Raw genomic sequence first — 55701 nt, 5'->3', positions numbered from 1 at the left:
CCATCGTACGGCAGGCGTCACGGGCCTCGTCATGACCAAGCTCGATGGCACGGCGCGCGGCGGCATCCTGGTGGCGCTGTCCGAGAAGTTCAAGCTGCCGGTGCACTTCATCGGCGTCGGCGAGGGCGTCGAGGATCTGCAGCCGTTCGCCGCCAGGGATTTTGCGCGGGCGATCGCCGGCATCGAGGATTGACGTCACCGCGCGGCTTCGGCGCACGATTGATCAAGCACGACTGGATCAGCCGCCGCCGCGGATGATGACAGCCAACGGGACATGGAATGGACAAGACCCAGCCGCATCCGCTGTTCAAACTGGCCACCGAACTTGGCCCTCTGATCGTCTTCTTCGTCGTCAACGCCAAGTTCAACCTGTTCGCCGCGACCGGCGCGTTCATGGTCGCGATCGTCGCGGCGCTGATCGTGTCCTATGTCGTGACACGCCACATCCCGTTGATGGCGCTGGTCACCGCCGTGGTGGTGATCGTGTTCGGCACGCTCACCTTGGTGCTGCACGACGAGACCTTCATCAAGCTCAAGCCGACCATCATCTACGGACTGTTCGCGGCCGTGCTCGGCGGCGGATTGCTGTTCAACCGCTCCTTCATCGCGATCATGTTCGATCAGGTGTTCAATCTGACGCCGGCGGGCTGGCGCACCCTCACCTTCCGCTGGGCGCTGTTCTTCGCCGCGATGGCGGTGCTGAACGAGATCGTCTGGCGGACCCAGACCACGGATTTCTGGGTCGGCTTCAAGGCGTTCGGCGTCCTGCCGCTGACCATGATCTTCGCCATCGCCCAGATGCCGCTGATCAAGCGCTACCACCAGGACCCGGCGTCGCTGCAGGCCAGCGATGCCGCAGAGGGGGACGTGAGCAAGGGGTAGCTCGGCCCACCCGGCGTCATTGCGAGGAGCGCGGCGACGAAGCAATCCAGGGCGGCGAGCGACGCCCTGGATTGCTTCGCTTCGCTCGCAATGACGAGCAATGAACGGCTCGCCTTGAGCAAACCAGCTCGTGAGAAGTTGCGCTCGCGCCTCAACCTCGGTGTCATCATCCGCGAAAGCGGATGATCCAGTACGCCGCGTCCGTCGTGAGTCTCTCAGCTGTCACGGCGTACTGGATCGCCCGGTCAAGCCGGGCGATGACAGTTGGGGGTGGAACGGACAGCTTCGCTCGCGATGACGAGAAACGAACAGTTGCCGTAAGAGGAGCTAACCGCCCGCCTTCAGCGCCTTCTCGATCTCCGGCTTCAGCACCGCATCGATGTTCTGGGCCGTGATCGGGCCGACCAGCTTGTAGACGATGGTGCCCTCGCGGCCGACCACGAAGGTCTCGGGCACGCCGTAGACGCCCCATTCGATGCCGGCGCGGCCGTTGCCGTCGACGCCGACGACGTCATAGGGGTTGCCGTAGCGGCCGAGGAAGCGGCGGGCGTTGTCGGCGCCGTCCTTGTAGTTGATGCCGATGATCTGGAAGCGCTTGTCGCGGCCGAGCTCGACCAGCAACGGCGCTTCGTCGTGGCAGGGCACGCACCAGGACGCCCAGACGTTGACGATGCTGACCTTGCCCTTGAGTGCGGCCGGGTCGAGGCCGGGGACCAGCGCGCCATCGCGGGCCAGTTCCGGCAGCGCCGGCAGCGGCGTATTCGGCGCGGGCCGCCCGATCAGCGCCGACGGAATCCGCGACGGGTCGCCATTGCCGAGGCGCGACCAGAACAGTGCCGCCAGCCCCAGGAAGAGCAGCAGCGGCAGCAGCATCAGGAACGAGCGGCGGCGCGAGGCCGGCTCAGTTGCGGTCTGTTCGGTCATGGGATGTCCGTCGCCGAGCGGCCGGAGCGCCGGCTGATGCCGCTGTCCTCCAGCGCGCGCAGCCGCGCCTTCTGGGTACGGTAGTCGATGGCGATCCAGACGATCAGCAGCACCACGACGAGCGCAGCCGCCAGATAGGAGGTCGCGATGAAGGAGGTGTAGGGGCCGAGGTCCATGTCAGGCCGCTCCCACGACGTGGCCTGTGGCATCGCCGGCGGCCGCGCCGGTCGTGTACGCGCGCGCCTGCAGCATCTGCAGGCTGCGCACGCGCCGGCGCAGGATTTCGTTGCGCATCGCCGCGACGTGCAGCGTGACGAACAGGAACGAAAAACCGATCGCCATCACCAGCAGCGGAATCAGGAACGATTTGTCGAGCGCCGTTCCGCCCATCCGCATCACCGAGGCCGGCTGGTGCAGCGTGTTCCACCAGTCGACCGAGAACTTGATGATCGGCAGGTTGATGGCGCCGACCAGGGTCAGCACCGCGGCGGCGCGAGCGGCACGTGTCGGGTCTTCGACCGAGCGCCACAGCGCCATCAGGCCGAGATACATCAGGAACAGGATCAGCACCGAGGTCAGCCGCGCGTCCCATTCCCAATAGGTGCCCCACATCGGCCGGCCCCACAGCGAGCCGGTCAGCAGGGCCAGGAAGGTGAAGCTGGCACCGATTGGCGCGGCGGCCTTGGCCGCGACGTCGGCGAGCGGGTGCCGCCACACCAGGGTGCCGAGCGAGGCGATGCTCATGACGCCCCACACGAACATCGACAGCCAGGCATTGGGCACGTGGATGAACATGATCTTGACGGTCGCGCCCTGCTGATAGTCGTCGGGCGCCAGGGCCGAGAGGTAGAGGCCGGCGGCCAGCAGGACGACCGTGACCAGCGCCAGCCACGGCAACAGCCGCGCGGCCAGCGCAAGGAAGCGGGTGGGATTGGCGAGGTCGATCAGCGACATGGGGACCTTGTTAAAGGCGGACGCGGCTGCAGTCCATCAGCACGGCGCCGCTCGGCAAGAGTTGATCATGGTCAAACCCCGGTACGCGGCGCGTTAATCCAGCCCGTTCCGCAGGCTGGTTGCAGCTGCGAACGGGCCGATCACGAAGCTGACCAGCGACAGCGCGCACAGGATCGAGAATGGCGCCCCGAACGGCAACGGTCCGACGATGGCCGCCTGCGAGGCCGCGACGCCGAAGATCAGCACCGGGATCGACAGCGGCAGCACCAGCACGGCCAGCAGCAACCCGCCGCGGGACATCGTCACCGCCAGCGCCGCGCCGATCATGCCGATGAAGGTCAGCGCCGGCGTGCCGGCCAACAGGGTCAGGGCCACGGCACCGGTCGCAGTGGCATCGAGATTGAGCAGCAGGCCGAGCACCGGCGTCGCGATCACCAGTGGCAGGCCGGCGGCGAGCCAGTGCGCCAGCGCCTTGGCGGCGCAGGCGAGTTCCAGCGGCGTCCGGCTCATGATGATCAGGTCAAGCGAGCCGTCCTCGTGGTCGGCGGTGAAGAGACGGTCGAGGGTCAGCAGGCTGGCAAGCAGGGCGCCGAGCCAGAGAATGGCGGGGCCGAGACGGGTGAGCAGGGCCAGATCGGGGCCGACTGCGAACGGCATCAGCACCACGACGGTGAGAAAGAACAGCACGCCGATCAGCGCACCGCCGCCGATGCGCAGCGCGATCCGGATGTCGCGGCGGATGAGAGCGCCGAGGGCGGTCATGAGCGGACGGCCTTCCGGAGAAATGCTTGGGAGCGACCCTGTTGCTCCGGGTTCGCTGCGCTCCCTCCCCCCTTGCGGGGGAGGGTCGGGGTGGGGGGGAGCCCCGGGCCACACTGCCCGTGTGGACCCCCACCCCCGACCCCTCCCCGCAAGGGGGAGGGGGGCGCAGCGGCGCCGTGGCGAAGAATTGCCTGTTCCAGGGCCATCAATTCAGTTTCCAATCCGCAGCTCGCTTGTGTCGATGCCGAGCGGCCCATGGGTGGCCGCGACGATCAGTCCGCCGCCGGCGAGGTGCTCGCGCATCAGATCGGCGAACATCGTCTGCCCAGCCACATCGAGTGCGGCGGTCGGCTCGTCCAGCAGCCATAGCAGGCGCGGTACCGCGAGCAGGCGGGCTAGGGACAGGCGGCGGCGCTGGCCGGCGGAGAGATAGCCAGCCGGCAGATCGATCGCATGCGCGATGCCGACGGCGGCGAGGCAATCCGGAATCGGCCGCGTCATCCCGCCGCCGAGGAAGTCGGCCCAGAAGGTCAGGTTCTCTGCGACGCTGAGCGCCGGCTTCAGCGCGTCGCGGTGGCCGAGATAATGCGCCTGCTCCGGCACCGTCAGTTCGCCTTCGCCACCCTCGATGGCGATGGTGCCGCCGGCCGGCAGCAAGAGTCCTGCGATCAGCCGCAGCAGCGAGGTCTTGCCCGCGCCGTTATGCCCGGTCACCGCCAGCGCCTCGCCCGCGGCCGCCTCGAAAGCGAGGCCAGCGAACACCTCGCGACCACCACGCACGCATCTGACGTCGCGGCCGAACAGCCTCGGAGAAAGCGTTTGAGACAGCTGCATGGCCCGTCGTGACAGCCCCTAGGGAATTGATGGCTAGCGCGTGAGAATTTGTGGGTGATGCCACGTCGCGGCTTGCTTGTGGCTGTGGCGGCGCAAATAGAAAGCTTCTATAAGCCGGAACTTGATGCAGCACACAATCGCCCGCTGCAAGCCATTCGGCGCCTCACGCCGACGGTTCTTAAATACCCCCTCAGGGTATCCAGATCAATTGGGATTTCCAGGCATGACCTCGCTCGACAGCTTCAAGAGTCGCAAGACCCTCAAGGTCGGAACGAAGACCTACATCTATTACAGCTTGCCCGCAGCCGAGAAGAACGGTCTCAAGGATATTTCCAAGCTGCCCTACTCGATGAAGGTGCTGCTCGAGAATCTGCTGCGCAACGAGGATGGCCGCACCGTCACCAAGGACGACATCGTCGCGGTGTCGAAATGGCTGCGCAAGAAGTCGCTGGAGCACGAGATCGCGTTCCGCCCGGCGCGCGTGCTGATGCAGGACTTCACCGGCGTGCCGGCCGTGGTCGATCTCGCCGCCATGCGCAACGCGATGCAGAAGCTCGGCGGCGATGCCGAGAAGATCAATCCGCTGGTGCCGGTCGACCTCGTCATCGACCACTCGGTGATCGTGAACTACTTCGGTGACAACAAGGCGTTCGGCAAGAACGTCGCCGAGGAGTACAAGCAGAACCAGGAGCGCTACGAGTTCCTGAAGTGGGGCCAGAAGGCTTTCACCAACTTCTCCGTCGTGCCGCCCGGCACCGGCATCTGCCACCAGGTCAACCTCGAATATCTCGCGCAGACGGTGTGGACCAAGAAGGAGAAGATGACGATCGGCCGGACCAAGGGCACCTTCGAGGTCGCCTATCCGGACTCGCTGGTCGGCACCGATTCGCACACCACCATGGTCAACGGTCTCGCCGTGCTCGGCTGGGGCGTCGGCGGCATCGAGGCCGAGGCCTGCATGCTCGGCCAGCCGCTGTCGATGCTGCTGCCTGACGTCGTCGGCTTCAAGCTGACCGGCGCGCTGAAGGAAGGCGTCACCGCGACCGACCTCGTGCTGACCGTCACCCAGATGCTGCGCAAGCTCGGTGTGGTCGGCAAGTTCGTCGAGTTCTTCGGCCCCGGCCTCGACCATCTCTCGGTCGCCGACAAGTCGACCATCGCCAACATGGCCCCCGAGTACGGCGCGACCTGCGGCTTCTTCCCCGTGGATACCGCGACCATCGACTATCTCAAGACCTCGGGCCGCAAGGCGCCGCGCGTCGCGCTGGTCGAGGCCTACGCCAAGGCGCAGGGCCTGTTCCGCACCGCCAAGTCGCCGGACCCGGTGTTCACGCAAACGCTGACGCTCGACCTCGCCGACGTCGTGCCGTCGATGGCCGGTCCGAAGCGTCCCGAGGGCCGGATCGCGCTGCCGGCGGTGGCCGAAGGCTTTGCGACCGCGCTGGCCGGCGAATACAAGAAGCCGGATGCCGCCGAGCAGCGCTTCCCGGTCGAGGGCAAGGACTTCGACATCGGCCATGGCGACGTCGTCATCGCCGCCATCACCTCCTGCACCAACACCTCGAACCCGAGCGTGCTGATCGGCGCCGGCCTCTTGGCCCGCAACGCCGCCGCCAAGGGCCTCAAGGCGAAGCCGTGGGTGAAGACCTCGCTGGCCCCGGGCAGCCAGGTGGTTGCCGAATACCTCGCGAACTCCGGCCTGCAGAAGGACCTCGACAAGGTCGGCTTCAACCTGGTCGGCTTCGGCTGCACCACCTGCATCGGCAATTCCGGCCCGCTGCCGGAGGAGATCTCGAAGTCGATCAACGACAATGGCGTGGTCGCGGCGGCCGTGCTGTCGGGCAACCGCAACTTCGAAGGCCGCGTCTCGCCGGACGTGCAGGCCAACTACCTGGCGTCGCCGCCGCTGGTCGTGGCCTATGCGCTGGCGGGCACCGTGACCAAGGATCTCGCGGTCGAGCCGATCGGCATCGGCAAGGACAAGAAGCCGGTCTACCTGAAGGACATCTGGCCGACGACGAAGGAGGTCAACGACTTCGTCAAGAAGTTCGTCAAGGCCTCGATCTTCAAGAAGCGCTACGCCGACGTATTCAAGGGCGACACCAACTGGCGCAAGATCAAGACCGTCGAGAGCGAGACCTATCGCTGGAACATGTCGTCGACCTACGTGCAGAACCCGCCGTATTTCGAGGGCATGAAGAAGGAGCCGGAGCCGATCACGGACATCGTCGAGGCCCGCGTGCTGGCGCTGTTCGGCGACAAGATCACCACCGACCACATCTCGCCGGCCGGTTCGATCAAGCTGACCTCGCCCGCCGGCAAGTTCCTCAGCGAGCACCAGGTCCGCCCTGCCGACTTCAACCAGTACGGCACCCGTCGCGGCAATCACGAGATCATGATGCGCGGCACCTTCGCCAACATCCGCATCAAGAACTTCATGCTCAAGGGCGCCGACGGCAATATCCCGGAGGGCGGCCTGACCAAGCACTGGCCCGACGGCGAGCAGATGTCGATCTACGATGCCGCGATGAAGTACCAGGAAGAGAAGGTGCCGCTGGTGGTGTTCGCCGGTGCCGAATACGGCAACGGCTCGTCGCGCGACTGGGCGGCCAAGGGCACGAGGCTGCTCGGCGTCCGCGCCGTGATCTGCCAGAGCTTCGAGCGCATCCACCGCTCCAACCTGGTCGGCATGGGTGTGCTTCCACTCACCTTCCAGGAAGGCACGTCGTGGTCGTCGCTCGGGCTCAAGGGCGACGAGAAGGTCACCATCAAGGGTCTGCAGGGCGACCTCAAGCCGCGCCAGACCCTGACCGCCGAGATCGTGTCGGCGGACGGTGCGGCGCAGCAGGTGCCGCTGCTCTGCCGGATCGATACGCTGGACGAGCTCGACTACTATCGCAACGGCGGTATTCTGCACTACGTGTTGCGCAAGCTGGCCGCTTAACCAATGCACGTTGCGACAGATCGGCTCACTCTGAAGTGAGTGGCGGGTGATGAACGAGGCGGCCTATGACAAGGGCCGCCTCCTTTGCGTTTGCAGACTTTTAATTACGAGGGTGGTTTCGCAGATTGGCGGCGCGGCAGGGCGCGGCGGACATGTTCCAGACAGGGCAGTGACGATGAGTGGACAGATGTCGTGGTGGTCGCGCGCGGCGCTGAGTGTCTGTGCGGTCATCGCTTTCGTCAGGCCGGCCGCGTCCGATCCGCGTGCGGTGATCGAACTCTTCACGTCGCAGGGCTGTTCGTCATGCCCGCCTGCGGACAAGGTCCTCGGGGACCTCGCGCGCGATCCCTCCATCATCGCTCTCTCCCTGCCGATCGACTATTGGGACTATCTCGGCTGGAAGGACACGCTGGCCGACTCCCGCTTCACGGCGCGGCAGCGCGCCTATTCCAGGGTTCGTGGCGACCGCGAAGTCTATACGCCGCAGGCGGTGATCAACGGTTCGATGCATGTGATCGGCAGTGATCGCGACGCGATCGAGGGCGCGATCGAGGAGACGGCCCTGGGCGGCAAAGTGATGTCGGTGCCGGTGCGGCTGTCGATCGAAGGCCAGGAGCTCACGGTATCGGTGGCTGCTGCCAGCGACCAGGCCTTGCGCAAGCATGGCGAAGTCTGGGTCTGCTCGATCTCGCGCGTGGTCCCGATCTCCGTCGCCCGCGGCGAGAATGGCGGCCGCGAGCTGACCTACTACAACGTCGTACGCGGTCTGCTGAAGCTGGGTGACTGGACTGGTGCGCCGGTCAGTTGGAGCATGCCGCTGGAGAAGATCGCAGGCGATGGCGTCGATGGCACCGTCGTCTATGTGCAGGACGGTAGCCGTGATCGCCCCGGGGCGATGCTCGGGGCCGCCTTTTCCGAGCTGCCATTGGTCGGGCGGGTTTCAGCGACAGCGCGTGGTCCCGAGCGCTGACCGTCCGTCGTCCTGATCGTCGCTTTCTCTGACCTGCTCTAGGCGCGTCACGTGGTACGGGGGTGCCGCAACGCGCTTCGTGCGCCTCATGCAAAAAAGCAAAAGGACCAACTCGCGTTGGCCCTTTGCCTTACTTGTGAATAGACCCGATCCTGACGACCCCGGGGGGCTGGGGGCTGAGGAATCCGGAACCGAAAGGACCGGGCCAACGCACACGAATCTTATGCCCAACGTCGGGGGCAGTCCCTGGGCGGAAACACGGCGCGATTATGATTCCGCTAACGATCCCGTGACGGCGGCGTGTTCGCGGAACTCTTCCGGCCGCTGGTGCGCTCCGAAGTTCGAGAGCGAAATCGGCCTCTTGCGGCTGTCCGCGGATGGCGCGATCATGTCACGGAGATGACAGGAGGACGCTCATGAACGTCACGCCGGAGGATGCCGATCCCAGCGAGAACCGGGCGGCAGCCCGCACCACGGCTGCAGCGCCCAATCGGGTGACGTTCGATCGGCTCGAGCTGAACCGCATCCTCAACCTCTATGGCCGGATGGTCGCCGATGGTGAATGGCGCGACTACGCGATCGACTTCCTCCGCGACCGTGCCGTCTTCTCCGTATTCCGCCGCGCTTCCGAGGTGCCGATCTACCGCATCGAGAAGGATCCGAGGCTGGCCCGCAAGCAGGGCATGTACAGCGTGATCTCGGCTACCGGCCTCATCCTGCGCCGTGGTCACGAGCTCGAGCGCGTGTTGCTGGTGATCGCGCCGAAACCGGCGCTGGTCTGACGTCGCAAGTCCGGGGTGCGTGCGTCAGCACAGACACGGATGTTCCGACATCATGGACAAGCTACGGCGCCGGAACGTCGGTGCTGCCGGCACCGAGCGGCCGCTGCATCATCACGGTGTCGAGCCAGCGGCCGAACTTCAGGCCGACATTCGGATGGGTGCCGATCAGCGTGAAGCCGCATCTGCTGTGCAGGCCGATCGAGGCGGCGTTGGCGGAATCGCCGATGACGGCGATCATCTGCCGGAAGCCGCGCGCCTCGCAGTCGGCGATCAACCGCTCCATCAGCCTGGTGCCGATGCCGCGCCGGTGGCTGGCGGGATCGAGATACACCGAGTTCTCGACAGTGAAGCGGTAGGCCGGCCGCGGCCGATAGGCTCCGGCGTAAGCATAGCCCGCGACACGACCGTCCAGGATGGCGACCAGATAGGGGAAGCCGCCGTCGGTCAGCGCCCGGAAGCGACGCGTCATCTCGGCAAGATCAGGCGGCTCGAGTTCGAACGTCGCGGTGCCTTCGCGCACGGCCTGGGCGTAGATCGCGGCAATCGCAGGGAGGTCGGCCTCGGCGGTGGGACGGATATCGATGCTGGACATGGGTGGAACAATACCAGGACGAAAGGGCCGATCAACCGCGGCGGGGCTGGCTTTCCACGATGCGAGCCCTGAGCGCATCGTAAGCAACCAAAAGAAAAGCCCCGGCGGTGAGGCCGGGGCTTCGAAGATCGCTCAGGTGAGCCGCTGGATCAGTCGCGCTGTCCGAGCAGCTGCAGCAGCAGCGTGAACAGGTTGATGAAGTTCAGGTACAGCGACAGAGCACCGGTGATCGCTGCGCGCTCGGCAATGTCGCCGCCCGCGGAAGCGTAGCCGTAGATGTACTCGTTCTTCAGGCGCTGCGTATCCCAGGCGGTCAGGCCCGCGAACACGAACACGCCGACCACCGAGACGATGAACTGCAGCATCGAGCTCGCCAGGAACAGGTTCACGAGGCTCGCCAGCACGACGCCGATCAGGCCCATGAACAGGAACGAGCCCATGCCCGTCATGTCGCGCTTGGTCGTGTAGCCGTACAGGCTGAGCGCGCCGAACGTCGCCGCGGTGATGAAGAACACCCGCACGATCGAGGTATGGGTGTACACCAGGAAGATCGACGACAGCGAGATGCCCATCAAGGCCGAGAACACCCAGAACAGGATCTGCGCGGTCGACGGCGCCAGGCGGTTGATGCCGGCCGAGATCGCGAACACCATGACCAGGGGCGCCAGGATGAACAGCCACTTCAGCGGGCTCACGAACATCGCGTAGCCGAACTGGGTCAGGTAAACGTTATTGCTGAACTTGGCCGCAGCGGACGCCGGATCGCCGGTCACCGACGCCATGTAGACGCCGAGTGCCGCCAAGCCGGTGATGGCCAGGCCGATGCTCATGTAATTGTAGATGCGCAGCATGTAGGCGCGCAGACCGGCGTCGACGGTCGCGGCATCGGCGCGCCCGGCCACCCGGCCAAAGGGTGAAGCATAGTTGCGGTCTAGGTCCGACATGGTCGATTCCCGTTGGTTGCCCGGCGATACGGTCCTGGGCAGGACCATATTCCGGTTCTCGAAAAACCCTATCTCATCCCACCTGCCCCAGATATTAAATTTGCGTCATCGGCAAATTCGCCATCTTTGGGCAGGTCCATGAGCCCAATCCCTAAATGGGAAACTAGCATATCCGCTGCAAGCTTCCACGCGCGGCTGAATGTCGCTCCGCACGCGTCGGAGCCGTAGAACGCCCGTTAACCGTGCGGCATGAACGCGCAAGCCGTGCAATCCCGGCGGCGTCACAGATTCCGGAGCACCGTGGCCGGTTTCTGGTTGAGCGCGAGCAGGGTCCCGACGAGGCCGAGGCCGACGGTGACCACAAGCGCGGCCAGAACGACCGCGGCGGCGCTGCCCGCCTGCCACACGAAGCTCAGGGTCATCAGCCGGGTCACGATCAGCCAGGCCGCGACAGACCCGGCGATGACACCGAATGCCGCAGTGGCGAAGCCGATCATCAGATATTCGAGCGCGTAGGCGCCGAGCAGCCGCAATCTCGTGGCACCCAGGGTCTTCAGGATCACGGCATCATAGACCCGGTGGCGGTGGCCGGCGGCCAGGGCTCCGCCCAGCACCAGGATGGCTGAAATCAGGGTGACGGCGCTGGCGCCGCGGATCGCCAGCGCCAGGTTGGCGACGACCGAGCCGACCGTCTCCATGACCTCCCGGACCCGCACGCTGGTCACCATCGGAAACGCATCGGCCACCTTGCGGATGACACGGGCATCCTCGGCGGCATCGGAGCGCGCCTCGGTCAGGGTGGCGACATGGGTGTGCGGTGCGCCCTTGAAGGCATTCGGGGAGAACACCAGCACGAAATTGATGCCGAGCCCCTGCCAGTCGATGGTGCGCATGTTGCCGATTCGTGCTGCGATGTCGCGTCCGAGCACGTTGACGACGATGTCGTCACCGAGCTTGAGGCCCAAGCCGTCCGCGATCCGCTTCTCGATCGAGACCAGCGGCGGGCCGCTATAATTCTCGGTCCACCAGTCACCCTCGACGACCTTCGACCCCTTCGGAATCTCCGCCGTATAGGTCAGGCCGCGGTCGCTCTGCAGCACCCATTCGGTTTCCGCAGTCGCCTTGAGATCCTCGGCGCGGACGCCGCGGGCCGAGACGATCCGGCCGCGCAGCATCGGCACGTCATCCACCGTCGATTGCGGTGCCAGGGTCTTGAGGAAGTCCCGGAAGCGGTCGGCTTCGCCTGAAGGAACGTCGATGAAGAAGAACGACGGCGCCTGCTCCGGGAGCTGCGCCAGGAACTGGCGCCGCAGATTGCCGTCGATCTGGGTGATCGTCACCAGCACGGCGAGCCCCAGTCCGAGCGACAGCACCACCGACGGCGTCAGCGCGCCCGGACGGTAGATGTTGCTAACCGCCAGCCGCAACATCGGGAAGCGGCTGCGCGGCAGCCTGCGTGCGATCGCCATCACGCCGGCGGCAATGCCCCGCAACAGCACGAACACGAGCGCGGCGGCGACGACGAACACCGCGGCGATCCGCTTGTCGTAGGACAAGCCGATGACGACGGCGATCAGCAGGGCGACCGTGCCGGCGATCAGTGCCAGATAGCTCCAGCGCGGCCGGTGCCATTCGGCGATGACGGCCTCGCGGAACAGCGCCGCCACCGGAACGTCGCGGACGCGTCCGAGCGGCCACAGCCCGAATGCCAGCGCCGTGAGCAGGCCGTAGATGAAGGCGAGCGCTAGTTCGTCGGGATGGACAGCCGCGACGACCGGCAGCGGCAGGATCTTGCCGAACAGGCCGACGATGGCGAAGGGCAGGGCGGCGCCGGCGCATAGTCCGACGATCGAACCGATGGTGGCGAGCACCATCACCTGCACGAGGTAGATGCCGAACACGTCGAGGCTGGTGGCGCCGAGCGCCTTGAACGCCGCGATCACCTCGGTGCGGCGGTCGACATGGCTCTTGACCGCATTGGCGACGCCGACGCCGCCGACCAGCAGGGCGGCGAGACCGACCAGGGTCAGGAACTGGGTGAAGCGGCCGATCGTCCGCTCCAGTTGCGGCGAGGCGTTGCTGCGGCTGCGAATCTCCCATCCGGCCGACGGCAGGGTCAGGCGGGTGTCGGCGATGAAGGACGCCGCGGCGTGGTCGTCCTTGGCGTCGTCGGGCAGCCGGACCCGGTAGGTCCAGCGCACCAGGCTGCCGGGCTGCAGTAGCGGGGTGGCGCGCAGGCCGGCCTCGCTGACCAGGAAGCGCGGCCCGAGGCCGATGCCGCCGGACAATTTGTCCGGCTCGGCCTGCAGCGCGCTGCGGATCTGGAAGCGGACCGTGTCGATGGTGACGGTGTCGCCGATCTTCAGGTCGAGCCGTGCCAGCAGCGCCGGATCGGCTGCGGCGCCGTAGACGCCGTCGCGCTCGGCCAGGATGTCCGCCATCGGCAGGTCGGGCTGCAGCTCGGCTCTGCCCAGCAGCGGATAGGCGTCGTCGACCGCCTTCAGTTCGACCAGTGCGAGCTTGGCGTCGCTCGAGCGCACCATGGCGCGCAGGGTCGCCGCCAGCGAGACCTGCCCGCGCGAGCGCAGGAAGTCGACCTCCTCGGGCTTGGCCTCGCGCTGAAACAGCGAGAACGCAACGTCGCCGCCGAGCAGCGTGCGTCCTTCGCGAACCAGGCCGTCATTGAGGCTCGCCGCGACCGAGCCGACACCGGCGATCGCCAGCACGCCGAGCGCGATGCAGGCGATGAAGACATAGAAGCCGTGCAAGCCGCCGCGCAGTTCGCGCAAGGCATAGCGGACGGGGAGTGCCGCCATGCGGCCGCCCGCAATCGGTTCGGACACGGTGCTCATGCGCCGGCGGACTCGTGCGCGTCGGCCTCGCTTTCGATCCTCCCCGAGCGCAGCCGCACGACGCGGTCGCACCGGTGCGCGAGGCTGCTGTCGTGGGTCACGAGCACCAAGGTCATGCCGCGCTCGGCATGCTTGGTGAACAGGAGGTCAACGATCTGCCGCCCGGTGGTCTCGTCGAGATTGCCGGTCGGCTCGTCGGCGACCAGGATCGCCGGATCCGGGGCCAACGCGCGCGCCAGTGCCACGCGCTGCTGCTCGCCGCCCGAAAGCTGTGTCGGATAATGATGCAGCCGGTGGCCGAGGCCAACGGAGTCCAGTTCGCGGGCCGCGCGCTCGGCGGCGCCGGCATGGCCTGCCAGCTCCAGCGGCACCGCGACATTCTCCAGTGCGGTCATGGTCGGGATCAGATGGAAGGACTGGAAGACGATACCGACCTGGCGGCCGCGGAACCGGGCCAGGGCGTCCTCGTCCAGGGCATTGAAAGCGGTGCCGTTGACCACCACCTGACCGCTGTCAGGACGTTCCAACCCCGCCATCACCATCAGCAGCGTGGACTTCCCCGATCCCGAGGGGCCGATCAGGCCGATCGTCTCGCCCTGTCCCACCCGCAGGCTGATGTCCTTGAGGATATGGACCCGCGCCGCGCCGGTGCCGAGCGAGAGGTTGACGTTCGAGATTGTAATGGTGTCCGGCCCGAGGCCGGCCAAACGCGAGGTTTCGATGAGACTGTCCATGGCTCGGTCATATGGCAACTCCGCAAGCCGGGTCGAGGGGCGCGGACATTTCTTCGTGCACATACTCGTGTTGATGCTCGCCTTGATGACAGTCGGGCCGGTCTTCGCGGACGCTGATACGCCCAAGCCCATCAAGCTCGTCGTACTCGGCGACTCCTTGAGCGCCGGTCTTGGCCTGTCGGCCTCGGATTCGTTTCCGGCCAAGCTGCAAAAGGCGTTGCAGGCCAAGGGGCTGCCGATCGCCTTGACCAACGCCGGCGTGTCCGGCGACACCTCCTCCGGTGGCCGCGACCGGCTCGACTGGTCGGTTGCGGACGGGACCGAGGCCGTCATCGTCGAGCTCGGCGCCAACGACGCCCTGCGCGGCGTTGATCCGGCGGTCACCCGCCAGGCGCTGACCGAGATCGTGAAGCGGCTGAAGGCTCGGGGGATCGCCGTCATGCTGTGCGGCATGCTGGCCCCGCCGAACTACGGGAGTGACTACGCCGCGAAGTTCAACGCGATCTACCCCGATCTCGCCAAGGAGTTCGGCGTGCCGCTGTATCCGTTCTTCCTCGACGGCGTCGCCGCCGACCCCAAGCTGAACCAGGCGGACGGCATTCACCCCACGGCGGCCGGGGTCGACATCATCGTGTCCAGGCTGCTGCCTACGGTGGAAGCATTCCTGCGTCCGCTTCGTGGGCAATGAGGCCCGAGGCCGTGCGCGGATGAATTGCGATAACCTTACGGACCGGGTTTTCCGCAGGTTTTCCCGGCGTTAACGCACCCTCCGTCGCGGAGTCATATAAATTCGGTAGGAATTATGCATTGGCGATTCGTCGTCGGTCATTTTCGTCAAGGCATGATCTCGTCAATTTTCGGGATCAGCCTCCAGCATCGGGAGTCCTGAAACGATGCCGCGTCTGTTTACTGGACTGGAGATCCCGGCCGAGGTCGGCCAGACGCTCTCCAATTTGCGTGGCGGTCTTCCCGGCGCCCGCTGGATCGATCCTGAAAATTACCACGTCACCCTGCGCTTCATCGGCGACATCGACGGCGCGTCCGCCAACGAGATCGCATCGATGCTGTGGCGGGTGAACCGCAAGCCGTTCGAGGTGACGGTGCAGGGGCTGTCGAGTTTCGGCGGCCGCAAGCCGCGGGCGGTCGTTGCCAACATCGCCCCGAGTCGGCCGCTGATCGAGCTGCAGGCCGAGCTGGAGCGGATGATGCAGCGGATCGGCCTCGATCCGGAGGGGCGCAAATTCGTGCCGCATGTCACGCTGGCGCGGCTGCACGACGCATCGAGCCAGGACGTCGCCGACTATCTGTCGGTCCGCGGCTATTTCCCGAGCCGGGTGTTCGTCGCCGAGCGTTTCGTGCTGTTCTCGTCGCGCGCGTCGACCGGCGGTGGTCCCTATGTCGTCGAGGACGCCTACGACCTCAGCCCGGGCTGACGGCTGCGGGAGCCCGTGAGGACTCGGGGCAACGTCGTTAGCCCCGGACTAACGTGCGCGCGGCCATTCGGGTGCCGTATACCAAGACCTTACGGCTCCGCTGCATGGCGGCTTCCACCATTTGCGGATTGCATTTTCCGTAAGTCTCGTGACCTAGAGTGCGCTCATGCTGTCCACTCCGTCAGACGCGTTCCGCGCGCAATATCAGTCTCTGGTCGATACAGGTGCGATCGAGGCCGACCACGCCCAGGCCGAGGTCGCCGATGCCCTGGCGGCGCTGGAGCGACGCCTTTCCACCTACAAGCCGATGCGCAAGCAGGGCCTGTTGGGCCGCCTTTTTGCCGACAAGAGCGAGCCGCCCCGCGGCCTCTATGTCCATGGCGAGGTCGGGCGCGGCAAGACTATGCTGATGGACCTGTTCTTCCAGACCTGTCCGGTCGAGCACAAGCGGCGCGCGCATTTCCATGAATTCATGGCCGAGGTGCATGAGCGCATCTACGGCTATCGCCAGAACATCGCACGCGGCGAGCTCGCCGATGCCGATGTGATCGGGCTCACGGCGCAGGCGATCTTCGATCAGGCCTGGCTGCTCTGTTTCGATGAATTCCACGTCACCGATATCGCGGACGCGATGATCCTGGGCCGCCTGTTCGCCAAGCTGTTCGATCTCGGCACGGTGGTGGTGGCGACCTCCAACGTCGCGCCCGAGGATCTCTACAAAGGCGGCCTCAACCGCGCGCTGTTCCTGCCCTTCATCAAGCAGATCGCCGACCACATGGACGTGGCGCGGCTGGATGCGCGCACTGATTTCCGGCTGGAGAAGCTCGCCGGCGTCAAGATGTGGCTGGTGCCGTCCGACCTCGATGCGCGCGCCGCGCTCGACAAGGCGTGGGGCAGGCTGACCGGCAACGCGCGGTGCCGGTCCCGCGACATCACCGTCAAGGGACGCATCCTGCACGTGCCGTGCTCGGCCAACGGCGTCGCCCGCTTCGGCTTTGCCGATTTGTGCGACAAGCCGCTCGCAGCCTCCGACTATCTTCGGCTCGCCCACGACTATCACACCATCCTGATCGACCACATCCCGGTGATGGACTACGCGGAGCGCAACGCCGCCAAGCGCTTCATCACCTTGATCGACACGCTCTACGACAATGCCGTGAAGCTGATCGCCTCCGCCGCGGCGGACCCGATCTCGCTCTACATCGCGGCCGAGGGCGTCGAGGCCATGGAGTTCAAGCGCACCACCTCGCGCCTGATCGAGATGGGCTCGGAGTCCTATCTGGCCCTGCCGCACGGGCGGAAGGACTCGGCCGCATCCGGGACTTCTACGGGCCTAGTCGAAACCTGACAAACATCGGATGTCCGGCCGCGCCCGCCGCCGGGCACACAGTCGCGAAAACGCCACGTCAATCATGCTGAAAGGATCATCAGCGCCCGTCGCCCGGTCCTGATCGAAATCAAGGCAGGCCCGCCAATTGGCCATAGCGTGACTTGAACGGCCCGGGCGAAAGGGATAACCACCAGTCGACTTTTCGACCTCCCTCACTCCTTCGGGTTCAAAGGAAAATTTGCCATGGCGCGCGACAAGATTGCTTTGATTGGCTCCGGTCAGATCGGCGGAACGCTGGCTCACCTCGTCGGCCTCAAGGAGCTCGGCGACGTCGTGATGTTCGACATTGCCGAAGGCGTCCCGCAGGGCAAGGCGCTCGACATCGCCCAGTCCTCTCCGGTCGACGGTTTCGATGCCCACTACACCGGCGCCAACTCCTACGAAGCGCTCGACAACGCCAAGGTGTGCATCGTCACTGCCGGCGTGCCGCGCAAGCCGGGCATGAGCCGCGACGATCTCTTGTCGATCAACCTGAAGGTCATGGAGCAGGTCGGCGCCGGCATCAAGAAGTACGCCCCCGACGCCTTCGTCATCTGTATCACCAACCCGCTCGACGCCATGGTCTGGGCGCTGCAGAAGGCCTCGGGCCTTCCGGCCAAGAAGGTCGTCGGCATGGCCGGCGTGCTCGACTCCGCCCGTTTCCGCTACTTCCTGGCCGATGAGTTCAACGTCTCGGTCGAGGACGTCACCGCCTTCGTGCTCGGTGGTCACGGCGACACCATGGTGCCGCTGACCAAATACTCGACCGTCGCCGGCATTCCGCTGCCTGACCTGGTCAAGATGGGCTGGACCTCGCAGGCCCGGATCGACGAGATCGTCGACCGCACCCGCAACGGCGGCGCCGAGATCGTCAACCTGCTGAAGACCGGCTCGGCCTATTACGCCCCGGCGGCGTCGGCGATTGCGATGGCCGAGAGCTATCTCCGCGACAAGAAGCGGGTGCTGCCCTGCGCCGCCTATCTCAATGGCGAGTTCGGCGTGAAGGACATGTATGTCGGCGTGCCCGTCGTGATCGGCTCCAAGGGTGTCGAGCGCATCGTCGAGATCGAGCTCGCCGGCAAGGACCGCGAGGCGTTCGACAAGTCGGTCGGCGCCGTGCAGGGCCTGGTCGACGCCTGCAAGAAGATCGCGCCCGACCTGCTCGGCCGCTGAGCTTACGAAAGGCGGCCGCAAGCCGCCTGACTGAATTGCAGGATGTTTGGTATATGGTATACCAGACGTCCTGGGAAGGATTCCAGACGTCACCCCATCGCGGGTTCGGGGAGCAAACGCTTATGAACATTCACGAATATCAGGCCAAGGCACTGCTGCATGAGTTCGGCGTGCCGATTTCCAAGGGCGTGCCGGTCCTCCGTCCCGAGGATTCGGATGCCGCGGCGAAGACGCTGGGCGGCCCGGTCTGGGTCGTGAAGAGCCAGATCCACGCCGGCGGCCGTGGCAAGGGCAAGTTCAAGGAGGCCTCGGCCGGCGACAAGGGCGGCGTCCGCCTCGCCAAGTCGATCGACGAGGTCAACGCGTTCGCCAAGCAGATGCTGGGCGCGACGCTGGTGACCGTGCAGACCGGCCCGGACGGCAAGCAGGTCAACCGCCTCTACATTGAGGACGGCTCGGACATCGACAAGGAGTTCTATCTCTCCCTGCTGGTCGATCGCGAGACCTCGAAGGTCGCCTTCGTGGTGTCGACCGAAGGCGGCGTGAACATCGAGGACGTTGCCCACAGCACGCCTGAGAAGATCATCACCTTCTCGGTCGATCCGGCCACCGGCGTCCTGCCGCATCATGGCCGCGCCGTCGCCAAGGCGCTGAAGCTGTCGGGCGATCTCGCCAAGCAGGCCGAGAAGCTGACCATCCAGCTCTACACCGCGTTCGTCGCCAAGGACATGGCGATGCTGGAGATCAACCCGCTGGTCGTGACCAAGCAGGGCCAGCTCCGCGTGCTCGACGCCAAGGTGTCGTTCGACTCCAACGCGCTGTTCAAGCACCCCGAGGTCGTGGCGCTGCGCGACGAGACCGAGGAAGACGCCAAGGAGATCGAGGCCTCGAAGTACGACCTCAACTACGTCGCGCTCGACGGCACCATCGGCTGCATGGTCAACGGCGCCGGGCTCGCGATGGCGACGATGGACATCATCAAGCTCTACGGCATGGAGCCGGCGAACTTCCTCGACGTCGGCGGCGGTGCCAGCAAGGAGAAGGTGGCGGCGGCGTTCAAGATCATCACCGCCGATCCGAACGTGAAGGGCATCCTGGTCAACATCTTCGGCGGCATCATGAAGTGCGATGTCATCGCCGAGGGCGTGGTGGCTGCGGTCAAGGAAGTGGGTCTCAAGGTGCCGCTGGTGGTGCGCCTCGAAGGCACCAATGTCGATCTCGGCAAGAAGATCATCAGCGAGTCCGGCCTCAACGTGCTGCCCGCCGACAATCTCGACGACGCCGCGCAGAAGATCGTCAAGGCCGTCAAGGGAGGCTGAGCGCCGTTTCAGGCGCTCGCCCATTCCTCACCCCAACCGCTTTAGAGAACGCACGATGTCCATCCTCATCGACAAGAACACCAAGGTCATCTGCCAGGGCTTCACTGGCAAGAACGGCACCTTCCACTCCGAGGCGGCGGTCGCCTATGGCACCAAGATGGTCGGCGGCACCTCGCCCGGAAAGGGCGGCTCCACCCATCTCGGCCTGCCGGTCTTCGACACCGTCAAAGAGGCCCGCGAGGCCACCGGCGCCGACGCGTCGGTGATCTACGTGCCGCCGCCGGGCGCCGCGGACGCGATCTGCGAGGCCATCGATGCCGAGGTCCCGCTGATCGTCTGCATCACCGAGGGCATCCCGGTGCTCGACATGGTCCGGGTGAAGCGCTCGCTGCAGGGCTCCAAGTCGCGCCTGATCGGGCCGAACTGCCCGGGCGTCATGACCGCCGGCGAGTGCAAGATCGGCATCATGCCGGCCAACATCTTCAAGCCCGGCTCGGTCGGCATCGTTTCGCGCTCGGGCACGCTGACCTATGAGGCGGTGTTCCAGACCACGTCGGAGGGCCTCGGCCAGACCACCGCGGTCGGCATCGGCGGCGACCCGGTCAAGGGCACCGAGTTCATCGACATGCTCGAGATGTTCCTGGCCGACCCAAAGACCACCTCGATCATCATGATCGGCGAGATCGGCGGCTCGGCCGAGGAGGACGCGGCGCAGTTCATCAAGGACGAAGCCAAGCGCGGCCGCAAGAAACCGATGGTCGGGTTCATCGCGGGCGTCACCGCGCCTCCCGGCCGCCGCATGGGCCATGCCGGCGCGATCATCTCCGGCGGCAAGGGCGATGCCGGATCGAAGACCGCGGCGATGGAAGCGGCCGGTATCACCGTGTCACCGTCGCCCGCGCGCCTCGGTAAGACGCTTGTCGAAAAGTTGAAATCCTGATTCAGGGCTTAGTGCTTTTCGGCGCGAATATTTACAATAAATAAGGTAAACGGTCCTAACCCGAACCTGATCCGCTTTGTCAGCGGGTCAGGCATTGCGCCGTTTTGATTGGGCGCAGCGAAATTACCAGGACGCCTACCATGTCTCGCCAAGATGCGAACGCCGCCTTTGCCCTGTCGTCTTTTCTGCAGGGCACCAATGCCACCTACATCGATGAGATCTACGCCCGCTACGAGAAGGATCCCGCCTCGGTCGATCCGGAGTGGCAGGAGTTCTTCAAGAGCCTGAAGGACGCGCCGGCCGACGTGCAGAAGAATGCGTCGGGCCCCTCCTGGGCGCGCAGCAACTGGCCGGTCTCCCCGCGCGACGAACTGACCTCGGCGCTAGACGGCAACTGGGCCGTGGTCGAGAAGAAGGTCGGCGACAAGATCGCCCAGAAGGCGCAGACCAAGGGCGTCGAACTGTCTGCGGCCGACGTCAACCAGGCCACCCGCGACTCCGTCCGCGCGTTGATGCTGATTCGCGCCTACCGCATGCGTGGCCACTTCCACGCCAAGCTCGATCCGCTCGGCATCGAGGCGCCGCGCAACCGCGAGGAGCTCGATCCGCGCTCCTATGGCTTCACCGAGGCCGATTACGACCGCAAGATCTTCCTCGATCACGTGCTGGGCCTCGAATACGGCTCGCTGCGCGAAATCGTCGCGATCTGCGAGCGCACCTACTGCCAGACGCTCGGCGTCGAGTTCATGCACATCACGAACGCGGCGCAGAAGGCGTGGATTCAGGAGCGCATCGAGGGGCCGGACAAGGAAATCTCGTTCACCCGCGAGGGACGCCGCGCCATCCTGCAGAAGCTGATCGAATCCGAAGGCTTCGAGAAGTTCTGCGACGTCAAGTTCACCGGCACCAAGCGCTTCGGTCTGGACGGCGGCGAGTCGCTGATTCCGGCGCTGGAGCAGATCATCAAGCGCGGCGGCAATCTCGGCGTGAAGGAGATCGTGCTGGGCATGCCGCATCGCGGCCGCCTCAACGTGCTGACCCAGGTGATGGGCAAGCCGCACCGGGCGCTGTTTCACGAGTTCAAGGGCGGCTCGGCCAATCCCGACGCGGTCGAAGGCTCCGGCGACGTCAAGTACCACCTCGGCGCCTCCTCGGACCGCGAGTTCGACGGCAACCGCATCCATCTGTCGCTGACCGCCAACCCGTCGCATCTCGAGATCGTCGACCCCGTGGTGCTCGGCAAGGTCCGCGCCAAGCAGGACCAGCATGGCGATCCGCCGGATATGCGCATCTCGGTGCTGCCGCTGCTGATGCATGGCGACGCCGCGTTCGCCGGACAGGGCGTCGTGGCCGAGTGTTTCGCGCTGTCCGACTTGAAGGGCTACCGGACTGGTGGCTCGATTCATTTCATCGTCAACAACCAGATCGGCTTCACGACCTATCCGCGCTATTCGCGCTCGTCGCCCTATCCGTCCGACGTCGCCAAGATGATCGATGCGCCGATCTTCCACGTCAACGGCGACGATCCGGAAGCCGTGGTGTTCGCGGCCAAGGTGGCGATCGAGTTCCGGCAGAAATTCCACAAGCCGGTCGTGATCGACATGTTCTGCTACCGCAGGCATGGCCATAACGAGGGCGACGAGCCCGCCTTTACTCAGCCGGTGATGTACAAGAAGATCGGCGCCCATGCGTCGACTCTGGAGATCTACTCCAAGCGCCTGGTCGCCGAAGCCGTCATGACCGAGGGCGAGGTCGAGAAGGCCAAGGCCGACTGGCGCGCCCGTCTGGATGCCGAGTTCGAGGCCGGCACTTCCTATCGCCCGAACAAGGCCGACTGGCTCGACGGCAAGTGGGCCGGGTTCAAGTCCGCCGACCAGGAGGAAGAAGCGCGGCGCGGCGTCACCGGCGTCGAGCTCGACCGCCTCAAGGAGATCGGCCGCAAGATCACCAAGGTGCCCGACGGCTTCCGCGTGCACCGGACGATCCAGCGCTTCCTCGAGAACCGCGCCAAGGCGATCGACAGCGGCATCGGACTCGACTGGGCGACCGGCGAGGCGCTGGCGTATTGCTCGCTGCTGCTCGAAGGCCACAAGGTTCGTCTCTCCGGCCAGGACAGCGAACGCGGCACCTTCTCGCAGCGCCACTCCGTCCTGATCGATCAGGAGGACGAGAGCCGCTACACGCCGTTCAACCATCTGGCGGGCGAGCAGGGCCACTTCGAGGTCATCAACTCGCTGCTGTCGGAAGAAGCCGTGCTCGGCTTCGAATACGGCTACTCGCTCGCCGAGCCGACCGCGCTGACCTTGTGGGAGGCGCAGTTCGGCGACTTCGCCAACGGCGCCCAGGTGCTGTTCGACCAGTTCATCTCGTCGGGCGAGCGCAAATGGCTGCGCATGTCCGGCCTGGTCTGCCTGCTGCCGCACGGCTATGAAGGCCAGGGTCCGGAGCACTCCTCCGCCCGCCTCGAGCGCTATCTGCAGATGTGCGCCGAGGACAACATGCAGGTGGTCTATCCGACCACGCCGGCGAACTACTTCCACGTGCTGCGCCGGCAGCTGCATCGCGAGATCCGCAAGCCGCTGATCGTGATGACGCCGAAGTCGTTGCTGCGCCACAAGCGCGCGGTGTCGCGGCTCGAGGATCTGGCCAAGGGCACGACGTTCCACCGCATCCTGTACGACGACGCCCAGATGCAGGCGGACGACAAGACCAGGCTGGTGCCGGACGACCAGATCCGCCGCATCGTGCTGTGCTCGGGCAAGGTCTATTACGACCTCTACGACGAGCGCGAGAAGCGCGGGCTGAACGACGTCTATTTGATGCGGATCGAGCAGCTCTATCCGGTGCCGCTCAAGGCGCTGGTGGCCGAACTCGGCCGCTTCAAGAACGCCGAAGTGGTGTGGTGCCAGGAAGAGCCGCGCAACATGGGCGCTTGGCACTTCATAGAGCCGTATATCGAGTGGGTGCTGAACCAGACCGGCGGTAAGAGCAAGCGTCCGCGCTATGCCGGCCGCGCTGCGTCCGCCGCGACCGCCACGGGCCTGATGTCGAAGCACCTCGCGCAACTGAAGGCGCTGCTCGACGAAGCGTTGAACTGAACCTGCCTTTGACGCGCCCCGCAAGCCATGCGGGGCGCAAGTACACCGCGTTGATCGTCCCGCCCCGCATCGCTTGCGCGCCGCAAGGCGATGGCGGACGGGCTTTATGACCGCACGGGTTATTGAGGATAGAGACCATGACTGAAATTCGCGTTCCGACGCTCGGTGAATCCGTCACCGAAGCCACCATCGGCCGCTGGTTCAAGAAGGCTGGCGACGCGGTCGCGGTCGACGAGCCGCTCGTCGAGCTCGAGACCGACAAGGTGACGATCGAGGTGCCGGCACCGTCGGCGGGCACCTTGGGCGAGATCGTCGCCAAGGACGGCGAGACCGTCGCCGTGGGCGCGCTGCTCGGCCAGATCAATGACGGTGCCGCCGCCGCCAAGCCGGCCGCGGCTCCGGCCCCGGCCAAGCCCGTTGCCTCGGCTGCGCCGCCCGCGGCCGCACCGGCTCCGGCCAAGGCGCTGCCCGCCGATACGCCGCAGGCCCCGTCGGTGCGCAAGCTCTCGGCCGAGAGCGGTGTCGACGCCACCACCGTGCCGGGCTCCGGCAAGGACGGCCGCGTCACCAAGGGCGACATGCTGGCCGCGATCGAGCGCGCCGCGTCCGCCCCGACCCCGGTCAATCAGCCGGCCGCTGCCGTTCAGGTCCGTGCGCCGTCGCCGGCCGACGACGCCGCGCGCGAGGAGCGGGTGAAGATGACGCGGCTGCGCCAGACCATCGCGCGCCGCCTCAAGGACGTGCAGAACACCGCCGCGATGCTCACGACCTTCAACGAGGTCGACATGACCCACGTGATGGCGTTGCGCAGCCAGTACAAGGACGTGTTCGAGAAGAAGCACGGCTCGAAGCTCGGCTTCATGGGCTTCTTCACCAAGGCCGTCGTGCAGGGGCTGAAGGACATCCCGGCCGTCAACGCCGAGATCGACGGCTCCGACCTGATCTACAAGAACTACTACCACATCGGCGTCGCCGTCGGCACCGACAAGGGCCTGGTCGTGCCGGTCGTGCGCGACTGCGACCACAAGTCGATCGCCGACATCGAGAAGGGCATTGCCGATTTCGGCCGCCGCGCCCGTGACGGCCAGCTCAAGATCGACGAGATGCAGGGCGGCACCTTCACGATCACCAATGGCGGCATCTATGGCTCGCTGATGTCGACGCCGATCCTGAACGCGCCGCAGTCCGGCATTCTCGGCATGCACAAGATCCAGGAGCGGCCGGTCGTGGTCGGCGGCAAGATCGAGGTGCGGCCGATGATGTATCTGGCGCTGTCCTACGACCATCGTGTGATTGACGGCAAGGAAGCGGTGACCTTCCTGGTGCGCGTCAAGGAGAGCCTGGAGGATCCGGCACGGCTCGTGCTGGATCTCTGACCCACCTCATCTCTGATGCTCGCGAGGCGCGCCGAAAGCGCGCCTCAAACCTAACGGGGGCCATCATGACCGATCGAGTTGCAGTGATCACCGGCGGCAGCCGCGGCATCGGCCGCGCCACCGCGATCGCCGCCGCATCGCGCGGCTTCAAGATCGTGGTCGGCTATGCCTCCAACGAGGCGGCGGCGCACAGCACGGTGGCCGCCATCGAGGCCAGCAACGGCAAGGCCGTCGCGGTCAGATGCGACGTCGGAAGCGAGCACGACATCCTTGCGCTGTTCAAGGCGGCCGACAAGTTCGGCTCCCTCGGCGCGCTGATCAACAATGCCGGCATCGTCGGACCCACCTCCCGGGTCGACGAAATGAGCGCCGAACGCATCCAGCGCATGATGGCGGTCAATGTCACCGGCAGCATCCTGTGCGCGCGTGAGGCCGTGAAGCGGATGTCGACGCGCCACGGCGGCCAGGGCGGCGTCATCATCAACCTGTCGTCGGTGGCGGCCAAGCTCGGCTCGCCCAACACCTATGTCGACTACGCCGCCTCGAAGGGCGCGATCGATTCCTTCACCGTCGGCCTCGGTCACGAGGTCGCGAACGAGGGCATTCGCGTCGCTGCTATCAGGCCGGGCCTGATCGACACCGACATTCACGCCTCTGGCGGCGAGCCCGATCGCGCCCACCGCCTTGCTCCTCAGGTGCCGATGAAGCGTGTCGGCACCGCGGAGGAGATCGCCAATGCCATCGTCTGGCTGCTGTCGGACGAGGCCTCCTACGTCACTTCGGCCATTCTCGACGTGTCGGGCGGACGCTGACGACCGTCGTCATCTTTGACTGCAAGCTTACGGAACATTCGATCATGGCATCTTACGATCTCGTCGTCATCGGCACCGGACCCGGTGGGTATGTCTGCGCCATCCGCGCGGCGCAGCTCGGCATGAAGGTGGCCGTGGTCGAGAAGAACGCGACCCTCGGCGGCACCTGTTTGAACGTCGGCTGCATGCCGTCGAAGGCACTGCTGCACGCCTCCGAACTGTTCGAGGAGGCCGGGCACTCCTTCGCCAAGATGGGCATCAAGGTCTCCCAGCCCGAGGTCGATCTGCCGGCGATGATGAACTTCAAGCAGCAGGGCATCGACGGCAACGTCAAGGGCGTCGAGTTCCTGATGAAGAAGAACAAGATCGACGTGCTCGTCGGCAAGGGCAAGGTGCTCGGCACCGGCAAGGTGCAGGTCACGGGCAATGACGGCGCCGCGCAGACCGTCGAGACCAAGAACATCGTGATCGCGACCGGCTCGGACATCGCGCGCCTGAAGGGCATCGAGATCGACGAGACGCGCATCGTGTCCTCGACTGGCGCGCTGTCGCTCGACAAGGTGCCGTCGAGCCTGCTCGTGGTCGGCGCCGGTGTGATCGGCCTCGAACTCGGCTCGGTGTGGCGCCGCCTCGGCGCCAAGGTCACGGTGGTCGAATTCCTCGACCGCATCCTGCCCGGCATGGACCTGGAGATCGCCAAGCAGTTCCAGCGCATCCTCGAGAAGCAGGGCTTTGCGTTCAAGCTCGGCGCCAAGGTCACCGGCGTCGACACCTCAGGCGCCACGCTCTCCGCCACGATCGAGCCGGCCGCCGGCGGCGCCGCGGAAAAGATCGAAGCCGATGTCGTGCTCGTGGCGATCGGCCGCGTGCCCTACACCGACGGTCTCGGCCTGCAGGAGGCGGGCGTGGTGCTGGACAATCGCCGCCGCGTGCAGATCGATCATCATTTCGCGACCAGCGTGCCGGGCGTCTATGCCATCGGCGACGTCGTCGCGGGGCCGATGCTGGCGCACAAGGCCGAGGACGAAGGCGTCGCCGTCGCCGAGATCCTGGCCGGCCAGGCCGGGCACGTGAACTACGACGTCATCCCCGGCGTGGTCTACACCACCCCCGAGGTTGCTTCCGTCGGCAAGACCGAGGACGAACTCAAGCAGGCCGGCGTCGCCTATACCGTCGGCAAGTTTCCGTTTACCGCGAACGGCCGCTCCAAGGTCAACCAGACCACTGACGGTTTCGTGAAGATCCTCGCAGATGCGAAGACCGATCGTGTGCTCGGCGCGCACATCATCGGCCGCGAGGCCGGTGAGATGATTCACGAAGCTGCCGTATTGATGGAGTTCGGTGGCTCTGCCGAGGATCTGGCGCGCACCTGCCACGCGCATCCGACGCGGTCGGAGGCCGTCAAGGAGGCCGCGCTTGCGGTGGCCAAGCGCGCCATCCATATGTGATCCAGGCCAGGATCGGCGGGCGCGACAAAATGGCTCGCCGACGCTCCTGAACCAAACGGCAAGGTCCGAGGTCCTATCGTCATAGCGGCCTCGACGCCGAGGCCGGGCCGAGATGAAGTCCCATGCTGCGCCGCCTGCTTCAGCCGTTCTGGGTCCTGCTCGCGATCATCTTCCTGATCGAAGCGTGGCTATGGGACCATCTCGAGCCGATCGTGGCGCGCATCGTCGCCGCGATTCCGTTGCGCAGATTGAAGCATTGGCTGGCGGCACGGATCGAAACGCTGTCGCCCGCGCTGACCCTGATCGTCTTCATCGTGCCGGTCTTGCTGCTGTTTCCGCTCAAGCTGCTCGGCATGTGGCTGTTGATGCATCATCAGTGGAAGCTCGCGCTCGGCACGATCGTGTTCGGCAAGATGGTCGGCGTCGGTATCACCGCCTTCATCTTCGACGTCACGCGCAACAAGCTGCTGCAGATGGCGTGGTTCGCCTGGCTCTATGAAGCCGTGCTCGCCTTGCGCATGAAGGCCGCAGCCCTGGTCGATCCGATCAAGCAGCGCATCCGCGACATCATCGGCGGAAATGGTGATGGCTGGTCGGCACGCGTCCTGCGCCTCATCATGCGCTTCCGCCGCAGCGTGCAGCAGGCGCGGTGAGAGCATCACCGCGCCGCGCCAGGGATAAAACGATCAAGCTCATCCTGACGGGATGACGCCGCGATGGACCTTAGTGCAGATGCAGGAGGTGCGGCTCAACGAGGCCGAGCACGGTCATCGCGATGCCGATCAGCGCCAGGCCGCCCGAGGCCCAGGCCAGCACCAGCATACCGGTAATGATCGTCGCCGACGCCAGCACGATGCCGATCTGGAACGCGGCCGAAGCGAGCTCGTAGTGGTGATATTTCGCCGTGGCGAGGTCGCGCTCCTCCTCGGCATGCTTGGCACGTGCGGCGAGCTGCTCGCTGCCTTCGCCGGTCTCCGGCTCCGAGCGGTAACGGGCGGCATTCTTCTGCCAATCGTCGATCTGCTTCTGCAGGCTTGCCTTGGCCGCCTCGTCGGGCAGCGCCGGCAAATTGAGCTTGCCCTGCTCGGCCGCGGTCTGCACCACGGTGCGGCGAACCGTCTTGGCCTGGAAGAACGCCCAGAGATTCGACGCCTCGACGTTCTTGCTGATCGATTCGGTCTGCGCGCCCTTGCCGAGCGTCTCCGACAACGCCAGGAACAGCGCGATCACCGAGATCAGCAACGCGATCTTCTTGTTCGAGCCCGAAGCGTGCTCGGCGTGCTCCGCATGTTCCATGCTCTCATGTGCGCCCATCTGTTCCCCTCCGGATCAAGCGCAGAACGATTGCCGGAACCTCGATGGTCGCGCAAGGGAAACGATGTGACGGAACGGTGTCACCGCCGCGGATGCGCCGACGCGTAGACCTGCAGCAGCCGCTCCGAATCGATGCCGGTATAGATCTGGGTGGTCGACAGCGAGGCGTGGCCGAGCAGCTCCTGGATCGCGCGCAGGTCGCCGCCGCGGGACAAGAGATGCGTCGCGAAGGAATGGCGCAGCGCGTGCGGCGTGGCGCTGTCGGGCAGGCCGAGCGCGCCGCGCAGCCGTTCCATCGCCAGCTGGATGATGCGTGGGCTCAACGGGCCGCCCTTAGCGCCGAGAAACATCGGTCCCTCCGCGGGCAGCGGATAAGGGCAGAGCTTGGCATACTCGTCGATCAGCTGCAGCACGTTCTGCAGCACCGGCACCATGCGGGTCTTGTTACCCTTGCCGGTCACCACCAGCACGTCGCCTTCACCCGCGCGCGGCACCTCGCGGCGCTTCAGGCCGAGCGCCTCGGAGATGCGTAGACCGGAGCCATAGAGCAGCGCCATCACCGCGGCGTCGCGCGCCAGCACCCAGGTCTCGCGCGCTTCGCCGGCGCGCTCGTCGGCATCGGCAAGGCGCTTGGCGGCGTCCATCGGCAGCGGCTTCGGCAGGCTCTTGGCGATCTTCGGTGCGCGGATGCCTGAGAGCGCGCCGACCTTGCCCTTGCCCTCGCGCTCCAGGAAGCGGCCGAACGAACGCAGGCCCGCCAAGGTCCGCATCAGGGAGCGCCCGGCGATGTCGTCGGCGCGGCGCATCGCCATGAAGGCGCGGATGTCGGCGGCCTCCAGCGCGGCGAAGCGCGCGAGCGTGACGGGCTCGCCCCAATGGGTGCAGAGGAATTGCAGGCACTGCCGCAGGTCCCGCGCATAGGCCTCCACCGTCTTCGGCGACAGCCGGCGCTCGCTACGCAGATGCGCCAGCCACTGCATCATCGCGCGCACCACCCCCTCGTCGGCGCCGAGGAGGTCGGGGGCCTGAGATTCTTCGTCTGTGTCCGCGTGAGTGTCTGTGTCCGCGTGAGTCGGCTGTGTTTGCTTTGACATGGCGTCCGTGCCCACGGATGGGCGCTGTGAACCGTTGCCGATCGTCGCGAACTCGGTTTGCGCCTCTCCCCGCTTGCGGGGAGAGGTCGGATTGCATCGTCAGATGCAATCCGGGTGAGGGGGACTCTCCGCGCGGACGGTGCTGATCACCCGTGCGGCTGCCCCTCACTCCAACCCTCCCCCGCAAGAGCGGGGCGAGGGCGCGCACCAACCGTGCGGCAACGAACTCGATCTCGTCTCGTCGAGTCAGATATATCGCATCCTCGTCCTTTACCGTTCGCTAACTTTGCCGGGCGGCTTTCGCTTCCATCCGAGCAAGGCTATCTCCGCCCTTATGGACCGCCCGACCGATCTCTTTCCAGGTGCAGCCCGCACGGCCGGCGTGGTCGACGTGCTGGTTCCGGTCGCGCTCGACCACACCTACTCCTATCGCGTGCCGCGCGGCATGGACCTGAAGCCCGGCGATGTCGTCGGCGTGCCGCTCGGGCCGCGCGAGGTGCTGGCGGTGGTGTGGGCGGAGAACGCCAATCCCGATCCGCGGCTGCACAACCGGCTCAAGGACGTCAGCGAGAAGCTCGACGTGCCGCCGCTGAAGCCCGAGCTGCGCTCGCTGGTCGACTGGGTTGCCAATTACACGCTGTCGCCGCGCGGCATGGTGCTGCGGATGTGCTTGCGCATGGGCGAGCATCTCGGGCCGGAGCGCGTCCGTCTCGGTGTCCGGCTGGTCGGTGAGCCGCCGAAGCGGCTGACGCCGTCACGCCGCCGCGTCATCGAGGCGGTGTCGGACGGCCTGCTGCACGGCAAGTCGGACCTGGCGCGCGAGGTCGGCGTGTCGGCGGGCGTGATCGACGGCCTGGTCGACGAGGGCACCCTGACGGTGGAGGCGATGCCGCGGGTGCTGGCGCCGCCTGCGCCCGATCCCGACTTCGCCCGGCCGGAGTTCTTCGACGCCCAGCAGGCCGGCGTCGAGGCGATGCGGGCGCTCGCGGCCAATGGCGGCTTCCAGGTGGCGCTGCTCGATGGCGTCACCGGCTCCGGCAAGACCGAGGTCTATTTCGAGGCCGTCGCCGAGACGGTCCGGCGCGGCCGGCAGTCGCTGATCCTGATGCCGGAGATCGCGCTGACCGGCCAGTTCCTCGAGCGCTTCGCGCGCCGCTTCGGCGTGCGTCCGCTGGAATGGCATTCCGAGCTGACCCCGCGCAACCGACAGCGCAACTGGGCGGCGATCGCCGCCGGCGAGGCGCCGGTCGTGGTCGGCGCGCGCTCGGCGCTGTTCCTGCCCTATGCCAATCTCGGCCTGATCATCGTCGATGAGGAGCACGACCAAGCCTACAAGCAGGACGAGGGGGCGCATTACCACGCCCGCGACATGACGGTGGTGCGCGGCCACATCGCCAAATTCCCGGTGGTGCTGGCGTCCGCCACGCCGTCGGTCGAGACCGAGGTCAATGCGCGCAAGGGCCGCTACCAGCGCGTGGCGCTGCCGTCGCGCTTCGGCGGCCAGCACATGCCGCATATCGAGGCCATCGACCTCCGGCGCGAGCCGCCGCCGCGCGGCCGCTACGTCTCGCCCCGGCTGGCGGGCGAGATCCGCACCGCAATCGAGCGCGGCGAGCAGGCGCTGTTATTCCTGAACCGCCGCGGCTATGCGCCGCTGACCTTGTGCCGCGCCTGCGGCCATCGCTTCGCCTGCACCATCTGCGACGCCTGGCTGGTCGATCACCGTTTCCGCCAGCGCCTGGTCTGCCACCATTGCGGGTTCTCGATGTCGCGTCCGCCCACCTGTCCGCACTGCGCCGCCGAGGAATCGCTGGTCGCGGTCGGCCCCGGTGTGGAGCGGCTGCAGGAAGAGGCGGCGGCGTTGTTTCCGGACGCGCGCAGCATGGTGCTGTCGAGCGACCTCATCACCTCGATCGAGACCATGCGTGCCGAACTGACCGAGATCGCCGAAGGCAAGGTCGACCTCATCATCGGCACCCAGCTCGTCGCCAAGGGGCACAATTTCCCACGGCTCAATCTGGTCGGCGTGGTCGATGCCGATCTCGGCCTAGGCAACGGCGATCCGCGCGCCGCAGAGCGCACCTGGCAGCTCCTGAACCAGGTGATCGGCCGTGCCGGGCGCGAGCAGGGCCGGGGACGCGGCTATCTGCAGACCCACCAGCCCGAGCATCCCGTCATGAAGGCGCTGGTCGCCTGCGACCGCGAAGCGTTCTACACCAGCGAGATCGACGCCCGCGAGCGCACCGGCTATCCGCCGTTCGGCCGGCTGGCCAGCCTGATCATCTCGGCCGGCGACCGGCCGACTGCGGAGGGCTTCGCGCGTCGCTTGGTGGCGTCAGCGCCGCGTGAGGAGGGCGTGCTGCTGCTCGGCCCCGCCGAGGCGCCGCTCGCCGTCATCAAGGGCCGCTATCGCTTCCGCCTGCTGCTGAAGTCGGCGCGCAATTTCGATCTGTCGGATTATCTGCGCCACTGGCTGGCGCATGCCGAGAAGCCCAAGGGCAACCTCAAGCTCGAGGTCGACGTCGACCCGCAGAGTTTTCTGTAAGGCTCTCTCCTCCGTCATTGCGAGAAGCGAAGCGACGAAGCAATCCAGAGTCCCGACCGGGCCCCTGGATTGCTTCGCTGCGCTCGCAATGACGCGCGGATAGATGCAGGTGCCTTACGACACGACCTCGGCGGTGACGCGGCCGACGCCGGCGCGGGTCAGGCCGATGGCGCGGGCTGCGCCGGTCGAGAGGTCGAGCACCCGGCCGCGGATGAACGGGCCGCGATCGTTGACGGTGACGATGACGCTGTTGCCGCCATGGGTCACGCGCAGCTTGGTGCCGAACGGCAGCGAGCGGTGCGCGCAGGTCATGGCGCTGGCGTTCATGCGCTGGCCGGAGGCGGTACGGCTACCGGACTCGTTGCCGTAATACGACGCCATGCCGGAGAAGCTGCGGCCGGTGCCCGACGACGGCGACACGGACGCGTTGGCATTCATCCACGACGAGCCGTTGGACGACCAGCCGTTAGACGACCAGCCGTTCGCGAAGGAGTCCGCCGGTTGAGCGGCCTGGCGCGCCATGTGGTGATGGTGGTGGCGAGCATGATGATGATGGTGATGCCTGGATCGGGCCGAGGCTTCGTTGGAGGTGCCGCCGATGATCAGCGTGACGGCAACGGCGAGCGCGGTACGTGAGCCGACGATCTTGCCGGCCGAGAGGTTCGTCAGTTTCAGCATCTGGATCAGTCCCTCGAAACAGTATTGCTGCGTTCTGCAGCCAGTGGACCCCCGTCAGGTGTTGAGGCGGCCGCCGTTTGGTGGCCCATTGAGGCGCGAATGGGGCAGTAAAAATTGTTCCATTCGGATCGAAACATCTTGGGACTGGTGCGGTTCATCACGGAAAATTCCGTAATCTGACGCGTTAACACTCAATTAACGAATTAATACTTCGAATGACTGTTGATTTAAGTTCTCGTTCAGCTTGCGAAGATGTCGGCAAGTAATGAGTCCCTTGCCGGTCCGCGGTCGCGTGACGTCCCAAAACGGCAGTCAAGGGCCCTGCGGCATGGCGGCCATGCAGCAACAGCTGGAACCTTACGCATGTTAACGGTATCTTTGTCCGGTTGGGTTGGAGCGCCGGGAGCGCGCGTGGCGTGGCATGCGGGCCGCGGTTACACCGCGCCGCGGCAACAAGGCGCCGAATAGCGGGCCACCCCTTGTTGCGGCTGCGCGTACGCTATGTTAGCAAAGCGCCGCTTTTCGTGATCAAGCTGCTCCCGCGGCGATCGAAAATCAAAGTCCTGCTTGAATTCCAGGGGCTTAACTGGTCTGCGCCGCACCGGCGCGCCGGTTTCCCTCTTGTGGGTTGGGCACTTATAAAAAGAGCGCGTCTGTGGCTGCTGAAGATCCCTCCGTATCCGGTGTGTCCGGTCGTTACGCGACGGCCCTGTTTGAACTGGCGCGTGACGAAAAGTCCGTCGATGCGGTCAAGGCCGATCTCGACAATTTCAATGCGCTTCTCAACGACAGCGCCGATCTCAAGCGTCTGGTCCGGAGCCCGGTGTTCGGCGCGGACCTGCAGCTGAAGGCGCTCAACGCCGTGCTCGACAAGGCTGGCATTGGCGGCATTGCCGCCAACGTGCTGCGCGTGCTGACCGCCAACCGCCGCCTGTTTGCGGTGGCCGACGTGATCCGCGCGTTCAACGCGCTGGTCGCCAAGTACAAGGGTGAGGCTACGGCTGACGTCACCGTCGCCGAGCCACTCTCCGACAAGAATCTCGACGCCTTGAAGGCCTCACTGAAGACGGTGACCGGCAAGGACGTTGCGCTCAACGTGAAAGTGGATCCAGCGATCATCGGCGGGCTCGTCGTCAAGCTCGGCAGCCGCATGGTCGACAGTTCGCTTCGCACCAAACTCAACACGATCAAGCACGCGATGAAAGAGGCAGGCTGATGGACATCCGCGCCGCGGAAATTTCCGCGATCCTCAAGGACCAGATCAAGAATTTCGGGCAGGAAGCCGAGGTCTCCGAAGTCGGACAGGTGCTGTCCGTCGGTGACGGTATCGCCCGCGTCTACGGTCTCGACAACGTCCAGGCCGGTGAAATGGTCGAGTTCGAGAACGGCACCCGCGGCATGGCGCTGAACCTCGAAACCGACAATGTCGGCGTCGTCATCTTCGGCGCCGACCGCGAGATCAAGGAAGGCCAGACCGTCAAGCGCACCCGCGCCATCGTCGACGCTCCTGTCGGCAAGGGTCTGCTCGGTCGCGTCGTCGACGCGCTCGGCAACCCGATCGACGGCAAGGGCCCGATTCAGGCGACCGAGCGTAAGCGCGTCGACGTCAAGGCGCCCGGCATCATTCCGCGCAAGTCGGTCAACGAGCCGATGTCGACCGGCCTCAAGTCCATCGATGCCCTGATCCCGGTTGGCCGCGGCCAGCGCGAGCTGATCATCGGCGACCGCCAGACCGGCAAGACCGCGATCGCGCTCGACACGATCCTGAACCAGAAGCCGCTCAACGTCGCCGGCGCCCCGGAAAGCCAGAAGCTGTATTGCGTCTATGTCGCGATCGGCCAGAAGCGTTCGACCGTCGCCCAGTTCGTCAAGGTGCTCGAAGAGCAGGGCGCGCTGGAATACTCGATCGTCATCGCCGCGACCGCCTCCGATCCGGCGCCGATGCAGTATCTCGCCCCGTTCACCGGCTGCACCATGGGCGAGTACTTCCGCGACAACGGCATGCATGCCGTCATCATCTATGACGATCTGTCCAAGCAGGCCGTCGCCTACCGTCAGATGTCGCTGCTGCTGCGCCGTCCGCCGGGCCGCGAAGCCTATCCGGGCGACGTGTTCTACCTGCATTCGCGTCTGCTCGAGCGTGCCGCCAAGCTCGGCAAGGACCACGGTCTGGGCTCGCTCACCGCGCTGCCCGTCATCGAGACCCAGGCCAACGACGTGTCGGCCTACATCCCGACCAACGTCATCTCGATCACCGACGGCCAGATCTTCCTGGAAACCGATCTGTTCTTCCAGGGCATCCGTCCCGCCGTGAACGTCGGTCTGTCGGTGTCGCGCGTCGGCTCCTCGGCGCAGACCAAGGCGATGAAGAAGGTCGCCGGCAAGATCAAGGGCGAGCTCGCGCAATACCGCGAAATGGCGGCCTTCGCGCAGTTCGGCTCCGACCTCGACGCCTCGACCCAGCGCCTGCTCAACCGCGGCTCGCGCCTGACCGAACTCCTGAAGCAGCCGCAGTTCTCGCCGCTGAAGATGGAAGAGCAGGTCTGCGTGATCTGGGCCGGCACCAACGGCTATCTCGATCCGCTGCCGCTCAACAAGGTGCGCGCCTTCGAGGACGGTCTGCTGTCGCTGCTGCGCGGCAAAAATGCCGACCTGCTCGACGCGATCCGGGACAGCAAGGACCTGTCCGACGACAGCGCTGCCAAGCTGAAGGCGGTGGTCGAAGGCTTCGCCAAGACCTTCGCCTGACGGCAGATGGCGGCCGGCTTGGTCCGGTCGTCGACGTCGTCAGCGTGGGACAACAACACATCTCATGCCCGGCACCAGGCCGGGCATGAGCAATCTCAAGGGTTGAACGGCAAGGTCCCCGAGGGGATCGGCCGCCGGGGTGAGCTCGACGAACAATGGCGTCACTGAAAGACATGCGGGTCCGCATCGCCTCGACCAAGGCGACGCAGAAGATCACCAAGGCCATGCAGATGGTCGCGGCCTCCAAGCTGCGCCGGGCGCAGCTCGCAGCCGAGGCGGCGCGTCCCTATGCAGAGAAGATGGACGCCGTGATCTCCAACATCGCGAGCGCCACCATCGCCTCCGAAGGTGGACCGAAGCTGCTCGCGGGCACCGGGCGCGACCAGGTGCATCTGCTGCTGGTCTGCACCGGCGAGCGCGGCCTGTCCGGCGCGTTCAACTCCTCGATCGTGCGCCTGGCGCGCGAACGGGCGCTGGCCCTGATGAACCAGGGCAAGGAAGTGAAATTCTTCTGTGTCGGCCGCAAGGGCTACGAGCAGCTGCGCCGCCAGTTCGACAAGCAGATCGTCGAGCATCTCGACCTGCGCGCGGTGCGCCAGATCGGCTTCGCCAATGCCGACGACATCGCCAGGAAGGTGATCGCCCGCTTCGAGGCCGGCGAGTTCGATGTCTGCACGCTGTTCTATTCGCGTTTCCGTTCGGTGATCGCGCAGATCCCGACCGCCCAGCAGATCATTCCGCTGGTGGTCGAGGCGCGGCCCGCCAACGCGGCGCCCCTGGCGCCTTATGAATACGAGCCGGAGGAGGACGAGATCCTCGCCTCCCTGCTGCCGCGCAATCTCGCGGTGCAGATCTTCCGCGCGCTGCTGGAAAACAACGCGTCGTTCTACGGTGCGCAGATGTCGGCCATGGACAACGCCACGCGCAACGCCGGCGAGATGATCCGCAAGCAGACGCTGATCTACAACCGCACGCGTCAGGCGATGATCACCAAGGAACTGATCGAAATCATTTCGGGCGCCGAGGCGGTCTAGCCGGATCGTGCAGCGCCTGTTGAAGCCCAACCCAAGAACATATCCCGGTCGAGCCGACCGTGGTTCGTATACGGATCGTAAGGAGAGAGACGCAATGGCTACCGCAGCCAACCAGATCGGTCGCATCACCCAGGTCATCGGCGCCGTCGTCGACGTGCAGTTCGAAGGTCACCTGCCGGCCATTCTCAATTCGTTGGAAACCAAGAACGGCGGCAACCGCCTCGTGCTCGAGGTTGCCCAGCATCTCGGCGAATCCACCGTGCGCACCATCGCGATGGACACCACCGAAGGTCTGGTCCGCGGCCAGGAAGTCAGCGACACCGGTTCGCCGATCCGGGTGCCGGTCGGCGAGGGCACGCTCGGCCGCATCATGAACGTGATCGGCGAGCCGATCGACGAAGCCGGCCCGGTCAAGGCGGAAGGCCTGCGCCCGATCCACGCCGATGCGCCGAGCTACACCGACCAGTCGACCGAAGCTGAAATTCTCGTCACCGGCATCAAGGTCGTCGACCTCCTCGCGCCCTACGCCAAGGGCGGCAAGATCGGCCTGTTCGGCGGTGCCGGCGTCGGCAAGACCGTGCTGATTCAGGAGCTCATCAACAACGTCGCCAAGGCGCATGGTGGTTACTCGGTGTTCGCCGGCGTCGGCGAGCGGACCCGCGAGGGCAACGACCTCTATCACGAGTTCATCGAATCCAAGGTCAACGCCGATCCGCACAATCCGGATCCGGCCGTGAAGTCGAAGTGCGCACTGGTGTTCGGCCAGATGAACGAGCCGCCCGGAGCCCGCGCCCGCGTCGGCCTGACCGGTCTGACCGTCGCCGAGCACTTCCGTGACCAGGGCCAGGACGTGCTGTTCTTCGTCGACAACATCTTCCGCTTCACCCAGGCCGGTTCGGAAGTGTCGGCGCTGCTCGGCCGTATTCCTTCGGCCGTGGGCTATCAGCCGACGCTCGCCACCGACATGGGCGCGCTGCAGGAGCGCATCACCACCACCAACAAGGGCTCGATCACCTCGGTGCAGGCGATCTACGTGCCGGCCGACGACTTGACCGACCCCGCGCCGGCCACCTCCTTCGCCCACTTGGACGCCACGACCGTGCTCAACCGCGCGATCTCGGAAAAGGGCATCTACCCGGCCGTCGATCCGCTCGACTCGACCTCGCGCATGCTGTCGCCGCTGGTCGTCGGCGAGGAGCACTACAACACGGCACGTCAGGTCCAGCAGATCCTGCAGCGTTACAAGTCCCTGCAGGACATCATCGCCATTCTCGGCATGGACGAACTGTCCGAAGAGGACAAACTGACGGTGGCCCGCGCCCGCAAGATCGAGCGTTTCCTGTCGCAGCCGTTCCACGTCGCCGAAATCTTCACGGGATCGCCGGGCAAGTTCGTCGACCTCGCCGACACCATCAAGGGCTTCAAGGGCCTGTGTGAAGGCAAGTACGACCACCTGCCGGAAGCCGCCTTCTACATGGTCGGCAACATCGACGAGGCGGTCGCGAAGGGCAAGAAGCTGGCGGCGGAAGCCGCCTGAGCGAATGGCGAATAGGGAGTAGCGAATAGGGTCCATTCGCTACTCCTTCCCCCACTCGCAATTCGCTATTCGCTACTCGCAGGTTCTCTCATGGCAACTTTCCATTTCGATCTCGTCTCGCCGGAAAAGATCGCCTTCTCGGGTGAGGTCGATCAGGTCGACGTTCCCGGTCAGGAAGGTGATTTCGGCGTGCTCGCCGGACATGCGCCGTTCGTGGCGGCGCTGCGTCCGGGCATCCTCACCGTGACATCAGGCGGCTCGCAGCAGAAGATCATCGTGCTCGGTGGTCTCGCCGAGGTGTCGGACAAGGGGCTGACGGTTCTCGCCGACGTCGCGACGTCGCTGAAGGATCTGGACCAGAGCGCATTCGCAGCCGAGATCGCCGGCCTGGAATCCAAGCTGGCCGAGAAGCAGGGCAACGAGCTAGATCGGGCGATCGAGCGGCTCGACCATTTCAAGACGATCCAGCAGCAGCTCAACAGCACGGCGCTGCACTGACGCAGCGGCGCTCCGCGATGCGTGTTTCGATGGCCGGGACTCGTCCCGGCCATTTTTTATGCCGGCTTGAACGCTGCGCGCGGCCGGGCGACGACTCCAGGGAAGCCGGTTGCGCGGTCGCCGATCCAACGGCATGCTCCTGGCCATTCGAGCGGGCGTGGTGACATGGCAGGGCAGATCGTCTTGAAGCGCAAGATCGCGGCGATTTTCGCCGCGGATATTGCCGGCTATTCGCGCCTCGTCGCCGAGGATGAAGAGGAAACGCTGCGGCGTCTGGCTGCCTGTCGCGAGGTGGTCGACGACTTCATCGCGCGCGCCGGGGGACGCATCTTCAACACCGCCGGTGACGCCGTGCTCGCGGAGTTTCCAAGCGCGGTCGAAGCCGTGCGTTGCGCGATCGACATCCAGGAGAGCCTGCGCACGCGGAACATGGCCTATCCGCCGAGCCGGCAGATGAGCTACCGCATCGGCATCACGATCGGCGACGTGGTCGAGCGCGACGGCGATCTCTTGGGCGACGGCGTCAACATCGCTGCGCGCCTGGAGGGCCTCGCCGATGTCGGCGGCATCTGCATCTCGCGCGCCGTCCACGAGCAGGTTGCCAACAAGCTGTCGGTTCAATTCGCCGACATGGGTCCGCGGGAGGTGAAGAACATCCCGACGCCGGTGCACGCCTATCGGGTGGCGATGCGGCGTGAGGACGGCACCTACGCCCCGGAAAAGCTCGCGCTGTCCAGCGCAACGCGGGCTCGACTCTGGCGGCAGGCCGCCGCCGTCGTCGTGTTCGCCTTGATCGGCGGGGCGGTCGCTCTGTATCTGAATCTCGGTGGCGCCGGTCCCCGGCGTCAGGACGCCGATGCAACCAAGATTGCGTCGGAAACTCCGGCCGGGCCGTCAGCCGCACCCGCCTCGTCGACGTCGACCGTATCGCCTGCGGCCGCGCAGCCCGATGCGCCGGCGCAATCGGCGCCGGCCGCGGCGCCATCTTCGAGTTCTGTCGAAAAATTCGCGCCCGACGCGGTGCCGTTCGTGAGCGAGCGCACGCGCATCGCGCTGGCGCGCGACTACGTACCGGCGCAGGCGCACAAGGCGTTCGCGACCACGATCAACGGCGTCAGCGCCTACGTCACGGGACAGCCGAGCGAAGAGGCCGCCAAATCGGCCGCGCTGGAGCAGTGCCAGCAGCGGGCGGAGAGCGCCAACGGCCCACGCAAATGCGAGCTCTATGCGGTCGGCGACAGCGTGGTCTATGCGCACAGCAAGCCGCCGCTGCCGCCGCTCCCCTGGGTGCGCCACGACCCGGCCACCGAGCGCGCTTTCAGCGCGGCGGAGATGCCGCTGGTGCGCGACACCGGACGCGCCCGGCTCGAGGCGAACTACGGCGCGGCGCGGCGGACCAAGGCGATTGCGCTCGGGCCGGGCGGCCAGTTCTTCTACAGCGTCGCCGGCGACCTCGTCGACGACGTGGTCCGGCGCAATCTCGAAGCGTGCGGCGCCCAGGCGGGCACGGCCTGCATGATCGTCGCGCTCGACGATGCCTTCGTGGTCCCGGTGCCGACGGTGATGAAAGCCACGGGCTTCTTCCACGCCGCGAGCCATACGGCCATTGCCGCTGACGCACGCGAAGTGGTCGCGCGGCGGCTGGCGTCCGCAGCCTCTGGCTGGAATGCGATCGCGGTCGGCACGGCCGGCCATCCCGGCTTCGGCCTGAACGGCGACCGCGAGGAAACCGCGATCGGCGGCGCGCTGGCCGATTGCTCCACCCGCGACAGCGACTGTCGCGTCATCGCGATCGGCCCGTTCACCGTCGAAGACAACTGATCAGGCCGCGAGATCTGCGAACGCCGCCGCCACGGCGCGATAGACCTCGCGCCGGAACGGCACCACGAGGTCCGGCACGCGCGCCAGCCGCTCCCAGCGCCAGGCGTCGAACTCGGCCGGCTGGCCGTTGCGCGGCGTCACCGGATCGATGTCGGCCTCCTGTCCGGTGAAGCGCATCGCGAACCATTTCTGGCGCTGGCCGCGAAACCGCGCCAGCCGGTGGTTGGGATCCTCGAACGGCGGAAATTCGTAAGTCAGCCAGTCGGTCTCGCCGAGGATGTCGGCATCGCGAATGCCGGTCTCCTCCCACAGCTCGCGCCGTGCGGCCGCCTGCAGGTCCTCGCCGGGATCGACGCCGCCCTGCGGCATCTGCCATTCGAGGCCGGGCAGGACGATCTCCGGCCCGTCGTCGCGGAAGCGGCGCCCGAGGAAGACGAGGCCTTCGGCGTTGAGCAGGGCGATGCCGACATTCGGGCGGTAGGGTCTGGTTTCGGTCATGCTCGTATCCGTGGGATGTCGTCTCGCATGGCAACGCATCGTGACGGCATCGTCGCGACGGATCTGCAGAGATTCTTTGCAGTGCGAGCGTATGACACGGTTTTGCCGACACGTCGCGACCAGCCCGTGACGTGAGCGCGGGTCAGACGCCCGCGAGCGCGGCGAATTCCTTCACCACGCGTTCATAGACCGGCCGCTTGAACGGGACGATCAGCGCGGGGAGGTTCTGCATCGGCTCCCAGCGCCAGCTGATGAACTCGGCCTTGTGGTGGCCGCCGCCGGGGCGCTCGACGTCGATCTCGGCGTCGCTGCCCGTGAAGCGTAGCGCGAACCATTTCTGGCGCTGGCCGCGATAGCGGCCCTTCCAGGCCCGGCCCGCGACCGTGCGCGGGATGTCGTAGGTCAGCCAGTCGTCGATCTCGGCCAGTTTCTCGGCCGAGCGGACGCTGGTTTCTTCATAGAGCTCGCGCCTGGCCGCTTCCCAGGCGTCCTCACCGGGATCGACGCCGCCCTGCGGCATCTGCCAGACATGGGTGTCGTCGACATGTTCGATGCCTCCGGCGCGGCGACCGATGAACACCAGCCCTTCCGAGTTGATCAGCGTGATGCCGACGCAGGTGCGGTAGGGCAGGTCCTCGTAGCGCGTCATACCGTCCAGGCCTTCCTGCGGTGCTGACGCGTCGCTGCGCGCAGCCCTCCCGCTCTCACGCCGGCCGGTTCGGCCGGCCATGCGCGGTCAGTTCGATTTTGATTTCAGCATCGCCGTTGTCAATGGCACCAGCAGGATACCCTTGCGGTCAAGCCCCTTGATCCACGTGCCGATGCGGTCGATCGAGACCGGCAGCGCCGATGCGGTCCCGATCGCAATGCCACGCTCCTTCGCCAGGCTCTCCAGCTTGGCCAGCGCGCTGTCGATCTCGACCGGAGTCGGCACCGCGTCGATGGCGACGTCGCCTTTCGCGAACGGCATCGCCTGTCCGGTGGCCAGCGCAGCGGCCACGCTGCGCGGCGCCGCCCCATCGTCGAACAGCGCGAGCCCGCGCTTGGCAGCCTCGGTGACGATCGGCTGCATCGCAGCCTCGGTCGCGACGAAGCGTGCGCCCATGAAATTGCCGATCCCGACGTAACCCTGCAGCCGGCTCATGTGCCAGAACAGCCGGTCGATGTTCTGGTCCGGCCCCAGCGTGGCGAGCAGCGTCTGCGGGCCCGGGTCATTGTCGGGATAGTCGTAGGGCTCCATCGGGACCTGGAGCAGGATTTCATGGCGTTGCGCGCGCGCCCGCTCCGCCAGCTTGGACGGATCGGAGCCATAGGGCGTGAACGCCAAGGTCACGGCCGGCGGCAGCTTCATGATGGCATCGACCGTCTTGGCAGCGCCGACACCGAGGCCGCCGATCACGATCGCGACCGCCGGCATCCGCGCCGCCTTGGCGCGGTCGGCGTCGGCGGCGTAGGCGGTGAACGGCTTCAATCCGTCGGTCGTCACTGGAATCATGCCGTAGCGCGATTTCTCCAGCAGCCGCGGGTCGACGCCGATCATGGCGGCCGCCGGCGCAGCTGCACCCTGCTCAGCCGCGTCGCTGCCGCCGATCGCGACTTCCTGGCGGGCGCCGCTGGAGCCGTCGATGATGGTGACGGTCTTGCGCTCGCCCTCCGGCTTGGCCGCCGGCGCTGCGCCGTGCTCGGACTTCGCGTCGGGCTTGGCCACAGCCGGCTTGTTGTCCGGCTTGGCGCTCTCGTTGATCGCGATCCGGGCGACGGGCTCGCCGCCGAGCGGATTGTCGCCGAACATCGCGAAGCCGGCGAACACGACCAGGAACAGGCCGAGCAGCACGGCAAGGGCCTGCAGCGCCGTGAACGGAAGCCGAATGCGGCGCCTGCGACGCTTTTCCGTCTGCCCGAGCGGGGCGCTCAGCTCGTCGGCCGTCTCTGTCATCAAAATTCCCGAATCAACCGGACCAACGATAACACGGCAGGAATTCGGGCGCAGGGGCAGTGTCCGCCCGTAGATCGCGGGGATTCGCGCTGCGCGGAAAATGACCGCAAACGAGAACCAAGCAAACAAGAACCAAAAGAAAAAGAGCGGCCCGGAGGCCGCCCTTCAAACCCGATGATGCCGGTCTCGGCTGTTGCTCAGTTCGCGGCCTTGGCCGGCTTGTCGGCCGCGGCCTTCTCGGTCGGCGCCGGTGTGTTGGCGCTGTTCTTGATGCCGTGCAGCAGGTCGGCGGCCAGCTTGAGCGCCTTGTCGTCCTTGGCATCCGGCGGCACGTAGGACTGCGAGCCGGTCTTCTCGTCACCGTCGTTCTTCAGGTGGCCGCGCAGCGAAGCCTCGCCCTTGGTGTCGGTGCGTGACTTCAGCTCCTCCGGCACGTCCTGCAGCACTTCGATGTCGGGCACGATGCCCTTGGCCTGGATCGACTTGCCCGATGGCGTGTAGTAGCGCGCGGTGGTCAGGCGCAGCGCGCCGTTGCCGGCGCCGAGCGGGATGATGGTCTGCACCGAGCCCTTGCCGAACGAGCGCGTGCCGACCAGGGTCGCGCGCTTGTGGTCCTGCAGCGCGCCGGCCACGATCTCGGACGCCGAGGCCGAGCCACCGTTGATCAGCACGATGACCGGCTTGCCCTTGGTGAGGTCGCCGGCATGCGCCGAGCGGCGTTGCGTCTCCTCGGCATTGCGGCCGCGGGTCGAGACGATCTCGCCACGCTCCAGGAACGCGTCGGACACCGTGACCGCCTCTTCGAGCAGGCCGCCGGGGTTGTTGCGCAGGTCGATGATGTAGCCCTTCAGCTTGTCGCCGATCGAGCCCTGCAGATCGGCGATGCTCTTCTTCAGGCCTTCGGTGGTCTGCTCGTTGAAGGTGGTGATGCGGATGTAGGCGATGTCGTCGCTCTCGGGGCGCGAGCGCACCGACCGGACGCGGATGTTGTCGCGGGTCAGCGTCACGTCGAGCGGATTGTCGGCGCCCTTGCGCATCACCTTCAGCTTGATCTTGGTGCCGACCGGGCCGCGCATCTTCTCGACCGCCTGGTTCAGGGTCAGGCCCTGCACGGCTTCGTCATCGAGATTGGTGATGATGTCGTTGGCCTGGATGCCGGCCTTCGATGCCGGGGTATCGTCGATCGGGGACACCACCTTGATCAGGCCGTCCTCCATCGTCACCTCGATGCCGAGGCCGCCGAACTCGCCGCGGGTCTGCACCTGCATGTCGCGGAAGCTCTTCGCATCCATGTAGCTCGAATGCGGATCGAGACCCGACAGCATGCCGCTGATCGCGGATTCCACGAGCTTCGAATCGTCGGGCTTCTCGACATAGTCGCTGCGCACGCGTTCGAATACGTCGCCGAACAAATTGAGCTGGCGATAGGTATCCGAGGTCGCGGCGCGCGCGGTCGATCCCATAAAGATCGCGCGCGGTTGCGACACGAACAGGGTCAATGCCGCACCGGTGGCCGCGCTCAGGAGAATTACCGAAGTCTTACGCATCATCCGCGTACCTTTTCGCCTTCATTTGCGGCCCACCATGGGCCTGGATCGATTGGAGTGCCATCCTTGCGGAACTCGACATAGAGCACTGGTTGACTCGCAGTGGTGGCGAGAATGGAGGCGACCTGGGAGGTCGTACCCATGGTCGCGACCGGCTCTCCCGTCTGAACAAACTGCCCGATGTTGACGGAAATGCGCTCCATCCCGGCGATCAGGACATGATACCCGCCACCGGCGTTGAGGATCAAGAGTTGTCCGTAGCTGCGGAAGGGGCCGGCATACACAACCCACCCATCACACGGGGTTGTGACCTGAGCGCCCGGCCGGGCTGCCAAGGAAATGCCCTTATCCACCCCGCCGGCGCCGTCGGATGCGCCGAACTCGCGGATCTTGTTGCCGTTCACCGGATAGGTCAGCATGCCCTTGGTCGACGCGAATGCAATCGCCGGCGCCTTGCGGCCGGGATTGCGCAGCGCATTCGCGTCCGGTTTCGGATTGACCGGGACGCCCTGCAGGCTCGCCGTCGAGGCCGCTTTCGCGGCGCTCTTGAGGTCCAGCTCCATGGTGGTGATCAGGCCCTGCAGCGAGTCGATCTGCTGGGCCAGGACGGCCGCGCGGGCGCTCTCGGCTTCCATGTCCTTCTCGGCCGAGCTCTGCTTGCGCTGGCGCTCCTCCACCAGCGCGGCCAGGCGGGTCTGGTCGGTCCGCAGCCTGTCGCGGTCGGCTGCGAGCTTGTCGCGCTCGGTGCCGATGGTCTTGCGAATGGCAACCAGTTCGCCGAGATCTGTCGAGAGCTTCTCGGCGCGGCCGCGCATTTCCGGAATCACCGAGCCCAGCAGCATGGCGGTTCGCAGCGACTGCAGCGCATCCTCGGGCCGGACCAGCAGGGCGGGCGGCGAGCGGCGGCCGGCGCGCTGCAGCGCGGCCAGAACCTCGATGATCTCGGTCCGCCGCGCCTCGAGAGAGGTACGCAGATCCTGCTCGCGGCTATCGAGCCCGCGCAACCGCATCTCGGTCTCGCCGACGCGGACTTCGACGCTGCGCACCTGCGCGGCGACGTCGATCAGCTGCTGATTGAGCTTGCCGCGGTCCTCGCCGAGTGCGGCGATATCGGCCTTCAGCCGCTCCTGCGCCTCGGCGGCGGCCTTCTGGGCGGCGCGGGCGGCTTCCAGCTCCTGCTCGCGCTGCTTCAACTGCTCGGGCGTCGGCGGCGTCGACGAGGTTGTGCCGTTGATGGAAGGACGAAGCCCGGTCTGCGCCGTCGCCGGCATGACCGGAAGGGCGATCAGCAGCGCGATCAAGGACGCGTGGCGTGCCCGGCCGCGGCGGACGGGGTTTGGCGAGCGAGGGAGGTGCCGCGCGGCGAACATCGACGTCCTTATTGTGCTCCCATCGGGCCTGATTCAAGCGCGGTGATAGGGGTGGCCGGCCAGGATCGTAGCAGTACGGTAAATTTGCTCGAGCAGCAGGACGCGGACGATCTGGTGCGGCCAGGTTGCGGCGCCGAACGCAATCAAGAGTTTGGCTCTGCGCCGTAATTCAGGCGAAAGTCCGTCGGCGCCGCCGATCACGAAGGCGGTCGCAGGGGTGCCTTCGTCACGCCAGCGGCCGAGGTGACCCGCAAAGGTTGTGCTGTCGAGGTTCTGGCCACGCTCGTCGAGGCAGACGAGCGCGGATTTGTCGGGGATCGCCGCCGACATCGCGGCGGCCTCCTCGGCCATGCGCGTCGCGGCATCGCGCGCGCGGCTTTCGGGAATTTCATGGATGTCGAGGCTGCGGAAGCCCAGCTTGCGGCCGATGTCGTCGAAACGCTCACGGTAGCGTTCCGCGAGCTCCCGCTCCGGACCCTGCTTCAACCGGCCGATGGCGACCACGATCAGGCGCATGCGCACGCACTAGCACGTGCGCGTCCCGATTCGCACCGGCCGCCGCGTCCGTCTGCTAGACCGTCTTCGCCGGGTTCGGCCCTTGGGTCCACAACCGCTCGAGGTTGTAGAACTCACGGACCTCGGGCCTGAACACGTGCACGATCACGTCGCCGGAATCGATCAGCACCCAATCGCAATTGGGCAGGCCCTCGATGTGGACCTTCTTCGCACCGGCTTCCTTCAGGCCCTTGGCGACGTTTTCCGCGATCGATCCGACGTGCCGGTTCGAGCGGCCCGTGGTGATGACCATGTAGTCGGAATACGCCGATTTGCCGTGAAGATCGATGGTGATCGTCTCCTCTGCCTTCATGTCGTCGAGGCGGGAGAGGATCGTGCGCAGGGTCTTGTCGGCGTCGGGTTGCGCCTGCAAGGCCGCATCCTCGGGCGAAGTCTTACGCGTCGACTTGGCCGTCGCTGACTTGGAAGCCGTTGCCTTGCTCTTGGGTAAGGCCGACTGGGACAATACAGATGTGGTCAGGGACCATTTCCTTTCACTGTATCGCAGGCCGAATCCATCCCGGCCTGCTGACCATACTAGGCATGTGGGGTTAACGGTTTCAACAATCCAGTCCCCGGTTGTCCGGTCCGGTATCTCCACCGCCGACCCGCCTCGGACCATGACGGGACAGCCAGTTCCATGCACGTCCGATGCCGCGCGAACGCTGTCCGCGGGCTACTCAGAACGACTTCCAACTCCCGTCCGGGTTCCTCAGCCCGGTCGATGACAGGCTCATTTTGAGCCCTGTGAGATAGACCCAGGCCGGCGCGGAGCGGTCGGCCAGCCGGCTGGCGTCGGCCTCCGCAATGCGATACCGCGCCAGCGCACGGGCTGCGGGCGCGTTCAGGGCCCGGAAGCTGCGGGGCGGACGGTCGACCACGGCAATGGGAACCTGGGCCGCGATGTGCCGCCACTTCTGCCAACGATGGAACTGCGCGAGATTGTCGGCGCCCATGATCCACACGAAGCGCAGGCGCGAGGCGCGCCGGCGAAGATAATCGATCGTATCGGCAGTGTAGCGGGTGCCAATGACGGATTCGAGACAGCTGACCTCGATGCGCGGATCGGCGGCGACCTTGCGGGCCGCCGCGGCGCGTTCGGCCAGCGCATGCAGCCCGCCATTGTCCTTGAGCGGATTTCCCGGCGTCACCAGCCACCAGACGCGGTCGAGCTGCAGCCGCTTGAGGGCAAACAGGCTGATCGCGCGGTGCGCCTGGTGTGGCGGATTGAACGAGCCGCCGAGCAGGCCGATGCGCATGCCGTCGCTATGGGGTGGCAGGGCCTGGCGGATCGCGAGGCGCATCGCGGAGTCGTCGGCCACGGCTGCCACCGCCTGCTGCTCGGGCGACTCAACCACAGGATGCGGCGATCATGGCCGGGTCTGCCCGGTGCCGTGAATCCGGTATTTGAAGCTGGTGAGTTGTTCGACGCCGACCGGGCCGCGCGCATGGAATTTGCCGGTGGCGATGCCGATTTCGGCGCCGAAGCCGAACTCGCCGCCATCGGCGAACTGTGTCGAGGCGTTGTGCAGCACGATCGCGGAATCGACCTCGTTGAGGAACTTGTCGGCGACGGCGACGTCATCGGTCACGATTGCATCGGTATGGTGCGAACCGTGTTCGTGGATGTGGGCGATCGCGCCCTCCACGCCGTCGACGACCCGGGCTGCGATGATCGCGTCGAGATACTCGGTGTCCCAATCCTCGTCGCTGGCCGGCTTGGCCCGCGCATCGGCCGCACGCACGGTGTCATCGCCGCGCACCTCGCAGCCGGCGCCGATCAGGACGTCGACCAGCGGCTTGATCTTGTCCTGTGAGGCGCGATCGATCAGCAGCGTCTCGGCCGCGCCGCACACGCCGGTGCGGCGCATCTTGGCGTTCAGCACGATCGCCTTGGCCATCTCGAGATCGGCGGCGCCGTCGACATAGACGTGGTTGACGCCTTCGAGATGCGCGAACACCGGCACGCGCGCCTCGGCCTCGACGCGCGCGACCAGGCTCTTGCCGCCACGCGGCACGATCACGTCGACGCCGCCGTTGAGGCCCGACAGCAGCAGCCCGACCGCGGCGCGGTCGCGCGTCGGCACCAGCGTGATCGCGGCCTCCGGCAGGCCGGCCTCGCGCAGGCCCTCGACGAGACATTCGTGGATCGCGCGGCAGGAGCGGAACGAGTCCGAGCCGCCGCGCAGGATGACGGCGTTGCCGGACTTCAGGCACAGCACGCCGGCATCGGCCGCCACGTTGGGACGGCTCTCGAAGATCACGCCGATGACGCCGAGCGGCACCCGCACGCGCTCGATGGTCATGCCGTTCGGCCGCTGCCAGCTCTCGGTGACGATCCCGACCGGATCGGCGACGCCGCGGACGACCGCGATGCCGTCGGCCATCGCCGCGACGCGGCCCGGCGTCAGGGTCAGGCGGTCGAGGAAGGACGACGTCATGCCGGCTGCCCTGGCCTCGGCCACGTCCTCGGCATTGGCGGCGATGATGCGATCGGCGTGGGATCGGATCTGCCGTTCCATCGCCTCCAGCGCGCGGTTTTTCTGTTCGGCCGGTGCCAGCGACAGCACCCGCGCCGCCGCACGGGCGCGCTGGGCGAGGTCGTTCATCAGCGCGGGCAGATCGGCGCTGCCGTCGATGGCTTTGAGAGGCGCGGTCATGGGCGTTTCAACCTTGAATTAAGGCCGTTGTCTAACATGGAATTCGATCCCGTGCGAAGAGCAAGCGACCGGCCGGTGCTTCGCCGACGGGCTGAAAGCCCGGCCGGCAGGACATCGACGGGGACGCCGTGCTATCATCGCAAAAAGCGAAGATCGGATGCCATGCCAAGCAAAGCCTTTCAGATCGAACTGAGTGCCAAACAGCAGGACCTGCTGCAGCGTCAGTTGGAGAATGGCCATTACGAGAGCGTGAACGACGTTTTCGCCGATGCCCTGCGCGCCTTGGACGAGCGCGGAGCGGTCTATGACGATTTCCTGCGCGACAAGGTCAGGGCCTCGCTGGCCAACAAGAAACCCAGCATCCCCGCGGAGACCGTGTTCGAGCGGTTGGAAGCCCGGCACGCGCGTCGCGTGAAAGCTGGCAAGCGTGGCGCGTAAGGTCCGTCTTCCGGGATCAAGCGAATGCCGAATTGACGGCTCTTTACGACTACATCGCGGACAACAGCGGCGCATCCGTGGCAATTGCCTACGTGCGACGGATACGCAAGGCCTGCATGGCGCTGGAGCACTTTCCTGAACGGGGCACAAAGAGGGACGACATCCTGAAGGGCCTGCGGACGATTGGTTTCGAGCGCCGGGTCACGATCGCCTTTCGTGTCCTCAAGACCCGTGTGGAGATTGTGACGGTGGCCTATGGCGGACGCAATTTCGAGCACTCGCTGAAAAGCAGGGACTAGCCTATCCAGCCGGTCCCCACGCCCGCCGGCCCGATCACCAGGTCGTCGCGGTGGATCATCTCGGCACGGCCGGAGATGCCGAGGATCACGGCCACGTCCGGCGACGAGCGGCCCTTGATGCGCTCGGCGTCGTCGGCGTCGTAGGCGACGAGGCCGCGGCCGATCTCGTGGGTGTCGGGGCCGCGCACCACCACCGCATCGCCGCGCGCGAACTGGCCGTCGACCCTGACCACGCCGGCCGGCAGCAGGCTCTTGCCGGCGCGCAGCGCGGTGACCGCGCCGGCGTCGATCGTCAGCGTGCCCTTCGGTTCCAGCGAGCCCGCGATCCAGCGTTTTCGCGCGGTGACGGGATTGGCCGGCGTCAGGAACCAGGTGCAGCGGCCGCCATTGGCGATTGCCGCCAGCGGATGCTCGATCTTGCCGGAGGCGATCAGCATGTGGGTACCGCCTGTCGTGGCGATCTTGGCCGCCTCGATCTTGGTGCGCATGCCGCCGCGGGAGAACTCGGACGCCGCGCTGCCGGCCATCGCCTCGATATCGGCGGTGATGCTCTCGACCACCGGGATCAGCCGGGCGTTCGGATTTTGCGCCGGCGGCGCCGTATAGAGGCCGTCGATGTCCGACAGCAGCACCAGCAGATCGGCGCTGGCCATGGTCGCGACGCGGGCGGCGAGCCGGTCGTTGTCGCCATAGCGGATCTCGGCGGTCGCCACCGTGTCGTTCTCGTTGATGACCGGCACCGCGCGCCATTCCAGCAGTTTGCCGATCGTCGAACGTGCGTTGAGATAGCGGCGGCGCTCCTCGGTGTCCTGCAACGTGACAAGGATCTGTCCCGCGCCGATGCCGTGCGCGCCCAGCACCTCCGACCAGATCCGCGCCAGCGCGATCTGGCCAACCGCCGCGGCGGCCTGGCTCTCCTCCAGCTTCAGCGGCCCGCGCGGCAGCTTCAAGCGGCTGCGGCCGAGTGCGATCGAGCCCGAGGACACCACCAGCAGTTCGCAGCCACGGCCGTGCAGCCGGGCGATGTCGGCCGCCAGCGCGGCCAGCCAGGAGGCGTGCACCTCGCCGGCCTCGGAATCGACCAGCAGCGACGAGCCGACCTTGACGACGATGCGGCGGAAATTTTCGAGACGGGGGCTGGTCATGGCTTGAACGGAGGCGGTGCAGTCCCGCGTTTCGTGGTGAGAGGCGCGCAAATGATGCGCAGTCGGCACGGGACGGGGCGCGAGTGTTGATGGTTGGCGGCAAGTGTTGCAAGCGGCAGCCCGCGAGGCAAGGCTGCCGTGAGACAAGGCTGGCGTCAGCTCAGCCTTGCGGTGGCAGCGGGGCGGCCCACGGCTCCTCGGTCGCGGCGCTCTCGGTCGTGCTCTTGGCCTTGATCGACACCGGCTGCTCGCTGACCACGTCAGCCAGCCTGCGCAACGCGTCCTTCACGCCCTCGCCGGTGGCGCCGGAGATCAGCAGCGGCGTCTTCTTGGCGGCGCGCTTCAGCCTGTCCTTCTGCTTCTTCAACTCGTCGGAATCGACCGCATCGATCTTGTTGAGCGCGACGATCTCGATCTTGTCAGTGAGCTCGCCGCCATAGGCATCGAGCTCCTGCCGTACCGTCTTGTAGGCCTTGCCGGCATGCTCGCAGGTGGCATCGACCAGATGCAGCAGCACGCGGCAGCGCTCGACATGGCCGAGGAAGCGGTCGCCGAGGCCGGCACCTTCATGGGCGCCCTCGATCAGCCCGGGAATGTCGGCGAGCACGAACTCACGGCCGTCGGCATTCACGACGCCGAGCTGCGGATGCAGCGTGGTGAAGGGATAGTCGGCGATCTTCGGCTTGGCGGCCGAAACCTTGGACAGGAAGGTCGATTTGCCGGCATTCGGCAGCCCGACCAGGCCGGCGTCGGCGATCAGCTTCATGCGCAGCCAAATCCAGCGCTCCTCGCCGGGCTGGCCGGGATTGGCGTTGCGCGGCGCCCGGTTGGTCGGCGACTTGAAATGAGCGTTGCCGAAGCCGCCATTGCCGCCCTCGGCGAGCACGAAGCGCTCGCCGACCGCGGTAAAATCGTGGATCAGCGTCTCGCGATCCTCGTCGAAGATCTGGGTGCCGACCGGAACCTTCAGCACCACGGACTTGCCGCCTGCGCCATGACAATCCTTGCCGGAGCCGTTTGCGCCCCGCTGGGCCTTGAAATGCTGCTGGTAGCGGTAGTCGATCAGGGTATTGAGGCCGTCGACGGCCTCGATGACGACGTCGCCGCCGCGGCCGCCATTGCCGCCGTTGGGCCCGCCGAACTCGATGAACTTCTCGCGCCGGAACGCAACGCAACCGTTGCCGCCGTCGCCGGAGCGCACATAGACCTTGGCTTCATCGAGGAATTTCATGATGCGCCTTACGTAGGCGAGGCGGGCCGCCGCGGCAACCGCGGAATGGGTCGAATTCGGCCCGGAGCCTTAATTTCGAGCGCCAACCGACGTTGCGCAAGGCTTGAACAAGCGTTGCGCGAGGGTTGCGGCAGGACTGCGTCACGCTTTCAGCAGAAGGGCTGGAGCCGTAGGGGGTGGCCTGATAAGGCAACGCCATCATGAGCGTGCTGTCCCGAATCTCCACTCACTCCGACGAGCGCTCGGCGCGGCTGGCCGGCATCGGCCTGATGCTGCTGTCGATTTCGATGTTCTCGTTCGGCGATGCCCTGGGCAAGTTCCTGGTGTCGACCTACGCCGTCGGGCAATTGCTGTGGCTGCGGGCCTGCGCGGCGCTGCTGCTGCTGGCGCCGTTCGTCTGGCGCAACCGCGCCGCTTTCATGCGACTGGAGCGGCCGTGGCTGCAGCTGGTGCGCGTGGTCCTGTCGACCTTGGAGGTCGCGGCGTTCTTCCTCGCCACCGTCTATCTGCCGCTCGCCGACGTCATCACCTACTACCTGGCAGGACCGATCTTCGTCACCGCGCTGTCGGCGCTGGTGCTGCGCGAACATGTCGGCTGGCGGCGCTGGACCGCGATCCTGATCGGCTTCTGCGGCGTGCTGATTGCGCTCAGGCCCTCGGCGCAGACCTTCAGCCTGCCGGCGCTGATCGCGCTCGGCGGCAGTATTTCCTTTGCTGTGCTGATGCTGATCACGCGGTCGCTGCGGGCGACGCCCGACATCGTAATGGCGTCGTCGCAGTTCGTCGGCACCTTCCTGCTCGGCGCCGCGATGGCGCCATTCGGCTGGGTGACGCCGACGCCAGGCAGCCTGGTGATGTTCGCTGCGGCCGGCATCATTTCGGTGACCGCGCTGTTCTGCGTCAACCGCTCGCTGAAGCTGGCGCCGGCCTCGGTGGTCGTGCCGTACCAGTACACGATGATCGTCTGGGCCGTGCTGTTCGGCTTCGCCGTGTTCGGTGACGTGCCGCACCCGGCGACCATCATCGGCGCGATCGTGATCATCGGCGCGGGACTGTACATCTATCTACGCGAGCGTAGCTTGGGGCAGGGACAGGGTGCCGTGAACCCTCCGGCTTAGCGGAGCGTTTGGCAAGGCGCTCGCTCCAAAACCGGTGTCGTCCCTGCGAACGCAGGGACCCATAACCACCGGCGGCTGTCGCGGGAGCAGGCTGTCGCTCCAGCGATCGCAAAACCGGGTCCTGTGGTTATGGGTCCCCGCGTTCGCGGGGACGACACCGTTGGTGGAGCGACGCGCCGGGCCTGCAGGGTAGGCCAAGCCGACCAAGCCTACTTCCGCCGTCCCGCATTGGCCCAGGCCTTCAGCGAGGCCCAGACGCCGCGGGTGAGGCGGAAGGCGTCGACCGGCGCGGACGAGCCCAGCACCTCGAATCGATGCAGCTCGACGCCGGTCCATTGGAAGCCGCACTTCTCCAGGATGTTGCGCGAAGCCGGGTTGCTGACCCGTGCATGACCGAGCAGCAGGTCGTCCTCGCCCCTCTCGAAGAAATCATCGATCGCGGCCCGCGCCGCTTCCGTGCCGAAGCCGCGGCCCCAATGCGCGACGCCGAGCCAATAGCCGAGCTCGGCCCGACCGGGCTTCGGGCGGTTGATGCCGACCATGCCGACCGGCGAGTCCAGATGCTCGATCAGAAACGCCGTCTCGCCGCTCTGCTCCAGCGCACGCACGAAGCGGGCGGCATCCACCTCCGAATAGGGATGCGGCAGGCGGCGGGTGTTCTCGGCGATGCGGCGGTCATCGGCAAGGCGGGCAATGGCAGCGACGTCCGCGAGCACGGGCGGACGCAGGGTCAGCCGGGGTGTCTCGAGGACGCAAGGTCTCGCCTCGCGCAACGTGGGAGTCGTGATGTCCTGCAGCATGTCGGGCTCCATCGACGCTTCGGGATCAGCCGAAAAATCAGCAAAAATAAAAAGGGGAGGCCGGTTGTCCCGCCTCCCCTGGAGCCATCTGGCGCTCCACCGGTTCATCAGGACCCGGCGGACGCTATGTGTTCCACCGTTATTCAGCAGCCTCGGCGGCTACCGGGCGCACCGAGATGAACGTGCGATTGGCGCGCGCATGGAATTCGACGACGCCCTCGATTTTGGCGAACAGGGTGTGGTCCGTGCCCATGCCGACGTTGAGGCCGGGATGCCAGGTCGTGCCGCGCTGACGCGCGATGATGTTGCCGGGAATCACGCGTTCGCCGCCGAACGCCTTGACGCCGAGACGCTTGCCCTTGGAGTCGCGTCCGTTGCGGGATGAACCGCCTGCCTTTTTGTGAGCCATCGCTCGTCTCCGATCTCTTGCGATCACCTGTAGCGCGATTCCGCCACGGGATCATTCAAATTTGCCGACGCGCGGACGAAAAATCCGCGCGTGATGAGGGTCAAGCCGGTGCGGCGCGCAGCGCGCCCACACGCTTACTCGGCGGCGTCGGCCGCCGGGGCTTCCGCCCTGGCCTTCTTCGGCCGCGGGCCGATCGTCGGCTTGGCGTTGTCGGTCAGGATCTCGGTGACGCGGATCAGCGTCAGCTCGTCCCGGTAACCGCGCTTGCGGCGCGAATTCTTGCGGCGGCGCTTCTTGAACGCGATCACCTTGGGGCCGCGCTTGTGGTCCAGCACTTCGGCGGCCACGGACGCGCCGGCCACAGCGGGCGCGCCTAGCACCGGCGTGTCGCCACCGACCACCAGCACCTCGTTCAACTGCACGATCGTACCGGGCTCACCGTCGATCTTGCCAATCTCGAGCACATCATCCGGGGCGACGCGGTATTGCTTGCCGCCGGTTTTGATGACTGCGAACATCGTTCTCATCCTTCGTGTTCGATCCCGGCCTCGACGCCCAAAGGCCCCGGGTCGGCTTCTTGTTCAGTCGTTATGGTTTAGGGTCCGGCCCGATCGGGGACGGCGTCGCGCCCTTGGGCTCTTCGCCCGCCGGATACGCGCAACGACAAACGGCGCAGGAACGCCCGCGCCGGTCGATCGGGGGCTTATAGCGGCCGCGGCCGCCGAGTCAAGGCGAATGGCGAATAGGGAGTGGCGAATAGGGGCCTATTCGCAACTCCCACGCAACCAACGGTTCCCTCCGCCGTTGTCCGGACCCAACGCACAAACAGGGCAGGGATCACATGGCCGACGACGTCATGACCACCACGGGCATCGCCCGCCACGGCGCCGCGCGGCTGCCGTCGGTCGACATCGACAGTTTCAACATCGAGATCAAGGACGAAGACGGCTTCCTCGGCGACCGCGCCTCCAAGGGCGCGTTTCGCAAGATCCTGGAGCGCTGGCGCAAACCCTTACGCAAATCCGGCAAGGATCCGTTCGGCGACGAGGAGAGCGAGGCCATCAGCAAGAAGGCGCTCGATGAGATCCTGGTCGGGGATGACACCGAGGCCTCCGCGGTGGTGCATTCGGCGATCGAGGAGTTCGCCCAGGAGCTTGCGCACGTCACCCGGCGCTTCCTGCGCACCAAGGCCTGGGCCAAGACCGAATGTATCGTGGTCGGTGGCGGGTTTCGCGACTCGCGGCTCGGCGAGGTCGCGATCGCCCGCACCGAGATCATCCTCAA

At 66.2% G+C, this 55701-nt stretch carries 52 protein-coding genes and 1 pseudogene (2 of these 53 running past the window's edge); 27 read left to right on the top strand and 26 right to left on the bottom strand.

The features are described from left to right. Nucleotides 1-193 carry the final stretch of a signal recognition particle-docking protein FtsY gene (gene ftsY, locus ACQR1B_RS14055; RefSeq protein WP_434832994.1) on the top strand. 755 nt of this gene lie to the left of the window's left edge, so only the last 193 of its 948 coding nucleotides appear in the window; the start codon falls outside the window, past its left edge; it ends in the stop codon at nucleotides 191-193. Between the two features lie 86 nt (nucleotides 194-279). Continuing rightward, a complete protein-coding gene (locus ACQR1B_RS14050) occupies nucleotides 280-882 on the top strand; it encodes a septation protein A (protein WP_434832993.1) in 603 nt (200 codons plus the stop codon). A 327-nt stretch (nucleotides 883-1209) separates the two neighbouring features. Here the strand turns inward: ACQR1B_RS14050 and ACQR1B_RS14045 are convergent, their stop codons facing one another. The 5 genes from ACQR1B_RS14045 to ccmA all read right to left on the bottom strand — a co-directional run bounded on the left by ACQR1B_RS14045 (nucleotide 1210) and on the right by ccmA (nucleotide 4356). Continuing rightward, nucleotides 1210-1806, bottom strand: a complete 597-nt coding sequence (locus tag ACQR1B_RS14045; protein WP_434832992.1) for a DsbE family thiol:disulfide interchange protein — start codon at nucleotides 1804-1806, stop codon at nucleotides 1210-1212. Continuing rightward, nucleotides 1803-1982, bottom strand: coding sequence for a heme exporter protein CcmD (ccmD, locus tag ACQR1B_RS14040; protein ID WP_434832991.1), 180 nt, complete (start codon nucleotides 1980-1982; stop codon nucleotides 1803-1805). The genes ACQR1B_RS14045 and ccmD overlap by 4 nt, the downstream gene beginning before the upstream one ends. A 1-nt stretch (nucleotide 1983) precedes the next feature. Then, nucleotides 1984-2760, bottom strand: a complete 777-nt coding sequence (locus ACQR1B_RS14035; protein WP_434832990.1) for a heme ABC transporter permease — start codon at nucleotides 2758-2760, stop codon at nucleotides 1984-1986. Nucleotides 2761-2853: 93 nt separating this feature from the next. Beyond that, nucleotides 2854-3522 (bottom strand): heme exporter protein CcmB, encoded by a 669-nt coding sequence (ccmB, locus tag ACQR1B_RS14030; RefSeq protein ID WP_006611638.1) that lies wholly within the window; start codon nucleotides 3520-3522, stop codon nucleotides 2854-2856. Between the two features lie 210 nt (nucleotides 3523-3732). Further along, entirely contained in the window at nucleotides 3733-4356 is a 624-nt protein-coding gene (gene ccmA, locus ACQR1B_RS14025; protein WP_434832989.1) for a heme ABC exporter ATP-binding protein CcmA, read from the bottom strand. A 223-nt stretch (nucleotides 4357-4579) separates the two neighbouring features. Between ccmA and acnA the strand changes: the two genes are divergently transcribed. The 3 genes from acnA (at nucleotide 4580) to ACQR1B_RS14010 (ending at nucleotide 9052) form a co-directional block, all read left to right on the top strand. Continuing rightward, the gene (acnA, locus tag ACQR1B_RS14020) at nucleotides 4580-7300 is read left to right on the top strand and encodes an aconitate hydratase AcnA (protein WP_434832988.1); all 2721 of its coding nucleotides are present in this window, start codon (nucleotides 4580-4582) and stop codon (nucleotides 7298-7300) included. Between the two features lie 187 nt (nucleotides 7301-7487). Beyond that, complete coding sequence (locus tag ACQR1B_RS14015; RefSeq protein ID WP_434833132.1) at nucleotides 7488-8270, top strand: DUF1223 domain-containing protein; 783 nt, start codon at nucleotides 7488-7490, stop codon at nucleotides 8268-8270. Nucleotides 8271-8686: 416 nt separating this feature from the next. Next, the gene (locus ACQR1B_RS14010; protein ID WP_434832987.1) at nucleotides 8687-9052 is read left to right on the top strand and encodes a DUF2794 domain-containing protein; all 366 of its coding nucleotides are present in this window, start codon (nucleotides 8687-8689) and stop codon (nucleotides 9050-9052) included. A gap of 61 nt (nucleotides 9053-9113) precedes the next feature. Here the strand turns inward: ACQR1B_RS14010 and ACQR1B_RS14005 are convergent, their stop codons facing one another. From ACQR1B_RS14005 to ACQR1B_RS13990, 4 genes are all read right to left on the bottom strand, one after another. Continuing rightward, entirely contained in the window at nucleotides 9114-9644 is a 531-nt protein-coding gene (locus tag ACQR1B_RS14005; RefSeq protein ID WP_434832986.1) for a GNAT family N-acetyltransferase, read from the bottom strand. A 149-nt stretch (nucleotides 9645-9793) separates the two neighbouring features. Beyond that, nucleotides 9794-10588 carry a Bax inhibitor-1/YccA family protein gene (locus tag ACQR1B_RS14000; protein ID WP_434832985.1) on the bottom strand — a complete coding sequence of 265 codons (795 nt, stop codon included), beginning with the start codon at nucleotides 10586-10588 and terminating at the stop codon, nucleotides 9794-9796. 281 nt (nucleotides 10589-10869) lie between these two features. Continuing rightward, the gene (locus ACQR1B_RS13995; protein ID WP_434832984.1) at nucleotides 10870-13440 is read right to left on the bottom strand and encodes an ABC transporter permease; all 2571 of its coding nucleotides are present in this window, start codon (nucleotides 13438-13440) and stop codon (nucleotides 10870-10872) included. Continuing rightward, nucleotides 13437-14174, bottom strand: a complete 738-nt coding sequence (locus ACQR1B_RS13990) for an ABC transporter ATP-binding protein (protein WP_434832983.1) — start codon at nucleotides 14172-14174, stop codon at nucleotides 13437-13439. The genes ACQR1B_RS13995 and ACQR1B_RS13990 overlap by 4 nt, the downstream gene beginning before the upstream one ends. 55 nt (nucleotides 14175-14229) lie before the next feature. Between ACQR1B_RS13990 and ACQR1B_RS13985 the strand changes: the two genes are divergently transcribed. The 11 genes from ACQR1B_RS13985 (at nucleotide 14230) to ACQR1B_RS13935 (ending at nucleotide 27795) form a co-directional block, all read left to right on the top strand. Then, nucleotides 14230-14862, top strand: a complete 633-nt coding sequence (locus tag ACQR1B_RS13985) for an arylesterase (RefSeq protein WP_434833131.1) — start codon at nucleotides 14230-14232, stop codon at nucleotides 14860-14862. Nucleotides 14863-15067: 205 nt separating this feature from the next. After that, complete coding sequence (thpR, locus tag ACQR1B_RS13980; RefSeq protein WP_434832982.1) at nucleotides 15068-15607, top strand: RNA 2',3'-cyclic phosphodiesterase; 540 nt, start codon at nucleotides 15068-15070, stop codon at nucleotides 15605-15607. A gap of 166 nt (nucleotides 15608-15773) precedes the next feature. Beyond that, nucleotides 15774-16955 (top strand): cell division protein ZapE, encoded by a 1182-nt coding sequence (gene zapE / locus ACQR1B_RS13975; protein WP_434832981.1) that lies wholly within the window; start codon nucleotides 15774-15776, stop codon nucleotides 16953-16955. A 225-nt stretch (nucleotides 16956-17180) separates the two neighbouring features. Beyond that, nucleotides 17181-18149, top strand: coding sequence for a malate dehydrogenase (mdh, locus tag ACQR1B_RS13970; protein ID WP_172112917.1), 969 nt, complete (start codon nucleotides 17181-17183; stop codon nucleotides 18147-18149). Between the two features lie 122 nt (nucleotides 18150-18271). After that, nucleotides 18272-19468 (top strand): ADP-forming succinate--CoA ligase subunit beta, encoded by a 1197-nt coding sequence (gene sucC / locus ACQR1B_RS13965; RefSeq protein ID WP_434832980.1) that lies wholly within the window; start codon nucleotides 18272-18274, stop codon nucleotides 19466-19468. Between the two features lie 55 nt (nucleotides 19469-19523). Then, nucleotides 19524-20408, top strand: a complete 885-nt coding sequence (gene sucD / locus ACQR1B_RS13960) for a succinate--CoA ligase subunit alpha (protein WP_434832979.1) — start codon at nucleotides 19524-19526, stop codon at nucleotides 20406-20408. 140 nt (nucleotides 20409-20548) lie between these two features. Next, a complete protein-coding gene (locus tag ACQR1B_RS13955; RefSeq protein WP_434832978.1) occupies nucleotides 20549-23506 on the top strand; it encodes a 2-oxoglutarate dehydrogenase E1 component in 2958 nt (985 codons plus the stop codon). Nucleotides 23507-23643: 137 nt separating this feature from the next. Beyond that, nucleotides 23644-24882: a 2-oxoglutarate dehydrogenase complex dihydrolipoyllysine-residue succinyltransferase gene (gene odhB / locus ACQR1B_RS13950; RefSeq protein WP_434832977.1), complete on the top strand. Its 1239-nt coding sequence runs from the start codon at nucleotides 23644-23646 to the stop codon at nucleotides 24880-24882. Between the two features lie 65 nt (nucleotides 24883-24947). Beyond that, nucleotides 24948-25694, top strand: a complete 747-nt coding sequence (locus tag ACQR1B_RS13945) for an SDR family oxidoreductase (RefSeq protein ID WP_434832976.1) — start codon at nucleotides 24948-24950, stop codon at nucleotides 25692-25694. A gap of 44 nt (nucleotides 25695-25738) precedes the next feature. Further along, a complete protein-coding gene (gene lpdA, locus ACQR1B_RS13940) occupies nucleotides 25739-27142 on the top strand; it encodes a dihydrolipoyl dehydrogenase (protein WP_434832975.1) in 1404 nt (467 codons plus the stop codon). A 122-nt stretch (nucleotides 27143-27264) separates the two neighbouring features. Further along, nucleotides 27265-27795 carry a hypothetical protein gene (locus ACQR1B_RS13935; RefSeq protein ID WP_434832974.1) on the top strand — a complete coding sequence of 177 codons (531 nt, stop codon included), beginning with the start codon at nucleotides 27265-27267 and terminating at the stop codon, nucleotides 27793-27795. A 70-nt stretch (nucleotides 27796-27865) separates the two neighbouring features. Here the strand turns inward: ACQR1B_RS13935 and ACQR1B_RS13930 are convergent, their stop codons facing one another. Together ACQR1B_RS13930 and ACQR1B_RS13925 are read right to left on the bottom strand one after the other, a co-directional pair. Further along, complete coding sequence (locus tag ACQR1B_RS13930; protein WP_434832973.1) at nucleotides 27866-28456, bottom strand: DUF4337 domain-containing protein; 591 nt, start codon at nucleotides 28454-28456, stop codon at nucleotides 27866-27868. An 80-nt stretch (nucleotides 28457-28536) separates the two neighbouring features. Continuing rightward, nucleotides 28537-29439 carry a tyrosine recombinase XerC gene (locus ACQR1B_RS13925; RefSeq protein ID WP_434833130.1) on the bottom strand — a complete coding sequence of 301 codons (903 nt, stop codon included), beginning with the start codon at nucleotides 29437-29439 and terminating at the stop codon, nucleotides 28537-28539. A 445-nt stretch (nucleotides 29440-29884) separates the two neighbouring features. Between ACQR1B_RS13925 and ACQR1B_RS13920 the strand changes: the two genes are divergently transcribed. Continuing rightward, a complete protein-coding gene (locus ACQR1B_RS13920; protein WP_434832972.1) occupies nucleotides 29885-32095 on the top strand; it encodes a primosomal protein N' in 2211 nt (736 codons plus the stop codon). Nucleotides 32096-32209: 114 nt separating this feature from the next. Here ACQR1B_RS13920 and ACQR1B_RS13915 read toward each other — a convergent pair whose 3' ends face one another. Beyond that, the gene (locus ACQR1B_RS13915; protein ID WP_434832971.1) at nucleotides 32210-32773 is read right to left on the bottom strand and encodes a septal ring lytic transglycosylase RlpA family protein; all 564 of its coding nucleotides are present in this window, start codon (nucleotides 32771-32773) and stop codon (nucleotides 32210-32212) included. Between the two features lie 655 nt (nucleotides 32774-33428). Here ACQR1B_RS13915 and ACQR1B_RS13910 point away from each other — a divergent pair. The 6 genes from ACQR1B_RS13910 (at nucleotide 33429) to ACQR1B_RS13885 (ending at nucleotide 40411) form a co-directional block, all read left to right on the top strand. Continuing rightward, the gene (locus ACQR1B_RS13910) at nucleotides 33429-33989 is read left to right on the top strand and encodes a F0F1 ATP synthase subunit delta (RefSeq protein ID WP_434832970.1); all 561 of its coding nucleotides are present in this window, start codon (nucleotides 33429-33431) and stop codon (nucleotides 33987-33989) included. Then, nucleotides 33989-35521, top strand: a complete 1533-nt coding sequence (atpA, locus tag ACQR1B_RS13905; RefSeq protein ID WP_434832969.1) for a F0F1 ATP synthase subunit alpha — start codon at nucleotides 33989-33991, stop codon at nucleotides 35519-35521. The genes ACQR1B_RS13910 and atpA overlap by 1 nt, the downstream gene beginning before the upstream one ends. Before the next feature lie 155 nt (nucleotides 35522-35676). After that, a complete protein-coding gene (locus ACQR1B_RS13900; protein WP_434832968.1) occupies nucleotides 35677-36555 on the top strand; it encodes a F0F1 ATP synthase subunit gamma in 879 nt (292 codons plus the stop codon). 94 nt (nucleotides 36556-36649) lie between these two features. Further along, nucleotides 36650-38092 (top strand): F0F1 ATP synthase subunit beta, encoded by a 1443-nt coding sequence (gene atpD / locus ACQR1B_RS13895; RefSeq protein WP_434832967.1) that lies wholly within the window; start codon nucleotides 36650-36652, stop codon nucleotides 38090-38092. 90 nt (nucleotides 38093-38182) lie between these two features. Continuing rightward, nucleotides 38183-38590, top strand: a complete 408-nt coding sequence (locus ACQR1B_RS13890) for a F0F1 ATP synthase subunit epsilon (RefSeq protein WP_434832966.1) — start codon at nucleotides 38183-38185, stop codon at nucleotides 38588-38590. Nucleotides 38591-38755: 165 nt separating this feature from the next. Further along, on the top strand, nucleotides 38756-40411 hold the full coding sequence (locus tag ACQR1B_RS13885; RefSeq protein WP_434832965.1) for an adenylate/guanylate cyclase domain-containing protein: 1656 nt from the start codon (nucleotides 38756-38758) through the stop codon (nucleotides 40409-40411). Here the strand turns inward: ACQR1B_RS13885 and ACQR1B_RS13880 are convergent, their stop codons facing one another. The 9 genes from ACQR1B_RS13880 to ACQR1B_RS13840 all read right to left on the bottom strand — a co-directional run bounded on the left by ACQR1B_RS13880 (nucleotide 40412) and on the right by ACQR1B_RS13840 (nucleotide 48977). Then, the gene (locus tag ACQR1B_RS13880; protein WP_434832964.1) at nucleotides 40412-40909 is read right to left on the bottom strand and encodes an RNA pyrophosphohydrolase; all 498 of its coding nucleotides are present in this window, start codon (nucleotides 40907-40909) and stop codon (nucleotides 40412-40414) included. It abuts the gene before it with no gap. A 142-nt stretch (nucleotides 40910-41051) separates the two neighbouring features. Further along, nucleotides 41052-41558, bottom strand: coding sequence for an RNA pyrophosphohydrolase (locus tag ACQR1B_RS13875; protein WP_434832963.1), 507 nt, complete (start codon nucleotides 41556-41558; stop codon nucleotides 41052-41054). Nucleotides 41559-41645: 87 nt separating this feature from the next. Continuing rightward, complete coding sequence (locus ACQR1B_RS13870) at nucleotides 41646-42845, bottom strand: divergent polysaccharide deacetylase family protein (protein ID WP_434832962.1); 1200 nt, start codon at nucleotides 42843-42845, stop codon at nucleotides 41646-41648. 197 nt (nucleotides 42846-43042) lie between these two features. Further along, the gene (locus ACQR1B_RS13865; protein WP_434832961.1) at nucleotides 43043-44395 is read right to left on the bottom strand and encodes a S41 family peptidase; all 1353 of its coding nucleotides are present in this window, start codon (nucleotides 44393-44395) and stop codon (nucleotides 43043-43045) included. Next, nucleotides 44392-45762, bottom strand: a complete 1371-nt coding sequence (locus tag ACQR1B_RS13860) for a murein hydrolase activator EnvC family protein (RefSeq protein ID WP_434832960.1) — start codon at nucleotides 45760-45762, stop codon at nucleotides 44392-44394. The genes ACQR1B_RS13865 and ACQR1B_RS13860 overlap by 4 nt, the downstream gene beginning before the upstream one ends. Nucleotides 45763-45795: 33 nt before the next feature. Next, entirely contained in the window at nucleotides 45796-46278 is a 483-nt protein-coding gene (rlmH, locus tag ACQR1B_RS13855) for a 23S rRNA (pseudouridine(1915)-N(3))-methyltransferase RlmH (RefSeq protein ID WP_434832959.1), read from the bottom strand. 55 nt (nucleotides 46279-46333) lie between these two features. Further along, on the bottom strand, nucleotides 46334-46690 hold the full coding sequence (rsfS, locus tag ACQR1B_RS13850; RefSeq protein ID WP_434832958.1) for a ribosome silencing factor: 357 nt from the start codon (nucleotides 46688-46690) through the stop codon (nucleotides 46334-46336). A gap of 307 nt (nucleotides 46691-46997) precedes the next feature. After that, entirely contained in the window at nucleotides 46998-47621 is a 624-nt protein-coding gene (locus ACQR1B_RS13845) for a nicotinate-nucleotide adenylyltransferase (RefSeq protein ID WP_434833129.1), read from the bottom strand. A 66-nt stretch (nucleotides 47622-47687) separates the two neighbouring features. Then, nucleotides 47688-48977 (bottom strand): glutamate-5-semialdehyde dehydrogenase, encoded by a 1290-nt coding sequence (locus ACQR1B_RS13840; RefSeq protein WP_434832957.1) that lies wholly within the window; start codon nucleotides 48975-48977, stop codon nucleotides 47688-47690. 36 nt (nucleotides 48978-49013) lie between these two features. Between ACQR1B_RS13840 and ACQR1B_RS13835 the strand changes: the two genes are divergently transcribed. Continuing rightward, on the top strand, nucleotides 49014-49415 hold the full coding sequence (locus tag ACQR1B_RS13835) for a ribbon-helix-helix domain-containing protein (protein WP_434832956.1): 402 nt from the start codon (nucleotides 49014-49016) through the stop codon (nucleotides 49413-49415). A gap of 20 nt (nucleotides 49416-49435) precedes the next feature. After that, nucleotides 49436-49714 (top strand): annotated as a pseudogene (locus ACQR1B_RS13830) (type II toxin-antitoxin system RelE/ParE family toxin); the annotation flags it as partial. Here the strand turns inward: ACQR1B_RS13830 and proB are convergent. After that, nucleotides 49711-50859, bottom strand: a complete 1149-nt coding sequence (gene proB, locus ACQR1B_RS13825; protein ID WP_434832955.1) for a glutamate 5-kinase — start codon at nucleotides 50857-50859, stop codon at nucleotides 49711-49713. The pseudogene ACQR1B_RS13830 and the gene proB sit on opposite strands and share 4 nt — an antisense overlap. 160 nt (nucleotides 50860-51019) lie before the next feature. Beyond that, complete coding sequence (gene obgE, locus ACQR1B_RS13820) at nucleotides 51020-52090, bottom strand: GTPase ObgE (protein WP_434832954.1); 1071 nt, start codon at nucleotides 52088-52090, stop codon at nucleotides 51020-51022. A 200-nt stretch (nucleotides 52091-52290) separates the two neighbouring features. Here obgE and ACQR1B_RS13815 point away from each other — a divergent pair, with 200 nt between their 5' ends. Then, nucleotides 52291-53208 (top strand): DMT family transporter, encoded by a 918-nt coding sequence (locus ACQR1B_RS13815; protein WP_434832953.1) that lies wholly within the window; start codon nucleotides 52291-52293, stop codon nucleotides 53206-53208. Nucleotides 53209-53417: 209 nt separating this feature from the next. Here the strand turns inward: ACQR1B_RS13815 and ACQR1B_RS13810 are convergent, their stop codons facing one another. The 3 genes from ACQR1B_RS13810 to rplU form a co-directional block, all read right to left on the bottom strand. Then, nucleotides 53418-54008, bottom strand: a complete 591-nt coding sequence (locus ACQR1B_RS13810) for a GNAT family N-acetyltransferase (protein WP_434832952.1) — start codon at nucleotides 54006-54008, stop codon at nucleotides 53418-53420. Nucleotides 54009-54147: 139 nt separating this feature from the next. Next, nucleotides 54148-54417, bottom strand: a complete 270-nt coding sequence (gene rpmA / locus ACQR1B_RS13805; protein ID WP_434832951.1) for a 50S ribosomal protein L27 — start codon at nucleotides 54415-54417, stop codon at nucleotides 54148-54150. 134 nt (nucleotides 54418-54551) lie between these two features. After that, on the bottom strand, nucleotides 54552-54935 hold the full coding sequence (rplU, locus tag ACQR1B_RS13800; protein WP_434832950.1) for a 50S ribosomal protein L21: 384 nt from the start codon (nucleotides 54933-54935) through the stop codon (nucleotides 54552-54554). A 323-nt stretch (nucleotides 54936-55258) separates the two neighbouring features. Between rplU and ACQR1B_RS13795 the strand changes: the two genes are divergently transcribed. Next, nucleotides 55259-55701, top strand: the start of a protein-coding gene (locus ACQR1B_RS13795; protein ID WP_434832949.1) for an ROK family protein. Its footprint extends 691 nt past the window's final position; the window shows 443 of its 1134 coding nt (coding positions 1-443); its start codon is at nucleotides 55259-55261; its stop codon lies off the right edge, out of view.

This window comes from Bradyrhizobium oligotrophicum (genome assembly GCF_051168495.1).
Taxonomy (GTDB): domain Bacteria; phylum Pseudomonadota; class Alphaproteobacteria; order Rhizobiales; family Xanthobacteraceae; genus Bradyrhizobium; species Bradyrhizobium oligotrophicum_A.
This window is presented reverse-complemented; position numbering and strand designations above follow the sequence as displayed.

What these genes read in the sequence shown, in the direction of transcription:
- ACQR1B_RS14050 (WP_434832993.1), top strand. Translation starts at nt 280, where the DNA reads ATGGACAAGACCCAGCCGCATCCGCTGTTCAAACTGGCCACCGAACTT.
- odhB (WP_434832977.1), top strand. Translation starts at nt 23,644, where the DNA reads ATGACTGAAATTCGCGTTCCGACGCTCGGTGAATCCGTCACCGAAGCC.
- ACQR1B_RS13945 (WP_434832976.1), top strand. Translation starts at nt 24,948, where the DNA reads ATGACCGATCGAGTTGCAGTGATCACCGGCGGCAGCCGCGGCATCGGC.
- ACQR1B_RS14000 (WP_434832985.1), bottom strand. Translation starts at nt 10,588, where the DNA reads ATGTCGGACCTAGACCGCAACTATGCTTCACCCTTTGGCCGGGTGGCC.
- ACQR1B_RS13865 (WP_434832961.1), bottom strand. Translation starts at nt 44,395, where the DNA reads ATGATGCGTAAGACTTCGGTAATTCTCCTGAGCGCGGCCACCGGTGCG.
- zapE (WP_434832981.1), top strand. Translation starts at nt 15,774, where the DNA reads ATGCTGTCCACTCCGTCAGACGCGTTCCGCGCGCAATATCAGTCTCTG.
- ACQR1B_RS13840 (WP_434832957.1), bottom strand. Translation starts at nt 48,977, where the DNA reads ATGACCGCGCCTCTCAAAGCCATCGACGGCAGCGCCGATCTGCCCGCG.
- ACQR1B_RS14010 (WP_434832987.1), top strand. Translation starts at nt 8,687, where the DNA reads ATGAACGTCACGCCGGAGGATGCCGATCCCAGCGAGAACCGGGCGGCA.
- ACQR1B_RS13925 (WP_434833130.1), bottom strand. Translation starts at nt 29,439, where the DNA reads ATGATGCAGTGGCTGGCGCATCTGCGTAGCGAGCGCCGGCTGTCGCCG.
- atpD (WP_434832967.1), top strand. Translation starts at nt 36,650, where the DNA reads ATGGCTACCGCAGCCAACCAGATCGGTCGCATCACCCAGGTCATCGGC.
- ACQR1B_RS13810 (WP_434832952.1), bottom strand. Translation starts at nt 54,008, where the DNA reads ATGCTGCAGGACATCACGACTCCCACGTTGCGCGAGGCGAGACCTTGC.
- ACQR1B_RS14005 (WP_434832986.1), bottom strand. Translation starts at nt 9,644, where the DNA reads ATGTCCAGCATCGATATCCGTCCCACCGCCGAGGCCGACCTCCCTGCG.
- lpdA (WP_434832975.1), top strand. Translation starts at nt 25,739, where the DNA reads ATGGCATCTTACGATCTCGTCGTCATCGGCACCGGACCCGGTGGGTAT.
- ccmA (WP_434832989.1), bottom strand. Translation starts at nt 4,356, where the DNA reads ATGCAGCTGTCTCAAACGCTTTCTCCGAGGCTGTTCGGCCGCGACGTC.
- ACQR1B_RS13815 (WP_434832953.1), top strand. Translation starts at nt 52,291, where the DNA reads ATGAGCGTGCTGTCCCGAATCTCCACTCACTCCGACGAGCGCTCGGCG.
- ACQR1B_RS13890 (WP_434832966.1), top strand. Translation starts at nt 38,183, where the DNA reads ATGGCAACTTTCCATTTCGATCTCGTCTCGCCGGAAAAGATCGCCTTC.
- ACQR1B_RS13935 (WP_434832974.1), top strand. Translation starts at nt 27,265, where the DNA reads ATGCTGCGCCGCCTGCTTCAGCCGTTCTGGGTCCTGCTCGCGATCATC.
- ACQR1B_RS13885 (WP_434832965.1), top strand. Translation starts at nt 38,756, where the DNA reads ATGGCAGGGCAGATCGTCTTGAAGCGCAAGATCGCGGCGATTTTCGCC.
- ACQR1B_RS13835 (WP_434832956.1), top strand. Translation starts at nt 49,014, where the DNA reads ATGGAATTCGATCCCGTGCGAAGAGCAAGCGACCGGCCGGTGCTTCGC.
- ACQR1B_RS13930 (WP_434832973.1), bottom strand. Translation starts at nt 28,456, where the DNA reads ATGGGCGCACATGAGAGCATGGAACATGCGGAGCACGCCGAGCACGCT.
- ACQR1B_RS13900 (WP_434832968.1), top strand. Translation starts at nt 35,677, where the DNA reads ATGGCGTCACTGAAAGACATGCGGGTCCGCATCGCCTCGACCAAGGCG.
- ACQR1B_RS14015 (WP_434833132.1), top strand. Translation starts at nt 7,488, where the DNA reads ATGTCGTGGTGGTCGCGCGCGGCGCTGAGTGTCTGTGCGGTCATCGCT.
- ACQR1B_RS13955 (WP_434832978.1), top strand. Translation starts at nt 20,549, where the DNA reads ATGTCTCGCCAAGATGCGAACGCCGCCTTTGCCCTGTCGTCTTTTCTG.
- ccmD (WP_434832991.1), bottom strand. Translation starts at nt 1,982, where the DNA reads ATGGACCTCGGCCCCTACACCTCCTTCATCGCGACCTCCTATCTGGCG.
- ACQR1B_RS13880 (WP_434832964.1), bottom strand. Translation starts at nt 40,909, where the DNA reads ATGACCGAAACCAGACCCTACCGCCCGAATGTCGGCATCGCCCTGCTC.
- thpR (WP_434832982.1), top strand. Translation starts at nt 15,068, where the DNA reads ATGCCGCGTCTGTTTACTGGACTGGAGATCCCGGCCGAGGTCGGCCAG.
- ACQR1B_RS13915 (WP_434832971.1), bottom strand. Translation starts at nt 32,773, where the DNA reads ATGCTGAAACTGACGAACCTCTCGGCCGGCAAGATCGTCGGCTCACGT.
- obgE (WP_434832954.1), bottom strand. Translation starts at nt 52,090, where the DNA reads ATGAAATTCCTCGATGAAGCCAAGGTCTATGTGCGCTCCGGCGACGGC.
- atpA (WP_434832969.1), top strand. Translation starts at nt 33,989, where the DNA reads ATGGACATCCGCGCCGCGGAAATTTCCGCGATCCTCAAGGACCAGATC.
- proB (WP_434832955.1), bottom strand. Translation starts at nt 50,859, where the DNA reads ATGACCAGCCCCCGTCTCGAAAATTTCCGCCGCATCGTCGTCAAGGTC.
- rpmA (WP_434832951.1), bottom strand. Translation starts at nt 54,417, where the DNA reads ATGGCTCACAAAAAGGCAGGCGGTTCATCCCGCAACGGACGCGACTCC.
- ACQR1B_RS14035 (WP_434832990.1), bottom strand. Translation starts at nt 2,760, where the DNA reads ATGTCGCTGATCGACCTCGCCAATCCCACCCGCTTCCTTGCGCTGGCC.
- rlmH (WP_434832959.1), bottom strand. Translation starts at nt 46,278, where the DNA reads ATGCGCCTGATCGTGGTCGCCATCGGCCGGTTGAAGCAGGGTCCGGAG.
- ACQR1B_RS14045 (WP_434832992.1), bottom strand. Translation starts at nt 1,806, where the DNA reads ATGACCGAACAGACCGCAACTGAGCCGGCCTCGCGCCGCCGCTCGTTC.
- ACQR1B_RS13990 (WP_434832983.1), bottom strand. Translation starts at nt 14,174, where the DNA reads ATGGACAGTCTCATCGAAACCTCGCGTTTGGCCGGCCTCGGGCCGGAC.
- ACQR1B_RS13920 (WP_434832972.1), top strand. Translation starts at nt 29,885, where the DNA reads ATGGACCGCCCGACCGATCTCTTTCCAGGTGCAGCCCGCACGGCCGGC.
- ACQR1B_RS13995 (WP_434832984.1), bottom strand. Translation starts at nt 13,440, where the DNA reads ATGAGCACCGTGTCCGAACCGATTGCGGGCGGCCGCATGGCGGCACTC.
- acnA (WP_434832988.1), top strand. Translation starts at nt 4,580, where the DNA reads ATGACCTCGCTCGACAGCTTCAAGAGTCGCAAGACCCTCAAGGTCGGA.
- ACQR1B_RS13845 (WP_434833129.1), bottom strand. Translation starts at nt 47,621, where the DNA reads ATGCGCCTCGCGATCCGCCAGGCCCTGCCACCCCATAGCGACGGCATG.
- sucC (WP_434832980.1), top strand. Translation starts at nt 18,272, where the DNA reads ATGAACATTCACGAATATCAGGCCAAGGCACTGCTGCATGAGTTCGGC.
- ACQR1B_RS13870 (WP_434832962.1), bottom strand. Translation starts at nt 42,845, where the DNA reads ATGACAGAGACGGCCGACGAGCTGAGCGCCCCGCTCGGGCAGACGGAA.
- ACQR1B_RS13875 (WP_434832963.1), bottom strand. Translation starts at nt 41,558, where the DNA reads ATGACGCGCTACGAGGACCTGCCCTACCGCACCTGCGTCGGCATCACG.
- mdh (WP_172112917.1), top strand. Translation starts at nt 17,181, where the DNA reads ATGGCGCGCGACAAGATTGCTTTGATTGGCTCCGGTCAGATCGGCGGA.
- sucD (WP_434832979.1), top strand. Translation starts at nt 19,524, where the DNA reads ATGTCCATCCTCATCGACAAGAACACCAAGGTCATCTGCCAGGGCTTC.
- ACQR1B_RS13860 (WP_434832960.1), bottom strand. Translation starts at nt 45,762, where the DNA reads ATGTTCGCCGCGCGGCACCTCCCTCGCTCGCCAAACCCCGTCCGCCGC.
- rplU (WP_434832950.1), bottom strand. Translation starts at nt 54,935, where the DNA reads ATGTTCGCAGTCATCAAAACCGGCGGCAAGCAATACCGCGTCGCCCCG.
- ccmB (WP_006611638.1), bottom strand. Translation starts at nt 3,522, where the DNA reads ATGACCGCCCTCGGCGCTCTCATCCGCCGCGACATCCGGATCGCGCTG.